The organism is Lentzea pudingi (assembly GCF_014646255.1).
Lineage (GTDB): Bacteria > Actinomycetota > Actinomycetes > Mycobacteriales > Pseudonocardiaceae > Lentzea > Lentzea pudingi.
In genome coordinates this window covers 57,672-113,869 of the sequence record NZ_BMNC01000012.1, presented here as the reverse complement: position 1 = coordinate 113,869, position 56,198 = coordinate 57,672, and the positions used below count along the sequence as shown (strand labels likewise).

Genomic DNA, 56,198 nt, shown 5'->3' with positions numbered 1-56,198 from the left:
GCACGCGCGCGAGGTCGGAGCGTTCAACAACGAGCTGAGGGCTTGGTACTACTACGGGATGATGCACTACGACCGCGGCGATCTGGCCGAGGCGGCGCGCGTCTACACCCTGGCGGGCGACAGGGCCAAGGAGACCGGCCTGACGTGGAGCATGTACGGGCTGGAGATCCGCATCCTGCAGGTGCTCGTGCACTACTACATCGGCGACTGGGACTACGCGGCGTGGGCGAGCGAACCGCCCGGCATGTCGGTGTCGTCGACGGTCCTGGCCCGGCTCGCGTCGGCGAGCACGCACCTCACGGTCTCGCGCGGTGACCTGGCCGAGTCCGAGCGGATGATCACGAAGCTGCGCAGCGACTGGCACCGCGACATCCAGATCGCCCTGATCAACGGCGGCACCGGCGCCGAGCTGGCGTTGTGGCGCGGCCGTCCGGAACTGGCCGTGGAGCGGGTCACGGACGCGCTGGCGTGGGCGCGCAAGCTCGGCGGCCCATGGATGCTCGCGGGCATCCGGATCGGCGCGATCGGCATCGCGGCGCACGCGGAGATCGCCGCGAAGGCCCGCCGCAAGCGGGACGCCGAGGCCGAGGCCAGCGCCGTCAAGGCCGGTCATGAGCTGGCCGAACACGTCCGGCTGACCGCGCGGAACGGCAAGCCGCGCGCCGGTGTCCTCGGTCCGGAGGGGCGCGCGTGGCTCGCCCGCGGGCTCGCCGAGGAGTCCAGGCTGACCGGCGCGGGAGACCGGGGGCTGTGGCAGGCCGCCGTCGACGAGTTCGCGTACGGCGTCGTGTTCGAGCAGGCCCTGTGCCGGTGGCGGCTCGCGGAGGCGTTGCTGGGCGCGGACCGCCGGGACGAGGCCGCCGAGCAGCTCAGGCAGGCCGACGAGGTGGCGACGAGGCTCAAGGCCGTGCCGCTGGCCGAGGCCGTCGCGTCGTGCGCCAAGCGGGCCCGCATCACCCTCAGAGCCGACGAACCGGTGCGCGAGCAGGTCGACCTCTTCACCCCGCGCGAACGGGACGTGCTCGGCCTGGTGGCCTCGGGACGGACGAACCGCGAGGTCGGCGAGGAGCTCTACATCAGCGAGAAGACCGTGTCCGTGCACCTCTCCCGGATCATGGCGAAGCTGGGGGCCTCCCGGCGTGCGGAGGCCGTGGCGATCGCGTACGACCGGGGTCTGCTGGAATAGCCGCGGTTGTCATACCTCAGGCTGACGCGCAACGCGTCGCGGAGTTGATGTCCGCGCACGAACCGCCGAAATAGCTTCTTCCTCATCAAGGAACGTCCCCCTGTGAGGAAGGCAAGCGACATGTCTGCACTGGTGTCCGAGGTCGGCACCCGGACCGCCGCGGCGGCCCACAACCTGGTGAAGGTCTACGGCAAGGGTGACACCGCGGTGCGGGCGCTCGACGGCGTGAGCGTCGCCTTCCAGGCCGGCCGTTTCACCGCGATCATGGGCCCGTCCGGCTCCGGCAAGTCCACGCTGATGCACTGCCTCGCGGGACTGGACACGGTGGACGGTGGCGCGATCCACGTCGGACAGACCGAGATCACCAAGCTGAACGACAAGGACCTGACCAAGCTCCGGCGCGACCGCGTCGGCTTCGTGTTCCAGGCCTTCAACCTGCTGCCGACGCTGACCGCCGAGCAGAACATCCTGCTGGGCCTCGAGCTCGCCGGCCGCAAGCCCGACAAGGAGTGGTTCGACACGATCGTCGACGTGCTCGGCCTGCGCGACCGGCTCACGCACCGCCCGACCGAGCTGTCCGGTGGCCAGCAGCAGCGCGTGGCGTGTGCCCGTGCGCTCGTCGCCCGTCCCGAGGTCATCTTCGCCGACGAGCCGACCGGCAACCTGGACTCGCGCAGCGGCGCCGAGGTCCTCGACTTCCTGCGCATGTCGGTCCGCAAGATGGGCCAGACCGTGATCATGGTGACGCACGACCCGGTGGCCGCGAGCTACGCGGACCGCGTGGTGCTGCTCGCCGACGGCCGGCTCGCGGGCGAGATCCACCAGCCCACCACCGAGTCCGTCGTCAACGCCCTCACGCACCTGGGGGCGTGAGCCAGATGCTGAAGACGATCCTCGCGGGCCTGCGAGCCCGCACGGCGAGACTGGTGCTGTCCAGCATCGCCATCGCGCTCGGCGTCGCGTTCGTGACGGGCACGCTCGTGCTCGGCGACGCCGTCGGCGAGCAGACCAGGGACAACTTCGCCCGCAGCGCCCGCAACGTCGACGCGGCCGTGCACACGGCGGAGAACAGCCCCAACCGGGAGGACGGCATCCCGGCCGACTTCCTGCAGAAGATCCGCAACACCCCCGGCGTCGAGGGCGCGGACTCGCGGGAGTTCGGCAGCGCCGCGTTGCTCAGCGGCGAGGGCAAGGCGCGCAACGCGTTGGTGCAGCCGCTGCCGACGACGGAGAAGCTGCGCGACTTCAACCTCAAGGACGGCAAGTTCCCGGTCAAGGCCGACGAGGCCGCGATCGACGTCAAGACCGCGCAGATCGCGAAGCTCAAGGTCGGCGACAAGCTGAAGCTGCTCGACAAGGACAACGCCGAGCACGCGTTCACGATCGTCGGCACCTACCAGCAGGGCGCCAGCAGCATCTCGATGTCCGGCAGCGACCACGTCGTCGTCTCGCCGGAGGGCCTGCGCACGGTCATCCCGGACCAGCGCGTCTACGAGATCGTCGCGGTCGCCAAGGCCGGTGTGACGCAGCAGCAGCTCGTCGCCGACATCACCAAGGCCATCGGCCCCGGCTACCAGGTGCAGACCGGTGAGGAACTGACCCAGGCGACGCTCGCCCAGGTCGGTGACGCTGCCGGCGAGATCAAGACCTTCCTGCTCGCGTTCGCCGCGATCTCGCTCGTCGTCGCGGGCATGGTCATCTACAACACCTTCACGATCCTCGTCGCCCAGCGCACGAAGGAGCTCGCGCTGCTGCGCTGCGTCGGCGCGAACCGGTCGCAGGTGTTCCGCAGCGTGCTCGCCGAAGCGCTCTTCATGGGCCTCGCGGCATCGGTGCTCGGACTTCTCGGCGGGATCGGCGTCTCAGCCGGCCTGCAGACGTTCATCAGCACGTTCGGAGGCCCCAGCGGCGGTGACGACAACCCGATCCGCCTGCCGATCTCGTGGGTGACCATCGCCGCCGGCTTCGGTGTCGGTGTGGTCGTGACGGTGCTGTCGGCCGTGCTGCCGGCCCGTCGTGCCACCCGCGTCGCCCCCGTGGCCGCCCTGCGCTCGCAGCCGGACAGCTCCGACGACGTCGCCCGCACCGGCAAGGTCCGGATCGCCGTCGCGACGCTGATCGCGCTCGTCGGCGGCGCCGCGGTCTACTTCGGACTCCAGCAGGAGAAGGAAGAGCCGGCGATGTTCATCACCGGCGGCGCCACGATGGTGCTGCTGCTCGCGGTGCTGCTCCTCGGCCCGCTCTACGTGCCGCTGGTGAACCGGTTGTTCGGCAAGGCGCTGCGGGGCGTCCCGGCGAAGCTGGCCTCGGCCAACGCGGGCCGCAACCCGAAGCGCACGGCCGCGACCACGGCCGCGCTGATGATCGGCGTGACCATCGTCGCGATGGTGGCGGTCGTGGCCGGCAGTGGCCGCGCGACCATGAACGAGCAGGTCGACAAGCGCTTCCCGGCCGACTACGCGGTCAAGTCGAACGTCTACAGCCAGCCGCTGTCGCCGAAGTTCACCGAAGACCTCGCGAAGGTCCGCAACGTCGCGCAGATCGCGCCCGAGCTCCGGGCGTTCGGCGAGTCCCCGAAGCTCGAGTACGCCGACGTCACCGGCTACCCGACCGAGGCACTGGGTTCCCTGGTGCGGCCGGACCTGGCCGCGGGCACGCTGACCGGGCTCAAGGACGGCGAGATCGCCATGCGGGAGAAGGAGGCGAAGACGGCGGGCGTCGCCATCGGCTCCACCGTCCCGATCAGCGGCAAGGACCTGAAGGTCGTCGCGCTGATCAAGGACAACAGCTACGGCACCGGCATCGTGACCCTCAAGACCGCCGAGTCCATCCTCAAAGAGCCCGTGAAGGGCTACCAGAACGTGCTGGTCAAGCTCGCGCCCGGCACGGACATCACGCAGGCCCGCGCTGATCTGGAACGGTTCATCGCGACCTCCCCGGTGGCGGTGCTGGACTCCGCGGCCGAGACCAAGGCGGAGCTGAACTCGCAGATCGACCAGATCCTGCTGTTCATCTGGGCCCTCGTCGGCCTGGCGCTGATCATCGCCCTGTTCGGCATCGCGAACACGCTGACGCTCTCGGTGCTGGAACGGACCCGCGAGTCCGCCCTGCTGCGGGCACTGGGCCTGACCAGGGGCCAGCTGCGGCAGATGCTGGTGGTCGAATCGATCCTGATGGCGCTGATCGGCGCGGTCGTGGGCGTGCTGCTCGGCGCCGGGTTCGGGTGGCTGCTGGTCGAGGCGATCTCCAACTCGGAGTTCACGATCAGCTTCTCCATCCCGTTCGGACAGATCGGCATCATGCTCGGCCTGGCCGTCGTCGCGGCGGTCATCGCGGCCGCCCTGCCCGCTCGCCGGGCCGCGCGGAACTCCGTGGTCGCGGGCATGGCGGAGGCGTAACGAACCTCGCGGAACACCCCGCCCGGCCTCGCTGTCGGGGGCCACGGCCGGGCGGGTTCGGGAGTGCGGAAACAGGGGCCGCACGACCGGGGGATCGGTGGAGGTCCGGTGCCGTCGGGGCACCGGGCCTCCGCTGCGTTTCACGTCGATGGACGAACGCGTCGCGATCGGCTGTCCGCCACCCAATCGTGACCTCGCGAAAAAATCTTCGAGTGCGCGCGTCACTTTTGGCCCGCAACCCCCTCTACCTGGGGTGAGGGACGACCGGAGCGAGGGCCCGGTCGTCCCTCTTCGTCGTCCCGGGGCCGATTCGGCCACGCCGGTCGAGACACGCGGATTTCCGGGACAGGTTTTTGTTGCCTGCCTCCACAAAGTTACGGAACGATGTCGACCGCTTGACACCCGCGCGTCTCCGGTTGAGTGTGAGAGCGCTCTCATCACAGTTAAGCGCCGCTCACGGCGTCGTCGAGGAGGACGGATGAGCACAAGACTGGTCGGCAGCGTCGCTGCGACCCTCGCGATGGTTCTGGTCGCTGGATGCGGCGGGAGTTCCGGGGCCGACGGCAAGATCGAGCTGTCGCTGGGTCTGTTCTCCGACTTCGGGTACGACAAGCTCATCGAGGAGTACATGGCCTCGCACTCGAACATCAAGATCGAGCAGCGCAAGGTCAAGATGGAGCAGCACAACACGCAGCTCGCGACGCAGCTCGCGGGTGGCCGTGGTGCCGCGGACATCGTCGCCCTCGAGGAAGGCGTGGTCTCGCAGTTCCGCGCCTCCAAGGACAAGTTCGTCAACCTGGCGGAGTACGGCGCGAAGGACCTGAAGGACCAGTGGGCCGGGTGGAAGTGGAACCAGGGCACCGCCGACGGCGGTGAGTTCGTGCTGGGGCTGGGCACGGACATGGGCAGCCTGGGTCTCTGCTACCGCGCCGACCTGTTCGCGGCGGCGGGCCTGCCGACGGACCGTGCCGAGGTCGCCAAGCTGTGGCCGACCTGGGCCGACTACGCGAAGGTCGCCGACCAGTTCGCGGCCAAGACGCCGAACGTGAAGTTCGTCGACACCGGCCGCAACGTCTACAAGGCGATTCTCGACCAGACCGAGGAGGGCTACTTCGCGAAGGACGACTCGTACATCGCGGAGAAGAACGACAAGGTCAAGACGGCGTTCGACCAGGCAGCGGCCCTGGGCACCAAGGGTCAGACCGGTGCCCTCGAGCCGTTCAGCCAGGACTGGAACGTCGCGCTGAAGCAGGGTTCGTTCGCCACGACCACGTGCCCGGCCTGGGCGCTCGCGCTGATCAAGGCGGGTGCCGGCGACGCGGCGGCCGGGAAGTGGGACGTGACGACGGCGCCCGGCGGTGGCGGCAACTGGGGTGGCTCGTTCCTCGCGATCCCGAAGCAGGGCAAGCACCCGAAGGAGGCCTACGAGCTCGCCAAGTGGCTCACGGCCCCCGAGCAGCAGAAGCGGATCTTCAAGGAGACCGGCAACCTGCCGTCGCAGCCGAAGGTCTACCAGGACGCCGAGGTGCAGGCGACCGTCAACGAGTACTTCAACTCCGCTCCGGTGGGTCAGATCTTCGCGACCTCGGCGGAGTCGCTGAAGCCGACCTACCGCGGCACGAAGGACTCGAAGGTCGGACCGGTGTTCGGCACCGCGCTGACCCGCGTGGAGCAGGGCAAGCAGTCCGCGGCTGACGCGTGGACGCAGGCCCTGAAGGAAGCGACGGACGCCGCCAAGTGACGGTGACGCGTCCAGAGACCGAGGTGGCTCCGGCCGCCTCGGTTTCGCCTTCCAAGGAACCGCCGAAGCGCTTCAGGCTGAGCAACTGGGACGCCAGGTACACGCCGTACCTGATCATCGCGCCGTTCTTCCTCGTGTTCGGTATCTTCGGGCTCTACCCGTTGATCTACACGGCGTGGGTGTCGCTGCACGACTGGCAGCTGATCGACGGCGACCAGGGGTTCATCGGGCTCGACAACTACGTCACGTTGTTCGGCGACGCCAACTTCTGGAACGCGCTGTTCAACACGCTGAGCCTCTTCGTGCTCTCGACCGTGCCGCAGCTGCTGGCCGCACTCGGTCTCGCCGCGTTGCTGGACCGCGGCCTGCGCGGCAGTGCGTTCTGGCGCGCAGGCGTGCTGCTGCCCAACGTCATCTCGGTCGCCGCGGTGGCGCTGGTGTTCGCGCAGTTCTTCGGCCGCGACTTCGGCATCGTGAACTTCCTGCTCGGGTTCGTCGGCATCGACCCGATCGACTGGCGTGCCGAGACCTGGGCGTCGCACCTCGCGGTGTCCACGATGGTCATGTGGCGCTGGACGGGCTACAACGCGCTGCTGTACCTGGCGGCCATGCAGTCCGTGCCCAAGGACATGTACGAGTCGGCCACTTTGGACGGTGCGGGGCGCTGGCGCATGTTCTGGTCGATCACCGTGCCGTCGATCCGCCCCACGATCCTGTTCACCGTCGTCACCTCGACGATCGGCGGTCTGCAGCTGTTCGCGGAACCGGCGCTGTTCGACCCGGGATTCGCCGCCAACAACTCGACCGGTGGCTCCGACCGGCAGTTCCAGACGCTGGTGCTCTACATGTACGAGAAGGGCTTCCGGTTGTTCGACGCGGGCTACGCGGCCACCGTCGCGTGGATGCTGTTCGTGGTCGTCCTGATCGTCGCGGTCGTCAACTTCACGCTGACGCGGCGCATCGCGGGCAAGGGGTGATCGCGTGAAGAACGCCAAGGCAGGGCCGCTGCTCTACGGGTTCCTGGTCGCCGTGCTCGCCGCGTCGATCTTCCCGCTGTACTACTCGTTCATCGTCGCGTCGAAGGACAACTCCGTCCTCGGCGAGAAGGTCCCGCCGCTCGTGCCCGGCGGGAACCTGGTCGAGAACATCACCCGCGTCTTCGACACCGTCGACTTCTGGCTCGCCATGCAGAACTCGTTCATCGTGGCGTCGACCGTGGCGATCTCCAACGTCGTGCTGGGGACGCTCGCCGGGTTCGCGTTCGCGCGGCTGCGGTTCAAGGGCCGCGACTCGCTGTTCCTCGTCGTGCTCGGCACGGCGATGGTCCCGACGCAGCTCGGCGTGATCCCGCTGTACATGCTGATGTCGGACCTCGACTGGTACGGCACGCTGCAGGCGGTCATCGTGCCGGTGCTGATCGGGTCGTTCGCGGTGTTCTGGATGCGCCAGGCGTGCGAGGAGACCGTGCCGTTCGAGCTGATCGAGGCCGCGCGCGTCGACGGCTGCTCGGTGCTGCGGACGTTCTGGCACGTCGGGTTCCCCGCCGTGCGCCCGCAGGCCGCCGTGCTCGGCATGTTCACGTTCATGACGGCCTGGAACGACTTCTTCTGGCCGTTGATCGTGCTGGACCCCAACGACAGCCCCACTGTGCAGGTCGCCCTGTCGACGCTGGCCAGTGGCTACTACACCGACTACTCGTTGATGCTCGCCGGCGCCTCCATCGCGGTGCTGCCGGTGATCGCGATCTTCGTCCTGCTGTCCCGCCAGATCGTCGGCGGCATCATGCAGGGCGCGGTGAAGGGATGAGAATGACGACCGACTCGGACGTCGAGGTCGGGCAGGAGGTGCTCACCTTCCCGCCGGACTTCCTCTGGGGAGCCGCCACCGCGGCGTTCCAGATCGAAGGCGCGACCACTGTGGACGGTCGTGGCCCCTCGATCTGGGACACGTTCGCCGGGACGCCCGGCAAGGTGCTGGCCGGGGACACGGGCGACCCGGCCTGCGACCACTACCACCGGTACCAGTCCGACGTGGACCTGATGAAGTCCCTCGGGCTCGCGTCCTACCGGTTCTCCGTCGCGTGGCCCCGGATCCAGCCGAGCGGCAGCGGCCAGGTCGAGGAGCGCGGGCTCGCGTTCTACGACCGGCTGGTGGACTCGTTGCTGGAGAAGGACATCCAGCCGCTCGCCACGCTCTACCACTGGGACCTTCCGCAGGTCCTGGAGGACTTCGGCGGCTGGCGCAACCGCGACACCGCGTACCGCTTCGCCGAGTACGCCGCCATCGTGCACGAACGGCTCGGCGACCGGGTGCAGGCCTGGACGACGCTGAACGAGCCGTGGGTCTCGGCGTTCCTGGGCTACGGCAACGGGATCCACGCGCCGGGCGTCACCGACGCGGTGGCGTCCCTGGAGGCGGCGCACCACCTGCTGCTGGCCCACGGGCTCGCCACGCAGGCGTTGCGCGCGCAGGCACCCGACACGCACCGCCTCTCGATCGTGCTGAACTTCAGCACCATCTGGGGCGACAGCGACTCGGAGGCGTCGAAGGAGGCCGTGCGCAAGGTCGACGGCCTGCAGAACCGCATCCTGCTCGATCCGATCCTCGGCAAGGGCTACCCGCTCGACGTCCTGCAGGACACGTCGTGGCTGGGCGACTGGACGAACGTGGTCCGCGACGGGGACATGGAGACCATCGCGACCCCGATCGACTGGATCGGCGTGAACTACTACAACCCGACCCGCGTCGCGCCCGCCGACCCCGGGTTCGTACCGGCCGGTCCGCACGCGGGCCTGCGCGGGGTCGCGTTGCAGCCGCCGCAGGGCGAGCTCACCGGGTTCGGGTGGGAGCAGAACGCCGACGCGTTCACCGAACTGCTGGTGCGCCTGTCCCGTGACGTGGACGGGATTCCGCTGGTGGTCACGGAGAACGGGTCCGCGTTCCCGGACGTCGTCGACGCCTCGGGGCACGTGCACGACGTTGCGCGGACGAAGTACCTGGTGGACCACGTTCGCGCGGTGCACAGGGCGATCTCCGAGGGCGCCGACATCCGCGGTTACCTGGCGTGGTCTCTGCTCGACAACTTCGAGTGGGCGGCCGGGTACTCGCAGCGGTTCGGGATCGTGCACGTCGACTTCGAGACGCAGCGGCGCACGGTCAAGGAGAGCGCGGCCACGTTGTCCCGGATCATCGGGCAGAACGGGCTTCCCGCGCACGGTTACACCGTTTAGCCCAGAGACGGTCCGAGGGGGCCTCGAGCGCTCTCACCTGCGGATACGCGTGTCCACAGGTGAGAGCGCTCTCTTCGGTTCAGCGCCTGCGCAGGACCCTCGGGTCGGCGTGCAGGTTGTCCGCGAGCCTGATGGTGATGAACTCGTTGTCGTCCGGCTTGCCCGGCGTGCGGCCCGACGACGACGGGAAGTTGTTGTCGTTGAGCACCGCGATCGTGCGGTCGTCGAGGATCGTGACGTCCTCGATCGTGACGAACGGGAACCTGAACGGGTCCGCCTGCCCGCCGACGTGCTTCGGGTTGGCGAGGTTCAGCAGGTCGGCGACGAGGGTCTTGTCGAGCTTGCCGTCCTTGTTCTTGTCCCGCTTGTCTGCCAGGTAGACGCGCTTGACGATCGCGTCGGCACCCTGGGCGCTGTCACGTTCGATGATCAGCAACCGGTTGTTGTCGACGGCGATGGCGTCACCGATGGCGAAGTTCGGGTCTTCCAGCTGGTAGCGCCACGTCGTGCCGGTGAACGCGTTGGACGCGATGTCGAACTCGTTGAGGCGCAGCGTTCCCGGCGTGTCACCGGCGACGGTGCCTTCCAGCAAGGCGTTGATCTTCTTGCCGTCCGGGGAGAGCGTGATGCCCTCGAAACCCTTGCTGCCGCCCAGGTTCGGGTTGCCGGCGGGGTTCTCGGGAGCGCGCACGCCGGGGAGCGGTGCGGGCGGGGCCAGCAGGCGGCCGGCGCGGTCGAAGTGCAGCAGGTAGGGACCGAACTCGTCGCCCATCCAGTAGCTGCCGTCGGCGCCCCTGGTCACGGACTCGATGTCGATGTCCGCACCGGTGATGACGCGGTCGGGGCGGGTCAGCGGGAACGAGATGTGGCCGTTCGGGTCGGTGAGCGTGATGCCGCCGAGCACGTCGACGGTGTTCTTCGCGAAGTCGGGCGCGATGCGGTGGATGCGCAGCAGGAAGTCCGCGCTGTTGGCCTTCGTGCCGTAGCCGTTGTCGGAGATGGCGTCGAACGTGCCGTCGCTGTTGCGGACGAGGCCGCTGAGGCCCTGGATCGGCTGGTCCGCGAACGGCGGCGTGACCCCGTTGATCGGGGCGGTCCCCAGTGCCGCACCGCTCGGTTCGCTGCCGGGGAGGTAGGTCTGCGCCGGGAGGAAGGCGAAGTTCGTCAGCGTGGCCCGCTTCGGGGCCTTCTGGCCGTCCGCCCGGGACGCCGTGGGCGACGCGAGGGCGGTGACGGTGAGCAAAGTGAGGCCTACGGCCAGTGTTCTCCTCATCGGGCGACCCTATGACGAGCGTTTTACCCGTGGTTCGTCTCGCGGCAACAACTTCCATGAACTCTTGACGACATGACGACGACCTGGCGCTTGCGCTTCGAACTCAGCGACAGCCCCGGCGCGCTCGCCCGCGTCACCGTCCGGCTGGCCGCCGCCGACTGCAACGTCCTCGCGCTGCACGTGATGCCCGTGCCCGGCGGGGTGCTGGACGAGATCGTCGTGCGGGCGGGTGAGGGCGTGCTGCCCGCGGACCTCGTCGACGCCGTGCGCTGCGAGGGCGGTAAACGCGTCAGGATCACCCTCGCCGACATGAGGGACCTCGTCGACGCGCCGACGGCCGTGCTGCGCGCCGCCCGCATGGCGCTCGCCGATCCGGAGCAGACCGCCGACGCGCTCCGCCAGGTGCTGGCCGCGGACTCGGTGACGCCCGGCGAGGCCGCGGACGGCCAGGTCCAGGTGGGAGAGTGGGTCGTCCGGCGCGGCTGGGCCCCCTTCACCCAGGTCGAACTCACGCGCGCGCAGGCGTTGCTCGACCTGGTCGAGGCCCCGGCACCGTCGATGCGGGCGATGCTCAGCGACGACGGCGTGGCCCTGGTGCTGCGCCCCGGTTCCGCGGTGGACGAGGACGCCGTCGCGGGCCTGCACTCCCGCTGTTCGATGAGGACGATGTTCAACCGCTACCACTCCGGCATGCGCACCGTGCCCCGCCGCTGGTTGCACCGCCTGCTCGAGCCGCCGCGCGGCACCACGGTCCTCGGCCAGTGCGGCGACCAGGTCGTGGCCCTCGGCCAGCTCATCCACACCGGCACACCGGACTGCGCCGAGGTCTCCCTGTTGGTCGAGGACGCGTGGCAGCGCCGAGGCGTCGGCGCGGCCCTGCTCGGCGCCCTCGCGGCGGACGCCCGCGCCGCCGGGTTCACGGAACTCGTCGCGTGGTGCCTGCCCTCGGAGACCGCCCTGGTGCGCACGGCCGCCCGCGCCGGCCTCGCCACCACGACACGCCGGGAGGACGGTCTGCTCCGTGTTTCGATCAAGCCGCGCGGGCGTGCGGCGACGACCCCGGCCATGGACGACGTTGTCGAAAAAACACGATGAACAGCGCGGAAACCCACCTCGGAGATCCTTTGGGGCTAAGCTGCTTAGCGGATCAAAGGTTTTCATCGAGGAGTGGTGGTGCTCGTGTCCAACCACGCGCGTCCGACGTTGGAAGACGTTGCCGCGAGGGCAGGGGTTTCCCGCGCCACAGCGTCACGGGTGCTGAACGCGTCACCCCGCGTCAGCCCCGAAGCGCTGGAAGCGGTCAACGCCGCGGTCTCGGCCCTGGGCTACCAGCCCAACCGCGCCGCGCGGGCGTTGGTCACCCGCCGCACAGGCGCCGTGGCCGTGCTGTTCTCCGAGCCGGAGCCCAAGATCTTCGACGACCCGCACTTCGCGCGCCTGATCCGTGCCGGGGCCCGCGCCCTCGCTGACGTGGACGTGCAGATGGTGCTGATGCTGGTGCACTCGCCGGACGACCAGGCCCGTGCGCACCGGTTCCTGGCCGGCGGTCACGTCGACGGTGCTCTGGTGTTCGCGCCGCACCGCAACGACGAGCTGGTCTCCGTGGTGAAGAAGCTGCCGCTGCCGGTGGTGTACGCCGGCAAGCCGTGGGGGTCGTTGCGGGGGATGCACCTCGTGGACAACGACAACGAGGGTGGTGCGGTCTTGGCCACCGAGCACCTGAAGTCGCTTGGGCGCCGGAAGATCGTCCATGTTTCCGGGCCGTTGGACGAGCTGTCCGCTATTGATCGGTTGAACGGGTTCCGGTCTGCCTTGTCGTTGGACGACAAGGGGGCTGCTCGGTTGACCGAGGACGGTGGGTTCACCCGGGAGGGTGGGCGGAAGGCGATGTCCGCGTTGTTGGCTCGGGTTCCTGCGCTTGATGCTGTGTTTGTTGCTTCGGATTTGATGGCTGCTGGGGCGTTGGAGACGTTGCAGGAGGCTGGGCGGCGGGTTCCCGAGGATGTCGCGGTGGTCGGGTTTGATGATCATGTGGCTATTGCTGAGCACACTTCGCCGCCGTTGACTTCGGTTCGGCAGGATTCTGATGAGCAGGTCAAGGTGATGGTGGAGCATCTTGTGAAGCTGCTTCGGGATGAGACTGTGAAGAGGAAGCAGCAGATGTTGCCTACTGTGTTGGTTCGGCGCGAGTCTGCTTGAGGTCGCTGAGGTGGCGGGTTGCTGCGGGGGCGGCCTGGTGGGTGGTTGCCTTGCGGTGCGCGGTCTTGCGGGTGGTCACTTTGGGGGCGGCGAGCTTGCGTTGCGTGCTTCCCCTGGGGGCGCTGCCCCCAGACCCCCGGCAATCTGATCAGGGGGTCCACGCCGTCCGTGGGTAGATGGCACGCCTGTTGCGTTGGGCGGCTGCCGGTTGCTTGGTGTGGTGGCGTCGGCGGTGGGGTCCCATCACGAGCCGCACCAAGAGCGGGCCACATGCAGGTAGGGGTGTCAACTCGACGAAAAGCGTGTCGAGTTGACACCCCTACCTGCATGCAGCAAGTGCTATGGCGCGACTCGTGATGGGACCCCACCGCCCAGTGCGCTTGCTAAAGACGGCTCGCCTGCGGCGTCGCAATACCGAAGGACGGCTCGCCTGCGGCGTCGCAATGCCGAAGGACGGCTCGCCTGCGGCATCGCGTGTGGTCGGTCGGACGGTTCCTGCGGTCATGCCCGCTGTCTTCCACGAGCGCTGTCAGACCTCGTCGCTAGGTTGGGTCGCGGGGGAGCCAAAAGCGCGGGGGACCCCTGCGCGAGCCTGCCTGCGGCGCTAGTTGCCCATGCTCTTGCAGGTTGGCGGGGGTAGTGGGTTCAGCGGGCTGCATGGCCAGCCTGACGAGGACGGCGGTGGTGTCGTCGTTTCTGTCGGCGGGGGTGGGGGTTGCGCCGGGTTTGGTGCCGCTGGGGGTGGGGTGGTGGTCTTTTGTGGCTGTTGCGTGTTCGGGGGCGAGCTGGTGGGGCTCGATGGTGCGCTGCTGCTGTTCGTGGTCGAGCTCTCCGTTGAGCTCGGCGGGGTGCTTTGGGTGGAGGTGGTCCACGAGGATGCGGGTGTTCTGCTCGACGGGTCTTCGCCCGCCGCTCCGTGGATCGCCATGCCCACCAGCACGCCGAGCAACGCTGACCCGAGCACGGCGGAACCGCCTGCGGCCCACAGTGCGCGCACGGCTGTCCTCCTCTGATGCTCACGGTGTGAAGTCGGGCGATCACGCTCTTCGGCAGCGTATCGGCTGGGCCGGTCGCAGGAGAACGCTCACCTGGATGCCTTATCGGCTCCTTGATGGCCCCGGTTGAGTGATCGCAGTCACTGAACTGTGATGCGGGCGAGTACCAAACTGGCCCCAGAAAGGCCTGCCACCAGCACTGTTCCCGTCAGATGCCACGTCGGAGCGTCACCCGAGCAGGTGAACACCTCGGTGAAGCGTTCCGTGGAACACGTGACGAACGGGACTGAGGAGAGGGCGATCGAGGCTGCCGCCACGCCGCCCAGGAGTGCTGAGCCGAACGTGCGCATGGCGGGGAACGCCGCGTTGGCCGTGCCTACTGCTGCGATGGCGAACAGGAGTGGCACCGGTCTGGGGAACAGGCCCGTCAGCGCGCAGCCGACCATCAGGACGCCGAGCACGGCCTGGCCGATCCTCGCCTGTGTCGCCACGGCTGAGCACCCTAACAACTCCGTAAGCTCTTTTCGGGCCGGTTTGGGCCAGTATTTTCGGTATGCGCCTTCGTCGATTCCTGATTCCCGTCTCAGTTTTCCTGGTCGTCGCGCTCGGGGTCGGGTTGTACCTGTTCCAGCCGTGGAGGCTGCTCACGGTTCGCGAAACGAACGAGGCGTTGCTGGTACCCACGGTGTCGGTGACTGCGCCTGCATCGACCTCCGTCGAGGCGCCCGTCGAAACGGCTCGGGAGGTCGCGATGGGGCAGTGGCGCTCTCTTGAGCACGCGACTACTGGTAAGGCAAGCCTTATCCGGCTGCCAGGTGGGGCGCATTCGGTCCAGTTCGCCGGGCTGGACACCAGTGATGGCCCTGACCTGTACGTTTACCTGTCTCCGCATGCGTCTGGCTCGTCCGAGAAAACGTTTGGTGAGGGATTCACCAGTCTTGGCAAGCTGAAGGGAAACCGTGGCGATCAGGTGTACGAAATTCCCGCCGGCGTTGATGTGTCCGCCATTCGGAGTGTCGTGATCTGGTGCCAGAGGTTCAGTGCGGGCTTCGCCGTAGCGCCGTTGGAACAAGCCTGAAACTTCTGGGGCCGGCAGTTCTCTTTCGCCATTGACTTTCCTGGTCTAGACCACATAGCGTCAACGTCAACGAACGCGACATCGTCCCTTGCCGGCGGGCGTGCGGAAGCCCCGTTGGCGAGGAGTACGGCTCACTGGGTGGGCCCACTGCGGCGGTGACGCGGCTCCAACTCTCCCCGGAGCCGCGTCACCGCCGGTGGCGTTTACTGTGGGTCGTGCACACCAGGACCGTGGCGATCCATTACGTGCGTGCGGCGTTGCGCGCGTGCCCGGAGCCGTCTGCCGTCCTGCTCGGTGCTGGCATTCCCCCGAGTCTTCTCGCGGACGACCGTGCGCGCGTCACGCCCGCTCAGTACACGAAGTTCATCCAGACGCTCTGGGAAGTCCTCGACGACGAGTTCATGGGCTTCGGGCCGCGGCCGTCCAAGCGCGGCACGTTCGCGATGATGTGCCTTCTCGCCGTGCACTGCCCGGATCTCGAAGCGGCGCTCAAGAGAGGGCTCGCCTTCTACGCGCTCTTCGACGAACCGCTGGAGCTCTCTCTCGACGGCGGACGCTTCACGCTGTACATCCCCGGCGACCCCGACCACTTCCTCACCGAGTCGCTGCTCGTGCTGTGGCACCGCTTCTCGTCGTGGCTCATCGGCCGCCGCATCCCCTTGCAGAGCGCCGAGTTCGGTTATCCGGAGCCCGCGCACGCCGCCGAGTACCACCTGATCTTCGGCTGCCCGCTGCGGTTCGGCGTGCCCGTCACGGCGATCACGTTCGACCCGAGGTTCCTGCGCATGCCGGTCGTGCAGGACGAGGCGGCGCTGCGGCGGTTCCTGCGGCACTCGCCTGCTGACCTGTTGTCGCGGCGGGACCACGGCGCGGACACGGCAGGGCACGTGCGGCGGCTGCTCGGGCGCGGGGTCACCGGGCTGGAGGCCGTGGCGGCGCGGCTCGGGGTGTCGGCGCCGACGTTGCGCAGGAGGCTCGCGGGGGAGGGGACGTCGTTCCGCGAGGTGCGGGAGCAGTTGCTGCGCGACCAGGCGGTGGCCTCGCTCGTGCGGGGCGGCGAGTCGGTGGAGGAGTTGGCGCTGCGCCTCGGGTTCTCCGAGGCGAGCGCCTTCCACCGGGCCTTCAAGCGGTGGACCGGGTCCTCACCCGGCTCCTACCGCGCCTAGAACTTGTCGCGCTCCCGCAGCGAGGCCGGGGGACGGAACCGTTCGCCGTACGTGTCGGCGAGGTAGTCCGCGCGCTCCACGAACGCCTGCACGCCGTAGGAGTTGACGAACTGCAGCGTGCCGCCGCTCCACGGCGCGAAGCCGAACCCGAAGATCGAGCCGATGTTCGCGTCCGCCACGGACGTCAGCACGCCCTCGTCCAGGCACCGCACGGTTTCCAGTGACTGCACGAACAGCAACCGGTCCCGCACGTCCTGCTCGGACACGCCCGCGTCGGCCTTCGCGTACCGGGTCGTGAGCTCGGGCCACAGGAACTTCTTCGAGCCGTCGGAGGGGTACTCGTAGAAGCCCGCGCCGGTCGACTTCCCGGTGCGCCCCAACGACACCAGCTCGCGGATGAGGTCGTAGGCCGGGCTCTCCGAGACGAGCGACGGGTCGTCGGCGAGCGTCTGGTCGTGGATCTTCAGCTGCAGCGACAGCGTCACCTCGTCCGACACCGCCAGCGGGCCGACGGCCATGCCGGACTTCTTGGCGACGTTCTCGATCAACGCCGGCGCGACGCCCTCGGCCAGCATCGTGATCGCCTCGATCACGTACGTGCCGAACGTCCGCGAGGTGTAGAAGCCGCGCGAGTCGTTGACCACGATCGGCGTCTTCCCGATCTGCCGCACGTAGTCCAGCGCGCGCTGGAGCGTCTCCTCGGACGTCTTCTCGCCGCGGATGATCTCCACGAGCCGCATCTTCGGCACGGGCGAGAAGAAGTGCAGGCCGATGAACCGCTCCGGCGCCGTCACCGCCGACGCGAGGCCGGTGATCGGCAGCGTCGAGGTGTTGGACGCGATGACCGCGTCCGGTAGAGCTTTCGACTCAGCTGCGGGCAGGACCTTGTTCTTCAGCTCGCGGTTCTCGAAGACGGCCTCGATGATCAGGTCGCAGCCCGCGAGGTCGTCGTCGGAGTCGGTCGGCGTGATGCCTTCCAGGCCCTGAGCGCCCTTCTGGGCGCCTTCGAGGCTGACGTCCTTCAGCACCACCTCGATGCCCGCCTTCGCGGACACCTCGGCGATCCCGGCGCCCATCATGCCCGCGCCCAGCACGCCGAGCTTGGCCACGCGCTTGCCGGTGGCGGACGCGCGGCCGTTGACCTCGTTGAGGTTGAACCAGAACGCGGTGATCATGTTCTTGGAGACCTGACCGGAGGCCAGTTCCACGAAGTAGCGGCCCTCGATCTTCAGCGCGGTGTCGAAGTCGACGTAGGCGCCCTCGACGGCCGTCGCCATGATCTTCTCCGGCGCCGGGTAGACGCCGTGCGACTTTTTGCTCAGCACGGCAGGAGCAGCAGCCAGGAGCCCATAACTGTTGGGGTCACCGAACTTCAGGTCCGGCACACCGGCGCCCTGCACGTCCCACGGCTGCGCCGGCGCCGGGTTCGCCTTGATCCACGCTCGGGCCTCGGAGATCAGCTCCTCGCGCGTCTCCACGACCTGGTGCACGATTCCGGCCTGCAGCGCGCGTTCCGGTCGCAGCTGCTTGCCCTCCATGAGCAACGGCAACGCCTTCTGCACGCCGAGCAGCCGCACCATGCGCGTGACGCCACCGCCACCGGGCAGCAGTCCCAGCGTCGCCTCGGGCAGACCGACGCGGATCTTGTTGTCGTTCAACACGATCCGGCGGTGTGAGGCGAGCGCGATCTCGAACCCGCCACCCAGAGCGGTCCCGTTGATCGCGGCCACGACGGGCTTGCCGAGCTTCTCCAGCCGGCGCAGCTGCGACTTGAGCTCCTCGACGCCCTCCAGTGCCTGCGAGGCGTTCTCCGGCGTGATCGCGATCAGCACGTTCAGGTCGCCACCGGCGAAGAACGTCTTCTTGGCGGACGTGATGATCACGCCGGTGATCTCGTCGGCTTCGAGCTTGGAGACCGCGTCGCCCATCAGCTCGCGGTACTCGTCGTTCATCACGTTCGCGGAGCCGGACATGTCCATCGTCAGGGTGACGATGCCGTCGGAGTCCTTGTCGTAGTGGAACGGCATGCCTCAGACCCTCTCGATGATCGTCGCGATACCCATGCCGCCGCCCACGCACAACGTGGCGAGGCCCCGGCGCAGGTCCCGGCGCTCCAGCTCGTCCAGCAGCGTGCCCAGGATCATGCAGCCGGTCGCGCCGAGCGGGTGGCCGAGCGCGATCGCGCCGCCGTTGACGTTGACCTTGTCCTCGGGGATGTCCATGTCGCGCAGGAACTTCAGCACGACCGACGAGAACGCCTCGTTGACCTCGAACAGGTCGATGTCCTCGACCGAGAGGCCTGCCTTGTCGAGCGCCTTGCGCGCGGACGGCGCCGGTCCGGTGAGCATGATCGTCGGCTCGGTGCCCACGACCGCGACGGAGACGATCCGGGCGCGCGGCGTCAGGCCGAGCGACTTGCCGGCGGCCGCGGAGCCGATCAGCATCGCTGCGGCGCCGTCGACGATCTGCGACGAGTTGCCCGGCGTGTGGACGTGCGTGATGCGCTCGACGGTGGGGTAGCGGTCGATCGCGACGGTGTCGTAGCCGAGGTCGCCGTGGAACTGGAAGCTGGGCTTGAGCTTCCCGAGCGACTCCACAGTGGACTCGGGACGGATCGTCTCGTCCTCCTTGAGCACCACCGTGCCGTTCTGGTCGACGACCGGTACGACCGACCGCTCGAACCAGCCGTTCTTCTGCGCCTCGAACGCGCGGGCGTGCGACCGGGCGGCCCACGCGTCGACGTCGGTGCGGGAGTGGCCCTCCAGCGTCGCGATCAGGTCGGCCGAGACGCCCTGCGGCACGAACGACAGGTCGAAGTTCGTGGCGGGGTCGATCGCCCACGCGCCGCCGTCGGAGCCCATCGGCACGCGCGACATCGACTCGACGCCACCGGCCACCACCAGGTCCTCGAACCCGGACGCGACCTTGGCCGCGGCGAGGTTCACCGACTCGAGGCCGGACGCGCAGAACCGGTTGAGCTGCACCCCGGCGGGACGCTGGTCCCAGCCGGCGGCCAGCACCGCGGTCCTGGCGATGTCCCCGCCCTGCTCACCGAGCGGGGACACCACGCCGAGCACGACGTCGTCCACCGCGGAGGTGTCGAGGGAGTTGCGTTCGGACAGCGCGCGCAGCACACCGGCGGCCAGCTCGACGGGCTTGACGCTGTGCAGCGACCCGCGCTTCCCCTTGCCGCGCGGCGTGCGCACCGCGTCGAAGATCAAGGCTTCGCTCATGGCACCACGCTAAGCCCGCGTGCGGGAGCTGGCCATGACCGTGGAGGGTGACCGATTAGCTCATCACGAACTCCATGTGTTCCGGCTCGTCGGCGTCAACGAACCCGAGGCGCTCGTAGAGCCGCCGAGCAGGTTCGTTGTCGTCGTACACGCGGAGCCGCACGACCTTCCAGCCCTCCTCGGCCGCCCAGGCCAGTACCGCCTTGACCAGCGCTTCTCCGACGCCGCGTCCACGATGCGACGACCGCACCCACATCGAGTACAGGTGGAGGCCGTCCGGCTTCGAGGCCGCGCCGACGAGACCCACGGGCTCAGGGGCGAGCGCGACCAGCTTCAGGTCCCGTTCGACGCTCTCCCGCCAGTCGTCCTCGGTGTACGCCTGCTCGCGGGCCAGCGTCGACCCGAACCCGTCGGGGTCCGCGGCCAGCGCCTCCAAGCGGACGTCGCGCCAGAGTTCCCAGTCGTCCGGCTGGACCTGGTGGATCTGCATACCGGTCAGTCTGAACGAACGGGGTGGGAATTTCGCTCAGTTTTCTCCGGCTGCGCAGGCGCGGCGGTCATGGCGTGGACCACCGCCCGGTGGTTTCGTGGACCGCATGGCAGAGCGTCGATCGCGGTGGATGGACAGCGACCTGGACCAGTTGCGCCAGCTCGCGCGCACGTTCTTCGAGAAGGAGGTCACGCCGAACGCCGAACGCTTCGCCGAGCGGAAGCAGGTCGACCGGGAGCTGTGGACCAAGGCCGGTGAGCTCGGGCTGCTGTGCCTGAGCATCCCCGAGGAGTACGGCGGCGGTGGCGGCACGTTCGCGCATGAGGCCGTGTTGCTGGAAGAACAGGCACGAGCGGGCGACAGCGCGTGGGGCAACAGCGTCCACAGCGGCATCGTCGCCCACTACCTCAACTCCTACGGCACCGAGGAGCAGAAGCGGCGCTGGCTGCCGAAGCTCGCGTCCGGCGAGTACGTCGGCGCGATCGCCATGACCGAACCCGGGGCGGGCTCCGACCTGCAGGGCATCCGGACGAAGGCGATCCGTGAGGGTGACGAGTACGTCATCAACGGCTCGAAGACGTTCATCACCAACGGCGTCCACGCGAACCTCGTCATCGTCGTGGCCAAGACCGACCCGGCGCAGGGCGCCACCGGCATCTCGCTGCTGGTCGTGGAGAACGACATCCGGCGCGGCCGCGTGCTCGACAAGGTCGGCATGAAGGGCCAGGACACCGCCGAGCTGTTCTTCGACGACGTCCGTGTGCCCGCGGCGAACCTCCTGGGCGGTCAGGAGGGCCTCGGGTTCGTCCAGCTCATGCAGCAGCTGCCGCAGGAGCGTCTGATCATCGGCGTCTGCTGCATCGCGGGCATCGAGGCTGCCACCGAGCTGACGCTGAAGTACGTGAAGGAGCGCACGGCGTTCGGCAAGGAGCTGATCAAGTTCCAGAACACCCGCTTCAAGCTCGCCGAGTGCGCCACCGAGGCGGCCGTGACCAGGGCGTTCATCGACGAGTGCATCGAGAAGCACCTGCGTGGCGAACTGGACGTGCCGACCGCCGCCATGGCGAAGTGGTGGGCCAGCGACCGGCTGAGCAAGGTCGTCGACGAGTGCGTGCAGCTCTTCGGCGGCTACGGCTACATGACCGAGTACCCGATCGCGCGTGCCTGGTCCGACGCCCGCGTCCAGCGGATCTACGGCGGGACGAACGAGATCATGAAGGAAATCATCGCGAGGTCCCTGTGAGCGGCCCTCTCGCAGGACTCCGCGTCATCGAGCTGGCCGGCCTCGCGCCCGCGCCGTTCGGCTGCATGGTGCTCGCCGACCTGGGCGCCGACGTGGTCCAGGTGCACAAGCCGGGGAGCCGCTCGACCATCCCCGGCGACTTCCTGGGGCGCAACCGGCGCTCGATCGCGATCGACACCCGCAAGCCCGAGGGCGCCGAACTGGTGCTGGAGCTGGTCGAACGCTCCGACGTGCTCGTCGAGGGCTTCCGGCCGGGCGTCACCGAACGGCTCGGCATCGGCCCGGCGCAGTGCCTGGCCCGCAACCCGCGCCTCATATACGGACGCATGACCGGCTGGGGCCAGGACGGGCCCCTGTCCGACCGCGCGGGCCACGACATCAACTACATCGCCGTCGCGGGGGCGCTGGAACCTCTCGGACGGGCCGGCGGGCCGCCGTCGTTCCCGATCAACCTGCTCGGCGACTTCGGCGGGGGAGGGCTGCTGCTGGCCCTCGGCGTGCTCGCCGCGCTGTATGAAAGGGAACGCTCCGGGCGTGGCCAGGTCGTCGACGCGGCCATGGTCGACGGGGCGGCGTTGCTGACGACGTTCCTGCACGGGATGCGGTCCGCGGGCATGTGGCAGGGCGGACGCGGCGAGAACATGCTCGACGGTGGAGTGCCGTTCTACGACGTCTACGAGGCCGCCGACGGCAAGTACGTGGCCATCGGCGCACTGGAGGAGAAGTTCTACGCCGACCTGGTCCGCGTCCTGGGGCTCGAGGACGCTCCGTCGCGCAACGACCCAGCGAACTGGCCTGAGCTGCGCGAACACATCGCGGCGGCGGTGAAGACCCGGCCGCGCGACGAGTGGGCGGACCTCGCGTGCGACACCGACGCGTGCCTGGCTCCGGTGCTGACCCCCGCCGAGGCGGCGCACCACCCGTACAACGCGGCCCGCGACACTTTCGTGGACGTGTCCGGCTCGCCGCACCCGGCGCCGGCACCCCGCTTCGACCGCACCCCGGCGGACGTTCCCACGGCTCCGGTTCCGGCCGGGACGAACACCGGGGAAGTGCTTGCCGGCATGGGTGTGGCGGAGGCTCGAATTGTGGAACTGCGGCGGTCTGGAGTAATTGGATGAATGTTCGGGTGCGCATTAATAGCGCCACGAAGGCGTGACGGTGCGTGATGGGGGACGATCGGCATCCGGGTGAGGCCCGGTGCAACAGTCTCTCTTCCAAGCTGTGGGATGCGAGGGAGTCCGTGTTCACCTCGTGCCCAGGACATCGGCGCTGTTGACGCCCCTCTTTAGCCGCCATTCGGGTGACGTTGGCCGCTGTGCAGGCGTGCGCCGCTGGCAGAACCTGGGAGGAGTTTGGCGTGGTCGTTGTTCATCGGCCGGGTGAATGGGGGACCATGGCGGGTGACACGGGCGGTCAGCCGCCCGACGGTGAACCACACGGACGGAGAGGTACCTGTGAACCTCAAGAAGGTGCTAGTGCTGGCGGGCGTCGCGCTGGTGCTGTTCCTCCTGATCACCCGGCCCGAAGAGTCCGCCTCGGCGGTCCAGACGGCTCTCGGCTGGCTGCGGGAGGGCGCGGAGTCGATCATCACCTTCATCAGGAGCCTCTTCGGGACGACCACCCCTCTCAGCTAGTGACGGACGGTGATCCTCGGCCGTCTGCGTTGAGCCGGACGGGTGGAATGAGGCCAATCACGCACTGGTAACGGGTGTTCTGGCGATTCAGGGTCTGGCGATTGTCAGACCTACCGAATACCTTCCGCTGCAATGGCCGATCCCCGACCGACGAGGAGGCACATATGGTCGAGGACTCCGGGGTCCACGAGCTGTTGCAGCAGTGGGCGGCTGAACGGTCTGATGACGCAGAGATGCAGGAGGTGAACCGGATCAAGAACGCGTGGCTCGCGGAGGCTCCCCCCTCGGCGCCAGGCATCCCCGTGCAGCGGGGAGGCAGGAGCGGGTCGCGTGGCTTGGTCAAGGTCGACTCGGCGGATCCGGCCTACGTGGCCGCGATGCGCAAGCGGGCGCCGGAGGCACCCGAGGCACTGCTCGCCGCCGCGGCGAGCTACTGGCAGCTGGTGGGCGACGTCGCCGAGGCCGAGCAGTGGTGGGACGCGGGCATCAGCCCGTTGGACCAGCGCGCGCTCGACTACCGCGCGGCCGGCCTGTCTCCTGCCGATCTCGGGAGGCGCCTGGGACCGATGACGGTTCTCCAGCACCTTCGTCGTGGCTCCGCCGCGGCCTGGTGCGTCGCTCGTCTGCAGAGGCAGCGCCGGGACGGCGTCGCATAGGCTCCACAAGCGGGAGCCGTGTGCTCGCGGAACGCGCTCGCCGCAGCTTGTTCCGCGTGTCCTGTGGGGGCCGAGCCCTCACACCCCAGCCGGAGGGAAGCCCCCGGACCCCCCCAACGGGTCGGCCTCCGCCCAGGAGGCCCCACCCAAGCGTGGACTTGTAGTGTGGAGGTCGTGCGCGGCCTCCTTACTCCCCAACGTGTGCTGATCGCGTTCGCCTGTCTGGCGGCGCTGGTCGCCTGTTGCGGGCTCGCGTGGTGGCAGTGGCAGCGCTTCGAGTCCGCCAGCGGCACGTTCCAGAACCTCGGGTACGTGCTCCAGTGGCCGCTCTTCGGTCTCTTCCCCCTCTTCATGGTGTGGCGGTTCCGCCGGTTGGCACGTCAGCGGCGTGACGAGGATCCGGTTGCACCTGCTCCCAGGCCGGAAAGTACGGTTGTCGCCGTCAAACCCGCGCCTGTCGAGCACTTCGACGATGACGAAGACGCGGAGCTCGCGGCCTACAACCGCATGCTCGCGGACCTCAACGCGCGGGACGGTCGTTGAGCGAAGGCGGGCAGATGAAGGGTGCGTTGACCCGGTTCAGGGTCATGGCTTACGTGGTCGGAGTCTTCCTGCTGCTGCTGGTCGTGGCGATGGTGCTCAAGTACGCCGCGGACATGGGTGGCGCGATGAAGGTCGTCGGCCCGATCCACGGCTTCCTCTACGCCATCTACCTGGTGATTTCCGTCGACCTGGCGCTCAAGCTGCGCTGGTCGATCAAGGGCACCCTGCTGGTCCTGGTCGCCGGCACGATCCCGTTCCTGTCCTTCTGGGCGGAGCGCAAGGTGGTCGAGAAGACCGCGCAGGGCGTGCCGCTGTGACGTTCGGCCTGCTAGCGTCTGGGGCTACCAACTGAACACGGCCGTCGATGTCGCGCGGGAGAGCTCCCTTGAGTGGGAGCACCGTAGGAGCAACTCCTCCCCGGAATCTCTCAGGTACAGGTACCGCGCGACGAAGGCAACTCTGAAAAGCAGGCTGCGAGGCAGCCTCGCCCACGGTGCAAACCACTGCGGTGGTGAAGCTCTCAGGCTCATGACAGAGGGGGAGGCTCGCTCTAGTGAGGAGTCTCCGATGGACCGTGTCATTCTTCTGATGCCTCAGCCGGCCGCGTCCGGCTCTTCGGCGCACCCTGGAGGAGCGTTCTGATGTCCCGCCTCACGCCTCTGAACGCCGAGCACGAGCAGCTCGGCGCGATGTTCACCGACTTCGCGGGCTGGCGGATGCCGCTGCGCTACTCGTCCGAGCTCGCGGAGCACCACGCGGTGCGCACCACCGCGGGCCTGTTCGACCTCACGCACATGGGTGAGATCGTCCTGACCGGTCCGCAGGCGGGGGAGGCCCTCGACTTCGCGCTCGTCGGCCACATCTCGGCGCTGGCCGTCGGCAAGGCGCGCTACACGATGATCACGCAGGCTGACGGCGGCGTGATCGACGACCTGATCGTGTACCGCCTGGGCGACCAGGAGTTCATGGTCGTCGCGAACGCCTCCAACGCTTCAGTGGTGGCTGAAGCACTGGTCGAGCGCGCTGCCGGTTTCGACACCGTCGTGACCGACAAGTCCACGGACTACGCGTTGATCGCCATCCAGGGGCCGAAGGCGGTCGAGATCCTTTCCGGGCTGACCGACACGGACCTGTCGACGGTCAAGTACTACGCCTCGTACCCGTCCGCCGTCGCCGGTGTCGACGCGCTGCTGGCCCGCACCGGGTACACCGGCGAGGAGGGCTTCGAGCTGTTCGTCGCGCCCGCCGACGCGCCGGCCGTCTGGGCGGCTCTGCTGGAAGCCGGTCAGGCGCACGAGCTCAAGCCGTGCGGGCTCGGCTGCCGCGACACGCTGCGCCTCGAGGCCGGGATGCCGTTGTACGGCAACGAGCTCACCACGTCGCTGACGCCGTACAACGCGAACCTGGGCCGCGTCGTGAAGCTCGACAAGCCGGGCGACTTCGTGGGCCGCGACGCCCTGACCAAGGTCGCCGAGTCCGGTGTGGACTCGGTCCTGGTCGGACTGAAGACCCCCGAGCGCCGCGCTCCGCGCCACGGTTACGCGGTGCTCAACGGCGACGAGGTCGTGGGCGAGGTGACGTCGGGCGCGCTGTCCCCGACCCTCGGCTACTCCGTCGCCATGGCCTACGTGACCAAGGCGAGTGCCGAGCCGGGCACCCAGTTGCTGGTCGACGTCCGCGGCAAGAAGCAGCCGGTCGAGGTCGTCGCACTTCCGTTCTACAAGCGCGCCAAGTAGGGAGATCTTCCAGATGTCCGACCAGTTCAACGCTTCCCTCGCGGAGTACGACCCCGAGGTGGCCGAGGCCGTTGCGGCCGAGCTGGCACGCCAGCAGGGCACGCTCGAGATGATCGCCTCGGAGAACTTCACGCCCGTCTCGGTGCTGCAGGCCCAGGGCTCGGTGCTGACGAACAAGTACGCCGAGGGCTACCCCGGCCGCCGCTACTACGGCGGCTGCGAGCACGTGGACGTCGTCGAGCGCCTCGCCATCGAGCGGATCAAGTCGCTCTTCGGCGCCGGCTTCGCGAACGTCCAGCCGCACTCGGGCGCGCAGGCCAACGCGGCCGCGATGTTCGCGCTGCTCCAGCCCGGCGACACGATCCTCGGCCTGGACCTCGCGCACGGCGGCCACCTGACGCACGGCATGCGGATCAACTTCTCCGGCAAGCTCTACAACGTCGTGCCGTACCACGTCGCGGACTCCGACGGCCGCGTCGACATGGCCGAGGTCGAGCGCCTGGCGCAGGAGCACCGCCCGAAGCTGATCGTCGCGGGCTGGTCCGCCTACCCGCGTCAGCTGGACTTCGCCGAGTTCCGCCGCATCGCGGACTCGGTCGAGGCCTACCTGATGGTGGACATGGCGCACTTCGCCGGCCTCGTGGCCGCCGGCCTGCACCCGTCGCCCGTGCCGCACGCGCACGTCACGACGACCACGACCCACAAGACCCTCGGCGGTCCCCGTGGCGGCGTGATCCTGTCGAACGAGGCCGACATCGCCAAGAAGATCAACTCGGCGGTGTTCCCGGGCCAGCAGGGCGGCCCGCTCGAGCACGTGATCGCGGCGAAGGCCGTGGCGTTCAAGCACGCCGCCTCGCCGGAGTTCGCGGACCGCCAGCGCCGCACGCTCGAGGGCGCGCGGATCCTGGCCGAGCGCCTGTCGCAGGCGGACGTCGCCGAGGCCGGCGTGAAGGTGCTGACCGGCGGCACGGACGTGCACCTGGTCCTCGTCGACCTGGTGAACTCCGAGCTCGACGGCAAGCAGGCCGAGGACGTGCTGCACCAGATCGGCATCACGGTCAACCGCAACGCCGTTCCGAACGACCCGCGTCCGCCGATGGTGACGTCCGGTCTGCGGATCGGCACGCCGGCGCTCGCGACCCGCGGGTTCGGCGAGGCCGACTTCACCGAGGTCGCCGACGTGATCGCGGAGGCCCTCAAGCCGAACGCGGCGATCGACGAGCTGCGTGCGCGCGTCGAGGTGCTGGCGGCGAAGCACCCGCTGTACTCGACTCTCTGAAGCTGAACGACGAAGGGGCGCCACCGGGAGATCCGGTGGCGCCCCTTCGTGTCGTGCGACCCCTGGAGCGAAACGACGGGAACCCCGGCCCCTTCCCCAGGGCCGGGGTCTCACCGTGTCAGGGTGTTGTGTGTCTCAGATGGACCGTCCTAACGGGATGCTGTGGGGTTACGCAGCGGGAGCCGTCACACCGGGCGGGAGGCACTCGACGTTGCGCTTGCCGTCAGGCTGGATGACGAACCAGGTGCCACCGACGCCCTGGCCCTTCCACGCGCCCGGCTTCGGGTCCTGCGAGTAGGCGTAGAGAGCCCAGCCGTCGATCGCGACCTGCTTCTTGCCGTCGGCGCGGGTGATCAGCGAGACCAGCTTCGGGTCGATGCCCTCGACCTGCGGAACCGCGTCCGCGAGGAGCGGCGGCCACGTCGTCGCGCACGTGCCGTTGCAGTTCGACTTGCCTTCGGGCTTCGGAACGTCCTTGTCGAAGCGGTACATCGTGCGGCCATCGCCGTCCTGGACGACCAGGCCCATCTTGTCCACAGGCTTGCCGACCAGCTTCAACGTGCTGACCGGAGCGGCTGCCGGAGGCTGCGCGGCCGGTTGCGCCGCAGGGGTTTCCGGGGCCTGCTGCTGCACGGGAGCCTCGGGGACGGCGGCGGGTTCCTGGAGCACGGGGGGCTGACCCACGTCGCCGTAGTCACCGAGGACGCCCAGGTCGGTTTCGGTTTGTGCCACCGGCTTGGAGTTCGTGCCACCGCCCGTGGCGCTCCAGACACCCAGACCCAGCACAACTGCGAGTCCCGCGGCGAGCCCGATGGCAATGCGGTTACGTCGGATCACACTCATGTCCTCCTTGCTTGTCCATCTGTTCGCTCTATCGAGGCCATACGGGCGGGGTTGCGTCTCGGTTCAGAAACGAACCGAACCTTCTGCTGTCCCGAACGTCTGGCGGAGCCGGGTCACGCAGGAGGTGCAGGGTGGTCGTCGCAGGTCAGCTGGCGGGAATGGCCGAACGGGTGCTGGGTGCGCCGTTGCCGATCGGATTTCGCGCGTGGGACGGAAGTGTCGCCGGGCCGCAGGACGGCACGGTGCTCGTGATCCGCTCCCGCGACGCGTTGCGGCGGCTCGTGTGGAGCCCGAACGAACTGGGGCTCGCGCGCGCGTACGTGAGCGGGGAGCTCGACGTCGAGGGTGATCTCGCGACCGGTCTCTCGGAGATATGGGGGCTCGTGCGGCGTGGTGTCACGCGGCGGCCGCGTCTGACGGAGGTCGCGAAACTTGCATTGCGACTGAAAGTGCTGGGACCCAACCCCGACGCGCCGAAGGAGGAAGCGCGGCTGCGGGGTGCGTTGCACACCAAGAGCCGCGACAGGGACGCCATTTCGCACCACTACGACCTGAGCAACGACTTCTACCGGCTCGTGCTCGACCCGAGCATGGCCTACTCGTGCGCGTACTTCACGTCCGAGGACGAACCGCTCGCGCAGGCGCAGCACAACAAGCTCGACCTCGTCTGCCGCAAGCTCGGCCTCCAGCCGGGCATGCGCATGCTCGACGTCGGCTGCGGGTGGGGTTCGATGATCATCCACGCCGCGAAGCACTACGGCGTGCACGCCACCGGCGTGACGATCTCGGCCCAGCAGCGCGCGCACATCCTCGGCCGCATCGAGGCCGAGGGCCTGACCGGTCGCGTCGAGGTGCGGCTGCAGGACTACCGCGAGGTGCGCGACGAGCCGTTCGACGCGATCTCGACGATCGAGATGGGCGAGCACGTCGGCGAGAGCAACTACCCGGAGTACGCCGCGACGCTGCACCGGTTGCTCAAGCCCGAGGGACGCCTGCTGCTGCAGCAGATGTCGCGCGGCCACAACGCACCGGGAGGCGGCGCGTTCATCGAGTCGTACGTCGCCCCGGACATGCACATGCGTCCCGTCAGCGCCACCACCGGCTTCCTCGAAGGCGCCGGCCTGGAGATCCGCGACGTGCACGCGTTGCGCGAGCACTACGTGTGGACGGTGCGCGCCTGGGCCGAGACCCTGGAGGAGCGCTGGGACGACGTCGTCGCGTTGGTCGGCGAAGGTCAGGCGCGGGTCTGGCGCCTGTACCTCGCGGGCGGCGCGCTGACGTTCGAGGAAGGCCGGATGGGCGTGGACCAGATCCTCGCGGTGCGGCGCAGCGAGAACGGCCGCAGCGGCATGCCACGCGTGCGCCGTGAGCTGGTGGCCCGGTGAGCTTCCTGATCAGCTTTGTGGTCGTGCTGGCGCTGCTGAGCCTGCTGTTCCTGTACGCGGACTCCCGCAAGCGCTACGACCTGATCGACTCCGTGTGGGGCCCGGGCTTCGCGGTGATCGCCGTCGTCACGCTCTTGTTCGCGGACGGCGAACCAACTCGCCAATGGCTGGTCGCCGCGCTGACCGTGGTGTGGGGCCTACGCCTGGGCGTGCACATCCACTCGCGCAACCGTGGCAAGGACGAGGACCCGCGGTACCAGGACATCTTGAGGCGTGCCAAGGGAAACCCGCGCCTCCACATGTACCGCGTCTACCTCCTGCAGGCCGTCCTGATGTGGATCGTCTCGCTGCCCGTCCAGGCCGCGCAGCACCTTTCGGCCCCGTTCGGAGTGCTAGATTGGCTGGGCACTGGCGTGTGGTTGGTCGGCTTCGCCTTCGAGGCCGTGGGTGACTGGCAGCTCTCCCGGTTCCGTGCGCACCCGGCGAACAAGGGCGCCGTGATGGACCGCGGATTGTGGCGCTACACAAGGCATCCGAACTACTTCGGCGACTCCGTCGTGTGGTGGGGCCTGTACCTGTTCGCGCTGCACTCGTGGCTGGGCGCGCTCACGATCGTCAGTCCGGTGGTCATGACGTGGCTGCTCGCGAAGGGCAGCGGGAAACCGTTGCTGGAGAAGGACATCGTGTCGCGCCGCCCTGGGTACGCCGAGTACGTGCGGCGGACCAGCGGGTTCTTCCCGCTGCCTCCGAAGAGCCGGGTGGGGTAGCGGCGGAGAAGTCGGGCGGGCGGGAAGTCGAGCGGGCGGCGTGAATGCTTGTGCGCGAACGCTTGCGCCCACCCGCGCCACCTGGCTGCTCGTGCTGTCTGGATCGTGGTGGGAGCGGCATGCGTGGTGTGCGGTAGCTCGTGCTGTCCCGATCGTGCCGGGAGCGGCATGCGTGGTGTGCGAACGCTAGTGGCTGCGCCTGGTGGCCGGATCGTGCCGGGGACAACACGCGTGGTGTGCGAACGCTAGTGGCTGCGCCTGGTGGCCGGATCGTGCCGGGGACAACACGCGTGGTGTGCGAACGCTTGCGGTAGCTCGTGCTGTCCCGATCGTGCCGGGAACAACACGTGTGGTGTGCGAGCGCTTGCGGCCGCGTGCGCCGTCCGATCGTGCCGGGAACAGCACGCGTGGTGCGCGAACGCTTGCGCCCACCCGCGCCACCCGATCACGGTGCAAAGCACGCGCGCATCCCGCACGCCGCTAGCGCGTCCAGCCCCCTCGACCTGCATCGTGCGAGGCAGCGCACCTCACAGCACCCATATGGCGCACCCGCGCGGGTTAGTGTTGGGCTCGTGGGCAACGACATCTCCTTCCCGCGCCAACAGGCGCGCACCCAGCGGTTCACCCTCGGCGCACCGAGGACCTTCTCGGTGTCGGCAGACGGCGCACGCGTCTTCTTCCTCCGCCCGGCCACGGCCACAAGCCGTGCGAACGGGCTCTGGGAGCTGAACACCGCCACCGGCGTCGAACGGCTGCTCGCCGACCCGGCGACGTTGCTGTCCGATCCGGAGGACCTGCCTGCCGAGGAGAAGGCGCGTCGCGAGCGCACGCGTGAGTCCGGCGCGGGCATCGTCGGCTACGCCCTGTCCCGGGACGCCTCGGTGGCCTCGTTCGCGCTGTCCGGCCGGCTGTTCGTGGCCGACCTGACGTCGGGTGAGGCGCGTGAGCTGCCGACCAGGGGTGGTGTCGTCGACCCGCGGGTCGACCCGACCGGGCGGCGTGTGGCCTACGTCACGCGCGGGGCGTTGCGGGTGGTCGAGCTGTCCTCGGGTGAGGACTACGAGGTCGCGGCGCCGGACGGCGAGGACGTGACGTTCGGGCTGGCCGAGTTCATCGCGGCCGAGGAGATGTCGCGCTACCGCGGTTACTGGTGGGAGCCGGACGGCACCCGCCTCATCGCCGCGCGCGTGAACAACGCGCCGGTGCAGCGCTGGTACATCGCCGACCCGGCGAACCCCGGCACGGCCGCCACCGAGATCGCGTACCCGGCGGCCGGCACGGCCAACGCCACGGTGTCGCTGCACGTGGTGTCGCTGGACAGCACCTTCGTCCCGGTGCTGCTCGAGTTCGACTACCTCAACGACGTGCACTGGTCGTCCGGTGGCGCCCCGCTGATCACCACGCAGACCCGTGACCAGCGCACCCGCCGGATCTACACGCTGTCGCCCGACACCGGTGCCGTCACCGAGCTCGCGGCCGAGACCGACCCGGCGTGGCTCGAGGTCACCGACGGCGCTCCGGCGTGGACTCCCGACGGCCGGCTCGTGCGGATCGTCGGCCAGGGCGACGAGTACGCGCTCCAGGTGGGCGACGAGGTCCTCACCCACGGGCTGCAGGTGCGCCGGGTCCTCGACATCGCCGACGACTCGATCCTGGTGGCCGCCTCCGCAGACGACCCGACGCAGGTGCACGTCTACTCCGTCGGCGAGAGCGTCGAACAAGTGTCCTCTGAGGACGGTGTGCATTCCGCGGTTCGGGGCGGTGACACGGTTGTCCTCGTTTCGGCCACATTGGACTGGTTCGGCGCGCGGGCGCGGGTCGGCGACCACGTCATCGAGTCGTGGGCGGACACGCCGGTCATCAAGGCGTCCCCGCGCATGCTGACCCTCGGCGAACGCGCCATCCGCGCGGCCCTCCTGCTGCCCGCTGGGCACGTTCCCGGCACCAAGCTCCCGGTGCTGATGGACCCGTACGGTGGCCCGCACGCCCAGCGCGTCCTGTCGGCGCAGAACGTCTTCCTGGCCTCGCAGTGGCTGGCGGACCAGGGCTTCGCGGTCCTCGTCGCCGACGGCCGCGGCACCCCGGGCCGGGGCCTCGCCTGGGAACGCGCCATCGCGTACGACTTCGCCGGCGCCACCCTCGAGGACCAGGTCGACGCCCTGCACGCGGCGGCCGCGGCCGAGCCCGACCTCGACCTCACCCGAGTCGCGATCCGCGGCTGGTCCTACGGCGGCTACCTGAGCGCCTTGGCCGTCCTGCGCCGCCCGGACGTCTTCCACGCGGGCATCGCGGGCGCCCCGGTGACCGACTGGCGCCTCTACGACACCCACTACACCGAGCGCTACCTCGGCCACCCGGACGACAAGCCCGAGGTCTACGAGGCGAACTCGCTCATCGCCGACGCGGACAAGCTCTCCCGCCCGTTGATGATCATCCACGGCCTGGCCGACGACAACGTGGTGGCCGCGCACACGCTGCGCCTGTCCAACGCCCTGCTCGCGGCCGGCCGTCCGCACACCGTGCTGCCGCTCTCGGGCGTCACGCACATGACCCCGCAGGAACAGGTGGCGGAGAACCTGCTGCTGCTCCAGGTCGACTTCCTCAAGCAGTCGCTCGCCTGAGAGCTCACGGGGGTCAGCCCCAGCACCCGTTGTGGGGCTGACCCCCGTGCTCGGCGTGTGGTTTCCCGGCACGCTGAGTGCTGTGGGGGAGAAGACGAAGCGGTTCGCGGTCGGTTTGTACGTGCTCTGGGGCCTGCTGCACGCGGGCCTCGGCATCTCGATGGTCGCAGGAGACCTGTCGAACGGTGTTCCGGCAGGGGAGACGGCGGCGGAAAGCCTGCTGTACTTCATCGCGGTGACGGTCTTGGGGCTCCAGGCGATCTACGTCGCCCTGACGCTCGTCCGGGCGAACGACCCGGTCGGCTTCTGGCTCAACGCCGTCGTGCTGGGCGTGATCGACGCGGCATTCGTGCTCTACCTGGTGCTGCCGGGCCACGTGGACCTGTTCGGCGGCATCGCCGGCCCGGTCATCTGGCTGGCTGCGACGGTCTGCGCCGCCCTGGCACAGCGAGAGGGGCGCCTCCCGCGAACGGGAAGCGCCCCTCTCCCAGACCTGGGTCAGGCCAGCGACTGCCGGACCCGGTAGGGCGGAATGCTGTTGCCCACCAGTGCCAGGTCGTCGATCGACTCCGGCTCGTACCCGGCCGTCCTCAACCGCTCGACCATCAGGGCGGTCGGGTCCTCGACGACGTCCGCGCGTCCGAACAGGTACGCCCACTCGTGCTCGTCCGAGCCGTAGTAGGCGACGGTGTCGAACACCTCGTTGAACCGCTGCCAGGAGCGGATCAGCGTGGTGTTGCGCCACATCGTCTGGCAACCGGACTGGTTGACGACGACGCCACCGGGACGCAGCAGTGCCTTGCACATGCGCAGGAAGTCCGCGCCGTACAGGCGGTTGTGCTGCGCCTCCTCCTCGCGCTCGTCGGGCAGGTCCACCAGCACGATGTCGTACTTCTCCGACGTCGTGCGGATGTACTCGAACCCGTCGATGTACTGCACGCGGATCGGGCCGTCGCCCTTCTCCGCGGCAGCCAGCTCGTCGAGCGTGTAGCCGTAGGGCAGGTGCTCGGCGCACAGCTTCACGGCCTGCTCGTCGATGTCGATGTGGTCGACGACGGTCGCACCGTGCTCGACGGCCATCTGGCACACGACACCCTCGGAGGAGCCGATGACCAGCACGCGCTCGACGGTGTCGGCCAGCAGCAGCGCCGGCACCATCAGGGCCTCGTGGTAGGTCAGCTGGCTGAACTCCGTCGACTGGCGGTCGTTGTCGCAGAACAGCGACACGCCCTGGGCGGTGCGGGCGATCACCAGGTGCTGGAAGTCGGTCTTGGTGTCGACCAGCACCTCGTCCACCTGCCAGTGGCGGGTCATGCCCTCGGCGAGCGGCTCGTTGATCGTGTTCACGCGACATGCTCCTTGACGCCACGAGTGACGAGATCCGTGCTCACGTGAGCAGCGCCCAGAGCGTCAGCGAGTAGCTGGACGGCCAGCGCGGGCTTCGCACGCGTACCGCAGGTGAAGACGTCGACGAACACCGATCCCACTTCGGGATACGTGTGGATCGACGCGTGGGATTCCGACAGCAGGGCCAGCACGGTGACTCCTTGGGGATCGAACTTCTTGGAGATCACCTCCAGCACGGTCGCGTCGGCCTGCGTGAGAACCTCACCAAGGGCGTGCTTCAGGAACTGCTCGTCATCGAGCAGATCGGCACTCACGCCCGAGAGCTCTGCAAGTACGTGCTGTCCCGCGAACAAACCGACGGTCTCCTCGGTCTGACAGGGCGCTTCGGACATCAATCACTCCAAACTATGTGATGTGCAAACGGTCTTAGATGCAGTACGTGGCCAACGGCGGGAAGCCGTTGAAGCACACGGACGAATAGGAGGAGGTGTAGGCGCCGGCGTGGAGGATGTCCACGTGGTCGCCCGCCCGCAGGTCGAGCGGCAGGTCGTAGCGGGTGTGCTGGTAGATCACGTCGTCCGCGTCGCAGGTCGGGCCCGCCAGCACGATCGGGCCCACCGGCCCGCCGTCGCGCGAGGTCCTGAGCGCGTACGCGATCGCCTCGCCCTCGGTCTCGGCGAGGCCCTGGTACCGGCCGATGTCGACGTACACCCAGCGGCGTTCGTCCGAATAGGACTTCCGCGACACCAGCACGACGGAGGAACGGATCATCCCGGCCTCGGCGGAGATCGCCCGGCCCGGCTCGATCATGACCTTCGGGCGCGCCGCGCCGAAGTGCCGTGCGATCGAAGCCTCGATGGCGGAGCCGAAGGCCTCCAGCGACGGCGTGGACTCCTGGTACACGACAGGAAGCCCGCCGCCCAGGTTCACCGTCGTCGTCTCGATGCCCTCAGCACGCAGCTTCGCGGCGATCACGGCCGCGTCGGCGATGCCGGAGTCCCAGCCCTCGACGGAGAGTTGTTGCGAGCCCGCGTGGAAGGCGACACCGAGAGGAACGAGCCCCAGTTCGTGCGCCAGCCGCAAGAGATCCGTCGCCATCTCGGCATCGCAACCGAACTTGTTGCCGAACGGGTACGTGGAACCCTTGCTGTGGACAAGAATCCGCAGCAGCACGGACGAGCCGGGCGCGTGGGAAGCGACGAACCGGACGTCCTGCTCGCTGTCGGACACGAACATCCGCACGCCGCGCGAGTACGCGTAGGCGATGTCGGCGGCCTTCTTGATGGGGTTGCTGTAGGAGATCGACGACGGCTCGGCGCCGCGTGCCAGGCACAGGTCGATCTCCGCGGGTGACGCCACGTCGAAGTGCGAACCCTCCGCGACCAGCGTGGCGACCACGTCGGACTCCGGGTTCGACTTCACCGCGTAGAAGATGTCAATGGACGGCAGCGCCGCGCGAATCGCCTGGTAGCGCGCGCGAATCGTCTCGAGGTCGATCACCAGACATGGTGTCGACGGGTTCTCCTGGTCCAGGAAACGCCGAATACGAGCCTCTGCCTCGTTGCGCCGATCAACGGCGAAGCTCTCGGTCATTTCCCCAGGGGTCCCCCTTCATCCGCCTCGCGTTCCGTACGCGGGCACGGCCGTCCACTCTACGGCCTGGACACCGGAAGTGCGCAAGCCAGTCCAGGCGAGTGTGATTTAGCCAGCAGAACGCAGCTCGATCATCGTGATGTCCGGGGGCGCGCCGACGCGCACCGGCGGACCCCAGAAACCCGCGCCACGACTGGTGTAGAGCCAGGTGTTGTCCACCTTCGACAACCCCGCCGTGCTGGGTTGCTGCAGCGGTACGAGGAAGTTGAACGGCACCATCTGTCCACCGTGTGTATGACCGGACAACTGGAGGTCGACGCCGTGTGAAGACGCGTCACCGACCTGCACGGGCTGGTGTGACAACAGGACTACGGGATTGTTGCGGTCACGTCCGGTCAGCGCGCGGCCGAAGTCCGGTCCGTCGTTGTACGACTTGCCTGTGACGTCGTTCACGCCCACGACCTCGATGCCGCCGGCGACCGTCAAACCCTCGTTGCGCAACGGGTTCACGCCGAGCCTGTCGAGCTCCGCGATCCACTGCTCGTGGCCGGAGAAGTACTCGTGGTTGCCCGTCACGAAGAAGCTGCCCTGCTTGGACACCAGGTCCCGCAACGGCGCCGCGGCCTCACCCAGCTCGGCGACGGTGCCGTCGACGAGGTCGCCGACGATCGCGACGAGGTCGGCGTCCTGCTCGTTGATCATCCGCACGATCCGCTCGGTGTGCGAACGCCCGAGCAGCGGTCCGAGGTGGATGTCGCTCACGACCGCGATCCGGAAGCCCGACAGCGACGGCCGCAGCTTGTCGAGCGTCACCGGCACGCGCAGCAGCTGCGGGTCGCCCAGCGCCTGCGTCATGCCGTAGCCGACGATTCCACCCGCAGCGATGCCGGAACCGATCGCCACCGACCGCGAGATGAACAGCCGCCGCGACGGGTCCGGCACGACCTCGACGGGTTCGGCGGGCGCGGGACCGGCGGCGACGGGCACCGGCGCGAGCGTGGCGCGCCTGAGCAGGATCCGGCGCGGCACCTCGGCGACGCCGAGCACGATCGCCAGGTAGAAGAGCACGGCGAGCCAGAGGAACCCCGGCCAGGCGAAGAACTTCCCGTACTCCGGCGGCACCCTGCGCGTGACGACCAGCGCGGTCATCATCATCACGAACAGGCCCATGATCGCCACCGTGCCGATGCGGCGCCCGAGCGTCCGCGGCAGCGTCGTGTCCACTACCAGCCGCCGCCACAGGTACAAATGGCCCAACGCGGTGGGGACGCCGAGGAGCAAAAGGAAAATCACGACATCAGTATGCGTTTCGAGAACTCGATGCAACCCGCCAGGCCCCAGGTGGCGTGACTAACCCGGCACCGCAGATTAGGGGGAAACCTGATGAGTGATCGGGACGCCGCGTTCCAGGAGTACTTCGCGGCCCGTTCCGACGTCATGCGCGGCACGGCATACCTGTTGTGCGGCGACTGGCATCGCGCGGAGGACCTCGTGCAGCTGGCCTTCACCAAGCTCTACCTGGCTTGGCGGCGGATCGAGCGGCACGAGGCGCTGGACGCCTACACCAGGCAGATCCTGGTGCGGACGTTCCTGTCCGAGCGACGGCGCGGGTGGTTCCGGTTCGAGTCGGCGACGGACGACGTGGCGGACTCGGCCGCTCCGCCCGGCGTCCACCCCGAGGAACGGATGGTGCTGCTGGAGGCTCTGGCGAAGGTGCCTCCGAAGCAACGTGCGTGCCTCGTCCTGCGGTACTGGGAGGACATGTCCGTCGAGCAGACGGCCGTCGTCCTCAAGTGTTCGGAAGGAACCGTGAAGAGCCAGGCCGCGCGGGGGCTGCAGACGCTGCGCGGTCTGCTCTCGGAGCAGGAGAGGGTTCGATGAACGAAGAGGACCTCAAGCGGGCTTTCCAGGACGTGGTGGTGGCGAGCAGCCCGCCGCCCGCGATGGACCCCGGCATCGCGCTCGACAAGGCGCACAAGGCCAGGTCACGGAGGCGTGCGTCGATCACGGGGGCTTTCGTCGCCGTGCTCGTCGTCGGAGTCGGCCTCGGGTCGGCGTTCGCGCTGAACCCGCAGGGCACGAAGGACTACGTTCTGGGCACGGGGCCGAGCAGCAGCAGCTCGAACGCTGGTGTGCCCGACAGCAAGTGGGGCGAGGACTGGCCGGTCGGGCAGTCCGACCGGACGGCCACCAACGGCCCGCAGGCCGACCGCGGCACGCAGTTGCTGGAGCTGGCCAAGGCTTCCGTGCCGGCCGGGTACGACACCCCCGACCTGAAGTACACCGATCCCAGCATGCACGGCGGCATGCTCCGCGCCCAGGCGCAGATCTCGAGCAACAAGGGTGACTCGCCCGAGATCTGGGAGTACACGGCGTACGTGCCGGTGCGGAAGGGCGACAAGGTCGGCAAGCTGACGGTGGTCGTGACGACACCGAGGCCGAACACCGCGACCGAACCGTGTGCGCTGGCCAAGCAGTTCCAGGGCATGCGGGACGCCAGCTGCAAGACCTTCGACGTCGCCGGGCAGCAGATCGGGGTCGCCTCTCCCGCGAGCCCCGATCTCGGTACCGGCACCTGGGCGTCGTACCGGGCGGCCAACGGCTGGACGGTCACGGTCATGCAGGAGGGGGAGTACCCGTACAGCGGTCACCCGTCGCTGGGCGAGCAACCGTTCCTGTCGCCCCAGCTGGCGGCGCTCGCGGCTGACCCGAAGTTCCTGCTCGGCAGCTGAGTTCGCGTGTGGGAGTCCGGAGGGCGGTCACGATTCGTGACCGCCCTCTCTCGTTGCTCTTTTCGGGTGTTTTGCCAGGTAGAGTGCGCTCTGCAATGCGGACTCTGCTCATCGACAACTACGACTCGTTCACGTTCAACCTCTTCCAGCACCTGGCTGAGGTGAACGGCTCCGAGCCCGTGGTCGTCCACAACGACGACCCGCGGTTCCGGCTGTCCTCGCTGCGGTCGTTCGACCACGTGGTGATCTCGCCCGGTCCCGGCCGGCCCGGCAACCCCGCCGACTTCGGCATCTGCCGCGCGGTGATCGACCACGCCGAGATCCCGTTGCTGGGTGTGTGTCTGGGACATCAGGGGTTATGTCAGTCGTACGGCGCCGTCGTGGGTCCCGCACCCGTGCCGCGCCACGGGATCGTTTCGCCGGTCACTCACACGGGCGTCGACGTGTTCGCGGGGTTGCCCTCGCCTTTTGACGTCGTGCGCTACCACTCGTTGGCCGTGACGGAGCTGCCTTCTTCTATGGAGGCGATCGCGTGGAGCGATGACGCCGTGCTGATGGGTGTGCGCGCTCTGGACAGACCCGCGTGGGGTGTGCAGTTCCACCCCGAATCGATCTGCACCGAGTTCGGCCGCGAGATGCTCGCGAACTTCGCCGCGCTGACCCCGACTAGGACGGCCGCGGTACCCGAACCGGTGCTGGTTCGCTCACCGGCTCAGAAGCGCCCTGTGCACGTCCGGAAGCTCGCCGTGGCCGTGCACGCGGAAGAAGCCTTCGCGGCGCTCCACGGGGCCTCTGGGACCGCGTTCTGGCTGGACAGCGGGGCCGGAGAGCGGTTCTCGTTCATGGGGGACGCCTCGGGGCCCCTCTCGCGCGTCGCGCAGTACTCCGTGCAGGACCAGGTGCTCACCCTCGACGGTGCACCGCGGCACTGCCCTTCTTTCTTCTCCTGGATGGACGACGACCTCGCGTCGTGGGCCGTCGAGCAGCCCGACGTGCCGTTCGAATTCACCCTCGGGTGGGTCGGATACCTCGGTTACGAGCTGAAGGCGGAGGGCGGCGGAGACTTCGCACACCGCGCGGAACAGCCGGACGCGTCGTTCGTCTTCGCGGACCGTGCCGTCGTCATCGATCACGCGGACGAGTGCGTCTATTTGCTGTCGTTGTCCGATGACAGCTGGTTCGGCGAGGTTTCGGACGTTCTGACCCGGCTGACGCCATTGGCCGAACCTTCCCGGCCGGTCGTGTCCGACGTGACGTTGCGGCATCCGCGCGCGCACTACCTGAAGCTCATCAGCGCGTGCCAGGAAGCGATCACCGCGGGGGAGACGTACGAGGCGTGCCTGACGAACATGATGTCGTGGCGTGCCTCGCTCGACCCGTGGGACACATATCGGCTGCTTCGCGCCGCAAATCCCGTTCCGTTCGGGGCGTTGCTGCGATTCGGTGACCTGTCCGTGCTCAGCACGTCACCCGAACGATTTATCAAGGTGGACCGAGATGGCGTCGTCGAGTCATCGCCGATCAAGGGCACGCGGCCACGGGGCGTTGATGCGGCGGACGACGAGATGTTGCGCACAACGTTGGCGCGATCGGTCAAGGACCGCGCGGAGAACCTGATGATCGTGGACCTCGTCCGCAACGATCTCGGCACGTGCGCGGAAGTGGGTTCGGTCGAGGTGACGCGGTTGTTCGACGTCGAGACCTACGCGACCGTACACCAATTGGTGAGCACCGTGCGGGCACGACTTCGACCGGACAGTTCTGCTGTCCGATGTGTTCGAGCCGCGTTTCCCGGAGGATCGATGACCGGTGCTCCGAAGATCCGGACCATGCAGATCCTTGATGGGCTGGAAGCCGGTCCACGCGGGGTGTACTCGGGAGCGCTCGGATACTTCTCGCTCAACGGAGCAGCCGACTTCAGCATCGTCATCCGAACGCTGGTCCGCAACGGCGACCAGGTGAGTTTCGGTGTGGGCGGAGCGGTGATCTCGCTGTCCGACCCGGACGAGGAATTCGAGGAGACAGCGGTCAAGGCCACTGCCGTGTCACGCCTGTTCGGAGCGCACTTTCCCGGCCGTTGATCCGGCGTTCCGGGGATAGTGTGAACGAACCGGGATGAGGCAGATCCATACGGTTAACACGTCGGCCGGCGAACCGGCCGACGTGTAGAAACCTCGCGTGTTCGCGCAGGTCAGGAGGCGTGCGCTTCCTGGAACTGCACGACCAGGTTCTGCGGAATGCGGCCGCGGTCCGAGATCTGGTGCCCCTGCGCGCGAGCCCAGTCACGAATGCGCTGCGCCTCAGCCTTGTCGGTGGCCTTGACCGTGGACTTGCCGGTGCCCTTGCGCTGCTTGCGGCCACCCGCACGACGAGCCTTGCCGACGAAGTCCGCCAGCGACTCGCGAAGCCGCTCCGCATTTCCCTTCGACAGGTCGATGGCGTACTCGACACCGTCAAGTGCGAAGGTCACGGTCTCGTCGGCTTCTCCGCCGTCGAGGTCGTCGATGAGTTGGACGACGGTCTGCTGTGCCACTGTTCCTCCGTTGGGTACTCACATAGCACGCGGATCCTCGACGTAACCACGTGCTTCGACAACACCGTAGTACACACGAGGAAAAACGGCGAACCTTTCGCCGCTAAAATGTGACCCAACCGCCCGGTCGGGGCATTTACCCGGTAAACCACACGGGTGTTATGGGTCCAAAATGTGCAGCTAGTCGTCTCACTTCGACCGGTTGCTGGGCTTGCCGGACGCTTCCCCATTCCCGCTGACGGAGCAGCGTCGCACATAACGCACCCCCATCCGGTGCGGGTATCCTCGACATACCCACCAGGGGTAGGGAAGGTCAGGAGCCGATGCACGGGTACACCGCGGACAAGGACGCATACCTCAAGCGACTGCGCCGCATCGAGGGACAGATCCGCGGTCTCCAGCGCATGGTCGAGAACGACGAATACTGCATCGACGTCCTCACCCAGATCTCCGCCGCCACGAAGGCGCTGCAGGCCGTGTCGCTGGGGTTGCTCGACGAGCACCTCAAGCATTGTGTCGCCCAGGCGGTGGCCGAAGGCGGCCCGGTGGCCGAGGAGAAGCTGGCAGAGGCGTCAGCGGCCATCGGCAGGCTGGTCAAGTCGTAGGGGCCCGACAAGAAACTCGCTGGGGTGATCCGCTACAGTTCACCCTGCTACGCCCCCGTAGCCCAATCGGCAGAGGCAGCGGACTCAAAATCCGTCCAGTGTGCGTTCGAGTCGCACCGGGGGCACGACCTTCGGGCGAGGTATGTCTGCGGAAAGCGCAGACCGTACCTCGCCCGTGGTGTTTTCTGGGGGCCGAGCCCCCAGACCCCCAGCCGGTGGCTGCGCCCCCGGACCCCCGCTTCGGGTCGTCGCTTCGCTCGACCCATTCCGATGTGGAATGTTGTTGCGGTGGGGAATGCGGTGTTGGTTTGGTGATCAAGGCCGAACGGTGGATGTGAGCGGGGCTTGAGGCCGTTACGGTCGTGCGGGTTGCATGAACGTGTGCGGGAGTCTTTGGTGTTGCGGAAGTCCTTGTCTTTTCTCATGGTTCTTTTGGCGTGCGCGTGCACGGTCGAGAGTCCCTCGCGTCCTGTTTCCGCTCCTGCGCAGGTGCGTCAGCCGACGTTGGTCAACGACTCGCGTGGAGATGTGCCGGCCGTCGTTCGATCGGTGATCGACGGGCGCACTGTCGAGCTCGAGACCGGCGAGCGTGTTCAGGTCTCGTTGCTGGCTCCGCCCGCGGACTGCTGGGCCGGGGGTGCGCGTGCTTTCGCCGAGAAGTGGTTGCTGGCCAGGACTGTCCGGGTCAGCGCGCTCGTGCCCGGCGAGGTGAACCTGCGGCTGGAGGACGGCACCGACTACGCGTTGCTCGCCGTGCGCGAGGGGATGCTGAGGGCGCAGGCCGCGGCGGGGGCGCTCGCCGATGCCGAACTCGGTGCCGCGAAGGAGGACCGCGGGTTGTGGGGAGCGCCGTGCAACGGCATGGACGCTTCGCCGGTGACTACCACGACCGTTGCCGCGCCTCCCGTTCAGCGCGCCGAGCCGTCGACCTCCGTGCCCACGACCACAACTCCTCCTGCGGTGACGACGACTCCGCCACCGCCGCCACCCTGCTCGGTCGGTTACCGGCTCGACGGTCAGTGGCAGGGCGGGTTCCAGGCGACGATCACGATCAGGAACACCGGCGCGGTCCCGGTCAACGGGTGGGCGTTGCGCTGGTCGTTCGCCGACGGGCAGTCCGTGCGGCAGGTGTGGAACGCGTCCGTCTCGCAGCGCGGCTCGGCCGTCACCGTGACCAGCGCCGAGCACACCCGGTCGATCGCGCCGCGCGGTGAGGTGCAGATCGGGTTCCTCGGGTCGGTCCGCGACCGGAACACCGCGCCCGCGTCGTTCACCCTCAACGGGACGGCCTGTTCGACGAGCTGACTGGTGGTCCTGGCGGCCGTCAACTGCTGATTGATCATGCCAGGGATGTGCCGTGCAGGTCACGAGGGTTGTGCCGCTGCACGCCGAGGTCGACCAGAGCCCTGGCGGTCGCTGGACCTCGCTGCGCACGGCCGTGGCCGGTGTGGACCGTCCTGATTTGACGCTGACTCGTGTGCTGGAGTCGGACGGGGTGCGGTCGTCGCCAGCTACGAGTTGGTCGCCGAGCCCGGCTACCGATTCGTGTGGGTCACGACCGTGGCCTACGACATCGAGCCCGGCACGGGAGTCCTTCACCGCTTCGGTTTCACATGTACCGTCCTCAAAGGACTGCCGATTTCCAAACGGACGGCTCGCTGATGTACCTCGCCGACAGCGCGCGAGGTGTGGTGCACCGGTTCGACGTCGACCGCGACGGTGAACTGGGCAGTCGCCGCGTCTCTGTGCACACTCCGCACCACACGCCGGACGGCATGACCACCGACGGCGCGGGCAACCTCTGGGGCGCGTTCTGGGGAGCGTCGGTCGTGCGCCGTTACCGCCCGGACGGCCGCCTCGACCGCGAGGTGCCGTTGCCCGTCCACCAGCGTCTGCCTCGGCGGCCCGGACCTGAGCCGGCTGTTCGTCACCACCGCGAAGTACGGCCTGTGCCAGCCCTCGCCGCACGATGGCGCGTTGTTCGCGATCGACGTCGACGTACCAGGCTTTCCGGCCGACGAATTCGCCCCGCAGTCGCATTCCTGATCGGGGTTGAACGCTGAGGAAGGAACCGGAAGAGTTACAAGATGACCCCTGCGTTTGGGGCCGTCCTTGGTACTGTGGCCTGGTTGGAAGCCTCAGTCCGGGAGCTGCCGTGGGCGAAGCGAACCCTGAAGCACAGAGCGTGTGGTCTTCCACTCACAACACCGTGCACGACATCTCCGGCAATTCGGTGCAGATCGGTTCCCTGACGGGCGACGTGGTGGTGCAAGGTCGTTTCGACAGCGCATCGGACCGCCCGCGTCAGGTCCCGCCGGTGCCGACCGGGTTCGTCGATCGTGAAACCATTTTGTCCGCAATGGACGATCTGCTGGTGGGGACGGCTTCGGAGCCCTGCCAGATCATGGTGATCAGCGGTCTCGCCGGTGTGGGCAAGTCGGCGCTCGTGCGCCGGTGGGTGCAGGAGTGGGGCGAACGCTTTCCCGGCGGCCAGCTGTACGTGGACTACGCGGCGGTCCGGACGGATTCCGGTACTCCCGTGAACGACGCGCTGGCCGAATGCCTGGTCGCCCTCGGGGTGCGGCACGAGCACATCCCGGGCACGCTTTCGGCTCGTGCCAACCTGTTCCGCACGATCACGGCCTCGGCAGCGGTGCTCGTCGTCCTCGACGACGTCACCGAACCCGCCCAAGTGCTGCCGTTCGTGCCGAACGCGAACGGCAGCGTCGTTCTGGTCACCAGCGGCGACAGGCTCGCCGAACTGGCCATGGACGGCGCGCGCCTGCTGACCCTGGAACCGCTGGACTGCAGGAGCGGCCAGTCGTTGCTGCGCGAGGCCTGCGGTCCGGCGCGCGTGCTGGCCGAAGCGAAGATGGCGGCGAGACTCGTCGCGCTGTGCGGCGGACTTCCGGTCGCGCTGCGTGTCGTCGCCGCGCGGCTGATGTCGCGTCCGCGGTTGTCGATCGCTCGTCTCGTCGGTGAGCTCGCCGACGAGAACACCAGGCTCGCGGCCTTCTCACTGCGAGGTGAACCGCTCGTGTCAGCTGTCTTCGACAGTGCCTACCGCGCCCTTCCCCCCAGCGCCGCGAGTCTGTACCGAATCCTTGGAGTGGCGCCGATTCGCAGCGTGAACGTCGAGATCGCCGCAGTCGTGCTCGGCTGCCCGCCGCCCGGAGCCGAGCGGTTGTTGGACGTCCTCGTCTACGCGTCGTTGCTCGACGAGGCGACGGGCACCGGGTTCACCTTCCACGACCTCGTCCGGTTACACGCCAGACAGCGTTCGGTGGAAGAGGATTCCGCCGAACTGAGGACATCGGCGCTCGAGCGCCTCCGCGATCACTACCTGCGCAAGGCCGCGTTCGCCGACCGCGCGGTGATGGGCGAACGCATGCGCATCGGCGTCGTCGAGGAGTTGCTGGAGGGACAGCCCGATCCGTTCCCCGGTGAGAACGCCGAGGGCGCGGCACTTGACTGGCTGAGTGAGCACCGGGCGAACCTGCTCGGCGTTCTGCGTGCAGTGGCGGAGCACGGCTGGCACGACGCGGCATGGCAGTTGTGCGAGGCGCTGCACGCGCTGTACCTCAACCGCCGCTTCCTCGACGACTGGATCGAGGCGAGCGAGATCGGGGTGGCCGCGGCCGGGGAAGCGGGCAACCCCGCCGCGCAGGCAAGACTGCTGAGCGTGGTTTCCCGCGCGTACACCGAACTGGGCGAGCTGGACCGCGCGCGGGAGAGCTTGGATCGGGCACTGGTACTGGCCGAACGCTCGCGGCACACCGTCCTGATCGCCTCGGTCTGGGAATTCACCGGCCGATATCGGGACCAGGTCGATCCCGGCGCTTCCGCCGACGCTTATCAACGCGCCATCGAGCGCAACGCCGAGGCGGGCGAACAAAGAGGCGTGGCGTTGGCGACGTACTTCCTCGGCCGCGCCACGAGTTCCCGCGGGGACCAGGTGGCGGCGTTGGAAATCCTCCAACGAGCTCACCGCCTGTTGCTCGACGTCAATGACGAACGGATGGCGGGCCGCGGCTCGATCAGCCTGGGCGTGGCTCATTTCCGCAGTGGTGACACGGTGGCCGCCAGGCGCGAACTGGAGCGTGCGGTCGGAGTGTTCACCAGGTCCAAGGCCGCCCACTACGAGGCCGAGGCGAGAGAGGTGCTCGCCGAGGTGGCGGAACAGGAGGGCGATCTGCACGCGGCTCGCGAGAACCTGACGAGGGTTCTGCACATCCGCCGGGCGAGCGGCGCCCCGAACCTGGACGGCCTGGTCGCTCACCTGCGCCGGCTGACGGTCTAGAGGAGGACGACGGCCATCTTGGCCTCGCCGGTGCTCGTGCGCACGACGACCTCCCCGCTCAGTTCCCTCTGTGCCAACAGAAGCTGGTAACAGGCACACGCGAGCACTCGTGCCGGTATCCCGTCGCCGGTGGTCACGCGCAGCCTTCGGCCGTCTCGGACGAGGAGTTCGTAGCTGCCGTCATCACAGCTCACCATGGCGACCCGGCACCCGGTGTACTTGTCGATGAGCTTGGCCAGGTGGCACTCGGCCGCAGGAGCTGCCACCGGCTTCGGGTCGACGATGATGGCGGCGTCGTAGTACCGCCTGAGGTTGGGCTCGCCGAGTTCGACCAGCTGGCGCTCGCCGGGGTGGTGGGCCGCGGCGCGGAAGGCGGCGGGGTAGGTGTCCACGACGACAGCGGAATCCTTGTCGACGTGCGAATTGAAGCGGAACGAGCGCACCGGCTTCGTCTCCGGCGTGGGCAGGGGTGCCGCCAGCACGGGCAACTCGTCATCAGGCATGGGCAACCTGCCCTTGTCGTAGGAGAGCGCGCGGAACAGCTCGTCGGACTGACCTGGCCGCGCGATCGTTCGTTCGGTCAACCGGCCGGCTCTGGTGGGGTCGTGGTTCACGAGTTCGTCCTCGATCTGCCACCGCAGGTCCGAATTGGGATCGACGGCACGCGCCTCGCGCCCGAGCTGGGCCATCACCGTGCCGGGCACCACGTCTTCGCTGAACGTGGCGAGCAGCAGCGGGATGTCCAGCAACGCACCGTAGAGGGTGGTCGATCCGTTGTCGCCGATCAGCAGATCGCTGGCCAGCAACGTCGCGTGCCAGCCTTTCGCCGGGTCGATCAACATCAAGCCGCCGAAGTCGATGTGCCGGCGCAGCCACCGCGGGATGTTCTCCGCGTCGAACGACCAGGCCGCCGGGTGGACGAAAAGCGCGACGCGGTACTGCTCGTGGGGGAGCTCGGCGAGGAGTTGGGTGATGAGCTCGAACCGTTGGCTGAACAGCGATCCCTGCCCCCAGGTGGAACCGACCGTGATCAGCCGCTGGTGGTCCTCGACGCCCAGCGCCGCCCGGTAGGTCTGTCGTTCGCCCCGGCTGTTGACGAGCAGGTCGTAGCTGCTGTCACCGCCGAGCGCGGTCCGTCCGACGATCTCCTCGGTCGCCCGTGCCAGCTGGACTTCCTGGTCGGGGTGGGTCACGACCTGGGTGACGTGCCCGCGGCGCAGGCCGTCGGGACGGGCGAGGCCCGAGAGGCGGCGGAGGTTCGTGTCCGGGTCTGTCACGTACTTGTGGAAGCCCAGACCGTGCGGCACGAGGATGACGGGTGTGTCGCCGAAGGCGGAGAGGTCGATCCACTCACTCGTCGTGACGACGAGGTCGCACCTGCCCTGCTTGGCCGTCTCCAGGGAGATCCAGCTGACACCGCTGTGGCTGAACCAGTCCAGCACGCCGTACTCGAAGCGGGATCCCGGGCAGACCACCCACACGAGTTCCACCCTGGGATCCCCGTCGAAGACCCACAGGATCTCGGCGAGCCGGATGGCGGAGACCAGGGTTCGCACGAGACAGAAGATCGTCAGCTCGGTGCCACCGGTTCCCCAGCGACGAGCGTCGACGGCGGCGGGCCCGAGGTCGGGCCGCTCATGGGCCACAGCTGTCACCGGTCACGCGAGATGTCCGGCCGCACAGCGTCGCCGAACGCCGGTAGGTTGTGCCTCGCGGCGCCGGTGGGAGCGCTCGTGCGACTCTGTCGACGAGCGCCCACGACCTCGGTCTTGACGTGTTGGTCGACAGCATCGTGCAGCCCGCCCTCGTGGTCGCGTTGCCCCGGTCCCTCGAAAAGCGTACTTCAATTTGAAGGGTGTTGGGGTTCGACTTGAGGGTTACTTGATGCTCGGATCAGCCCGGCTGGAAGTCGGTCAGGAGTGCCAGACCGAGAGCGCCCTTGGGGCCGGCCAGCATGCCCAGCTCCGACTGCTTGATCTCCGTGGGCTCGGGATGGGTGAACATCCCCTCGAGCGCGTTCTGCTGGAACGTCAGCGCCGCGGGACCTGTGACCAGTTCGCCGGCCCTGCCGAGTTCGCCGCCGATGACGATCAGTTCGGGGTTCACGATGTTGCACACCCTGGCGAGCGCCAGACCGATGTTGCGCGCGGCGTCTTCCAGCACGCGACGGCACACCCTGTCGTCCCCCTTGGCGCGCTCGATGAGGTTCTCCAGGTTGCTGGGAAGGTCGACCTGGTACCCCGCGTAGGCGAGTCGAACCTGTTCGACCAGGCGTGCGCCGCCGACCAGCGTCTCCAGACAGCCGCGGCCTCCGCAGCGGCACACGACGCCGAGCGGATCCATCGTGAGGTGCCCGATCTCGCCTCCGAGGCCGTGCCGGCCGCGGAGGATGCCCCTGGCGATGACCAGCCCGGCCCCGATGCCCGAGGACGACTTCACGAAGAGCATCGTCTCCCGATCGCGCCCCAGCCCGTACAGGTGTTCCCCGAAGGCTGCGAGGTTGCACTCGTTGTCCGGGATGACCGGGACCTTGGGAAACGCGTCTTCGAACCACGTGTTCGGGTAACCCTGGAGGTCCCAGTCCTGCGAGGACGCGACCTGGGAGATCTTCGCGGTGCGGGGGTCGATGGCGGCGGGGATGCCGAGGCCGATGGACACGACGTGCTCGTCTCCGAGTCCGGTCCTGGCCACGAGTTGCCGGATCATCCGGATGCACTCGCGGCGCCACGTGTCCAGCCCTTGGGCCACACCGAAGTTCACGACCTCGTGGACCGTGTCATCGGAGTCGACGCGCCGGACCACGACCGTGAGGCGGTCGTGACCGACCTCAACGCCCACCGCCGCGCCTCGCACTGAGCCGATGCTGACCCGTTTGCCTCGTTCACCGTCGCCGCCGTCGACCTTGAAGACTCCTGCGGCCTCGAACTCCTGCACCACCCCGGACACGGTGCCCTGCGACAGCTGGGTTCGGCGGGCGATCTGCACCTGGGTGGTGCCGGGCTGTGCCATGACCGCCCGCAGGACGCGGCGCTTGTTGCCCTCGCGGATGGAATCGGGTCGCGTTCGCAACAGCTCACGTGCGTCGTGCACCTTGCCGCCCTGTGAAGTCATCAGCACCCAATCCAGAATATACTCATGCTTCAAGTTGAAGCAAGCCAATCGTCAAGATCATGCCAGAAGTTGCCAGCTTGATTCCATGGAGGGCCAAGTCGAACGAAAGGAGGAATCGTCTGCCATACTGCTCAGCTCCGCAAATGGACACGCGGCATTGGCCTTGTCTCAGCTTCCCCCACTCGGGCCTTCAAGGGGAGTCCTTGGGCCCGTAGGCTGTTGCTGAAAGTCATGTAACGCGAACTCTCCGAATTTGCCGCAGGGGGCGAACGGTCATGACCAGCGACGGTGGCTTCCCCGAGGCCGAGGAATCACAGAATCCTCAGTACGAACCGCCAGCCGTGATTGACGCGGGGAAAGTGGCGGCGGTGACGCACGGCATGGCCAACGGCAATGGTGACCCCAGCGGACTCCAGAGCGGCTGATCGTGTGGAGCACGCCGATGGGCGGCTCAGCCGGTCGGCGAGAACTCACGCTCGGCCGTGGCGTCACGATCGTCCTCATCGGACAGTGCCTGGCCAGTGACGCCGAGGTGCGCACTGCCGGTGAAGATTTTCGACGCCTGATGTCCTTGCCCGGTGCGTTTTCCGCGATCGTGGCGGGCGAGCAGAGCACGACGCTGGTGTCCGACGCTTCCGGCCAGTTTCCCCTTTACCTGTCCAGTGCTGGAGATCGTGCTGTGTTCGGGGTGCGCGCTGCCGAAGTGGCGGAGCAGGTCGGCAAACGGCTGGACCTGGTACACCTCGCGGCGCAGATCGCCGCGCCGCAGGTGCCTGAGCTGCTGGTGGGCAGGACCGCGTTCCGCGATGTCCGCCAGCTCGAACCGGGGACGGCATTCCGCATCGGCACCGGATACACAGCGCCGGCGACACCGTTGACGGCGCAGGAGAACAAGTCCCTCGACGACTGTGCGGAGGAGCTGCGGGAATGCCTTCGCGCGGCTGTTTCCGCACGTGCCTCGGGCAGCACCGCATTGTCGTCGGACTTCAGCGGTGGCCTTGATTCCACGTCGCTGGCCTTTCTCGCCGCGCCCGAGCTCGACACGCTTTCCGTTGTGACGTATGTGCAAGAGGGGGCGTCGGTCGAGGACGACCTGCGGCGCGCCGAACTCTGCGGACGTCTGGACCCGAGGTTCCGGCACAGCGTCGTCCAGGCGACCGGGGAACACCTTCCCTACCAGAACTGGTCTGCCGGGGCCGACCTGCCGCATCCGAGCGGTCTCGCGATGGGGCCCACCAGGGCCCGGATGTCCGTCCTCGCCACGGGGGGAGGCGCGACGCACCTGGTCGGCGAGGGCGGTGACCTGGTACTGGGTGCCCCACTCGGGTACTTCGTGGATCTGGCTCAGCGTGGAGACCTCGTGACGTTGTGGCGGCACTGTTCGGCGTGGGCGAGGTTGCGGCACCGGTCTCCGCTCTCGTTGTTCCGCAGGTCCGTACGGCTGGCGGCGGTCAATCGGCGTCAGGGTCTGACAACGTTCGCCCGGCAACTGGAACGGCACCACGGCTCGACGGATGTCGTCTCGTGGGAAGAACGCAATATCACGTCGTGGGGGTCGCCGTCGTGCGATTGGCTTGCGCCACAGGCCCGTCAGGCGCTTGCCGGCCACTTGCTGGCGCTGACGGAGGACAACCGGATGAGTGCGTGCGATCGGGCGATGCTGGTGCAGCTGGACTACGTGGGTGCCACCCAACGGACCGTGCGTGAAACCGGTGCGCTGTACGGGATCGATGTGCATGCTCCCTATCTCGACTCCGAAGTGGTGCGGGTGTGCCTGAGCCTGCCGGCCTGGCGGCGTTGTGACCCGTCGAGGTCAAAGCCCCTGCTGCAGAAGGCGTTGGCCGGACTGGTGCCGCAGGTGGTGCTGAGCCGCCGCACGAAGGGCGACTACACGAGCACCGCGCACATGGGGATCCGGCGGAACCTGCGGACGTTGCGGAAGTTGATGGCGAATCCGGTGAGCGCGGAGATCGGCTTGATCGAGCCGCAGCGCGTCCTGCAGAGGCTGGACCGGGCGGCGCAGGGGCTGGAGACCTCCTGGGCTCCGTTGAACCAGGTGCTGGCCATCGAGCTGTGGTTGCGCGAGTTCACCGGAGGTGTTTCCGATGCCTGATTTCGTCGTCCCTTCCACCGTGCACGTACGGCCCGGTGGACGCGGAGACATGGTCGTGCTCAACACGTACACCGGGCAGTGGCACCTGCTCAACGCCACGGGGCGGGTGGTGTTCGACGAGCTCCGGCGTTCAGGGGACCTCGGTAGTGCGGTGACAGCGCTGAAATCGCGCTTTCCCAGGGTAGAGGTCGATGTTCTACGCGCCGATGTGGACCGGCTGGTCACCGAACTCGTCGAACGGGACCTCCTGCGGCTGGCGCGGCGGGCCGGTGGGGTGCCGATCGCGTTGCCCGAGTGGCGAAGTGTGGCGATGCCGTTGGGCAGAAGGGTGCTGACGACCGCCTGCCTGCTTGTTTCCGTTGTGCTGCTGCGATTGCCGTTGAGTTGGGCGATCGCCTTCGTGCTGCGGCTCAAGCGGAGACTGGCCCGCTGTCCGGCAACGGAGCCCGAAGGTTCTGCCGTGTTGCGGGACGTGCACGCGGTGAGCCACTGGTTCCCCGGGCGGGTGGCGTGCATGGAGCTGTCGCTGACCACGGTGCTGCTCGGGGCCTTGCGAGGGCTCGGACTGGACTGGTGCTTCGGGCACTCGCGCGATCCGTTGACGTTCCACTCGTGGGTCGAGGCACAAGGCGTTGTGGTGCGGCACGATGACGACGAGCCGGTGTCTCCCACCTATGAGCGCGTGCTGGCCGTGTGAAGGCTGCTGTGAGCTGATCTGCCGACAGCAGAGAAAGCGGCGGACCCGGTCCGCTGAACGGCATCGTCGGTGCCATGACGAACAGCGAGAAGCTCTTCAGCCCAGGGCTGCGAGAACGGTTCTTCGGTCAGCGGGTGCTGATTCTCGACGGCGCGCTCGACGACGACAACGGCACGGTGCTGGCGACCCAGATGCTGTCGCTGGCGAGTGAGGACCCGCGGCAGGACATCGCCCTGTGGATCAACTCGCCGGGTGGGTCGGTGCCCTCGATGCTGGCCATCCGCGACGTGATGCGGCTCGTGCCGTGCGACGTGGCGACGCTTGCGCTCGGACTCGCCTGCAGCGCCGGGCAGTTCCTGCTGTCGGCGGGTACGCCGGGCAAGCGGTTCGCGTTGCCGCACGCGCGGATCCTGATGCACCAGGGGAGTGCGGGCATCGGTGGCAGTGCCGTCGAGGTGGAGGTGCAGGCGGACGACCTGCGCCACACCAGGGACACCGTGCTCGGCCTGATCGCGCAGGACACCGGGCAGCCGTTCGACCGGATCTTCACGGACTCGTTGCACGACAGGTGGTTCACCACCGAGCAGGCCCGCGAGTACGGGTTCATCGACCACGTCGTCACCGACCTCGGGCAGGTCGTCCCCGTCCGCATGCACAAGCTGGGACTGCACTCGGGAGCCGTCGCATGAGCACCTACACCATTCCCAACGTCATCACGAGGGACGCCCGTGGCGAGCGGGTCATGGACGTCTACTCGCACCTGCTGTCCGAGCGGATCGTCTACCTGGGCACCGGGATCGACTCCGGCGTCGCCAACGCGCTGATCGCGCAACTGTTCCACCTCGAGGCCGACAACCCGGACCTGGAGATCAACCTCTACATCAACTGCGAGGGCGGCGACCCGTCCGCGATGCTCGCGCTCTACGACACCATGCGCTACATCAAGGCCCCGGTCGCCACGACGTGCGTGGGGCAGGCGGTGGCGGCGGGTGCCGTGCTGCTGGCCGCGGGCGCGGAGGGACGCCGGTCCGTGCTGCCGCACTCCCGCGTCGTGCTGCACCAGCCCGCGGCGCAGGGACGCGGCACGATCCCGGACCTCATCCTCGCGGCGGACGAGGTGGTGCGGGTGCGCACGCAGCTGGAGGCGATCCTGGCCCGGCACACCGGCCGGACCGTGGCCGAACTGCGCCACGACACCGACCGGGACCGCGTGTTCGACGCACCGGGCGCCGTCGAGTACGGACTCGTGGACCAGGTGCTGGACCAGCGCGCCTAAGCGGCGAAGGCCATGGCCACGGGACCGGACGGACGACCCGTCGGGCGCGAGGTGTGGAAGTGGCTGACCTGCTGGACGCGGAGGTGGCGGACCTGGCCGGCGACCCCGACCAGCAGGTCGGCCAGGTCGATGCCCAGCGCACCGGCGACCGCCGCGATCATCTCGCTCGACGGCTCCTTGCGGCCGCGTTCGATCTCGGACAGGTACTGCACCGAGATGCCCGCCCGGTCGGCCACGTCGACCAGCCGATCGCCGCGCTCCTCCCGCGTCTCGCGCAGCTTGCGACCCAGGGCTTCCCGCCACAGGGGTTCCGGAGTGCGCTTGAAGTCCAGGATCTCCGCCATGTCGTCATGGTGACAGCAGCCCGGCTACCGCAAAGGGCCGTTCTGCTAGGAGCAGAAAGAGCCGGATCCTAGTTCTTGAGTCAGATTGCGACAGGTTGGCAGCGACTGCCAGCGTGGCGTACGGTGTCGGCATGGGAGTCGACTTCGGGAAGCAGATGGTGCTGGTCACCGGCGCCAGTTCGGGCATCGGCGCGGAGTTCGCGCGGCGGTTGGCGGCGCGCGGATCGGGCCTGGTGCTGGTCGCGCGCCGCAAGGACCGGCTGGAGGAGCTGGCCGGGGAACTGCGGGTCGCGCACGGCGTGACCGTGCACGTCGTGGCCGCGGACTTGGCCCAGCCGGGCGTCGGAGAGAGGCTGGCGGCGGAGGTCGCCGAGTTCGGCGTCACCAGTGTCGTGAACAACGCCGGGTTCGCGAACTTCGGCGCGTTCCACGAGGAGGAGCCCGAGCGGCTGCGGCAAGAGGTAGCGGTCGACGTCAACGCCGTGGTCGAGATCAGCAGGGCGTTCATCGAACCGTTGCGCGCCAAGGGACACGGCTTCCTCGTGAACGTGGCGAGCATGGCGGCCTACCAGGCGACGCCCTGGTCGTCGGTCTACGGCGCGACGAAGGCCTTCGTGGTGAGCTTCACCGAGGGGCTGTGGGTCGAGTCGCGCGGCACGGGCCTGCGCGTCATGGTGCTGTCACCCGGCGCGACGCGCACCGAGTTCTTCGAGGTCGCCGGCAGCGAGGAGATGGCCGGGGGAACGCGGATGCAGACCGCCGGCGAGGTCGTCGCGACCGCGTTGCGCGCGCTGGACAAGAGGGTCACGCCCGTCGGCGTCATCTCGGGCCGGATGAACCGGGTGCTGGCGTTCGCCGGACGCCATTTCGCCTCGCGTGCGATGGGCGCCAGGATGGTCGGCCGGATGGTGCGACAGAGCTAGTGCCGCGACACACCCGTCTGACCACGAACACACCGGCAACGTTCTGAGCCACGCCTCTAGAGTGGGGTCCATGGAGAAGGCGACGCTGTGGGACCGGTCGCGTCAGGCCGTGGTCGCCGAGATCGTCGAGACGGCGCTGGCGTTGTTCGCCGAGCAGGGCTACGAGGCGACCACGATGGCCCAGGTCGCCGCACGGGCCGGTGTGTCGCAGCGCTCGTTGTTCCGCTACTTCGGCACGAAGGAAGACCTGGTCTGCGGTGACCAGGAGGCGCTGGGCGACCTGCTCGTCGCCACCGTCGAGGCGCATGATTCCGCAGCGTCCACTTGGGACGCTCTGCGGGCCGGGTTCACCACGATCCTCACGGCCTCGGACCACACGCCGCAGCGGGTGCTGGAGATCTCCACGCTGATCTTCGCGAACCCGCCTCTGCGCTCCCGGTACTTCGAGAAGCGGCTGAGGTGGCAGCGGGCGCTCGTGCCCGCGATCGAGAAGCGGATGGGCATCGAGTCCGGTGAGATCCCGGACGCCCGCGCGATGGGCGTCATCGCCACGGTGTTCGCGTGCGTCGACACCGCGACGGAACTGTGGGTCCGTCACGGCGGCAAGGCCGATGCGTTCGAGCTGTACGAACAGGCGCTTGCCGCCGTGCGCGGTTAGACCGTCACTTCGGACTTCCTGCGGCGCAACCGAAGCGCCACCGCCACCACCAGCAACACGGCCAGAACGCTGTAGGCGACCGCCGCGAACGGGCTCGTCACCAACGCGCTGAGGTCGCCCTCGCTGATCTGCAGCGTGCGCCGGACCTGCTCCTCCGTCATCGGCCCGAGGATCAGGCCGACGACCAGCGGCGCGACCGGATAACCGTGGCGCCGCATGAAGAAACCGATCACACCGATGATCAGCAGCACGATCAGGTCGTCCACGACGAAGTTCACCGCGTAGGTGCCCAGCGCCGCGAACAGCAGGATGCCCGCGTAGAGGTACGGCCGCGGGATCTGCAGCACCTTCACCCAGATCTTCACCAGCGGCAGGTTCAGCACCAGCAGCATCACGTTGCCGATGTAGAGCGACGCGATCAGCGCCCACACCATCGGGCCGTTGTTGGTGAACAGCAACGGACCCGGCTGGATGCCGTAGCTCTGGAACGCCGCCACGATCACCGCCGCGGTGGCCGTGGTGGGGAGCCCGAGAGTCAGCAACGGCACGAGAACGCCTGCCGCGGCGGCGTTGTTGGCCGCCTCCGGACCCGCCACGCCCTCGATCGCGCCCTTGCCGAACTCCTCGGGCCGCTTCGAGAGCTTCTTCTCCGCCGCGTACGACAGGAACGTCGACACGTCCGCGCCACCGGCCGGCACGGTGCCGATCGGGAAGCCGATGAACGTGCCGCGCAGCCACGGCTTCCACGAGCGCTTCCAGAACTCGCCCGTCATCCACCTGCCGCCCACGGGGATGACCTCGATCGGCCCGTGCCGCAGCCGCGACGCCACGTACAGCGCCTCGCCGACCGCGAACACGCCGACCGCGACCACGACGACGTCGATGCCGTCGGCCATCGTCGTGATGCCGAGCGTGAACCGTTGCTGGCCGGTCAGCGTGTCGGTGCCGACGAGCCCGATGAACAGGCCGAGCCCCAGCGACGCCAGGCCGCGCACGGGGGAGGACCCGAGCAACGCGGCGACCGTCGTGAACGCCACCACCATCAGCGCCACGTAGTCGGCGGGGCCGAGCTTGACCGCGACGTCCGCGATGGCCGGCGCCAGGAGCGTGAGCAGCACCGTGGCGATCGTGCCCGCCACGAACGAGCCGATGGCCGCCGTCGCGAGCGCGGCGGCACCGCGCCCCGCCTTGGCCATCTTGTTGCCCTCTAAGGCGGTGACGATGGACGCGGACTCGCCCGGTGTGTTCAGCAGGATCGACGTCGTCG

The 56,198-nt window shown here is 68.3% G+C and carries 53 protein-coding genes, 1 tRNA gene and 2 riboswitches (2 of these 56 cut by a window edge); of the genes, 39 read left to right on the top strand and 15 right to left on the bottom strand.

Going from position 1 to position 56,198, the window contains the following annotated elements:
- From IEY88_RS32015 to IEY88_RS31985, 7 genes are all read left to right on the top strand, one after another.
- Positions 1-1,186 carry the final stretch of a helix-turn-helix transcriptional regulator gene (locus IEY88_RS32015; protein ID WP_189158626.1) on the top strand. The gene continues 1,787 nt to the left of window position 1, outside the view, so 1,186 of the gene's 2,973 nt are visible here — the last part of the coding sequence; its start codon lies off the left edge, out of view; the stop codon is at positions 1,184-1,186.
- A gap of 120 nt (positions 1,187-1,306) precedes the next feature.
- Positions 1,307-2,059, top strand: coding sequence for an ABC transporter ATP-binding protein (locus tag IEY88_RS32010; protein ID WP_189158625.1), 753 nt, complete (start codon positions 1,307-1,309; stop codon positions 2,057-2,059).
- A gap of 5 nt (positions 2,060-2,064) precedes the next feature.
- Entirely contained in the window at positions 2,065-4,584 is a 2,520-nt protein-coding gene (locus IEY88_RS32005; protein ID WP_189158723.1) for an ABC transporter permease, read from the top strand.
- Positions 4,585-5,062: 478 nt separating this feature from the next.
- Positions 5,063-6,325, top strand: a complete 1,263-nt coding sequence (locus tag IEY88_RS32000) for an ABC transporter substrate-binding protein (protein ID WP_189158624.1) — start codon at positions 5,063-5,065, stop codon at positions 6,323-6,325.
- A gap of 77 nt (positions 6,326-6,402) precedes the next feature.
- A complete protein-coding gene (locus IEY88_RS31995) occupies positions 6,403-7,302 on the top strand; it encodes a carbohydrate ABC transporter permease (RefSeq protein ID WP_373294231.1) in 900 nt (299 codons plus the stop codon).
- Between the two features lie 4 nt (positions 7,303-7,306).
- The gene (locus IEY88_RS31990; RefSeq protein ID WP_229693966.1) at positions 7,307-8,131 is read left to right on the top strand and encodes a carbohydrate ABC transporter permease; all 825 of its coding nucleotides are present in this window, start codon (positions 7,307-7,309) and stop codon (positions 8,129-8,131) included.
- A gap of 2 nt (positions 8,132-8,133) precedes the next feature.
- Positions 8,134-9,555: a GH1 family beta-glucosidase gene (locus IEY88_RS31985; RefSeq protein WP_189158623.1), complete on the top strand. Its 1,422-nt coding sequence runs from the start codon at positions 8,134-8,136 to the stop codon at positions 9,553-9,555.
- Between the two features lie 79 nt (positions 9,556-9,634).
- Here the strand turns inward: IEY88_RS31985 and IEY88_RS31980 are convergent, their stop codons facing one another.
- Entirely contained in the window at positions 9,635-10,828 is a 1,194-nt protein-coding gene (locus IEY88_RS31980) for an esterase-like activity of phytase family protein (RefSeq protein WP_189158622.1), read from the bottom strand.
- A 72-nt stretch (positions 10,829-10,900) separates the two neighbouring features.
- Between IEY88_RS31980 and IEY88_RS31975 the strand changes: the two genes are divergently transcribed.
- The 3 genes from IEY88_RS31975 (at position 10,901) to IEY88_RS31965 (ending at position 14,040) form a co-directional block, all read left to right on the top strand.
- Positions 10,901-11,923, top strand: coding sequence for a GNAT family N-acetyltransferase (locus IEY88_RS31975; protein WP_189158621.1), 1,023 nt, complete (start codon positions 10,901-10,903; stop codon positions 11,921-11,923).
- Positions 11,924-11,998: 75 nt separating this feature from the next.
- Positions 11,999-13,027: a LacI family DNA-binding transcriptional regulator gene (locus IEY88_RS31970; RefSeq protein ID WP_373294230.1), complete on the top strand. Its 1,029-nt coding sequence runs from the start codon at positions 11,999-12,001 to the stop codon at positions 13,025-13,027.
- A gap of 770 nt (positions 13,028-13,797) precedes the next feature.
- The gene (locus IEY88_RS31965) at positions 13,798-14,040 is read left to right on the top strand and encodes a hypothetical protein (protein ID WP_189158620.1); all 243 of its coding nucleotides are present in this window, start codon (positions 13,798-13,800) and stop codon (positions 14,038-14,040) included.
- Positions 14,041-14,162: 122 nt separating this feature from the next.
- Here IEY88_RS31965 and IEY88_RS31960 read toward each other — a convergent pair whose 3' ends face one another.
- Entirely contained in the window at positions 14,163-14,513 is a 351-nt protein-coding gene (locus IEY88_RS31960) for a hypothetical protein (protein WP_189158619.1), read from the bottom strand.
- Positions 14,514-14,575: 62 nt separating this feature from the next.
- Here IEY88_RS31960 and IEY88_RS31955 point away from each other — a divergent pair, with 62 nt between their 5' ends.
- A complete protein-coding gene (locus tag IEY88_RS31955; RefSeq protein ID WP_189158618.1) occupies positions 14,576-15,100 on the top strand; it encodes a DM13 domain-containing protein in 525 nt (174 codons plus the stop codon).
- Positions 15,101-15,315: 215 nt separating this feature from the next.
- Positions 15,316-16,266, top strand: a complete 951-nt coding sequence (locus tag IEY88_RS31950) for an AraC family transcriptional regulator (protein WP_189158617.1) — start codon at positions 15,316-15,318, stop codon at positions 16,264-16,266.
- Here IEY88_RS31950 and IEY88_RS31945 read toward each other — a convergent pair.
- From IEY88_RS31945 to IEY88_RS31935, 3 genes are read right to left on the bottom strand one after another with little or no spacing between them, the layout of a single operon-like run.
- Positions 16,263-18,293, bottom strand: a complete 2,031-nt coding sequence (locus IEY88_RS31945; RefSeq protein ID WP_189158616.1) for a 3-hydroxyacyl-CoA dehydrogenase NAD-binding domain-containing protein — start codon at positions 18,291-18,293, stop codon at positions 16,263-16,265. The two genes, IEY88_RS31950 and IEY88_RS31945, sit on opposite strands and share 4 nt — an antisense overlap.
- 3 nt (positions 18,294-18,296) lie before the next feature.
- Positions 18,297-19,499 (bottom strand): acetyl-CoA C-acetyltransferase, encoded by a 1,203-nt coding sequence (locus IEY88_RS31940; protein ID WP_189158615.1) that lies wholly within the window; start codon positions 19,497-19,499, stop codon positions 18,297-18,299.
- A gap of 55 nt (positions 19,500-19,554) precedes the next feature.
- On the bottom strand, positions 19,555-19,989 hold the full coding sequence (locus tag IEY88_RS31935) for a GNAT family N-acetyltransferase (RefSeq protein ID WP_189158614.1): 435 nt from the start codon (positions 19,987-19,989) through the stop codon (positions 19,555-19,557).
- A gap of 106 nt (positions 19,990-20,095) precedes the next feature.
- Here IEY88_RS31935 and IEY88_RS31930 point away from each other — a divergent pair, with 106 nt between their 5' ends.
- The 8 genes from IEY88_RS31930 to glyA all read left to right on the top strand — a co-directional run bounded on the left by IEY88_RS31930 (position 20,096) and on the right by glyA (position 27,083).
- Entirely contained in the window at positions 20,096-21,232 is a 1,137-nt protein-coding gene (locus IEY88_RS31930) for an acyl-CoA dehydrogenase family protein (protein WP_189158613.1), read from the top strand.
- Complete coding sequence (locus IEY88_RS31925; RefSeq protein WP_189158612.1) at positions 21,229-22,353, top strand: CaiB/BaiF CoA transferase family protein; 1,125 nt, start codon at positions 21,229-21,231, stop codon at positions 22,351-22,353. Before IEY88_RS31930 ends, IEY88_RS31925 begins: the two co-directional genes overlap by 4 nt.
- A 336-nt stretch (positions 22,354-22,689) precedes the next feature.
- Positions 22,690-22,869 carry a hypothetical protein gene (locus tag IEY88_RS31920; protein WP_189158611.1) on the top strand — a complete coding sequence of 60 codons (180 nt, stop codon included), beginning with the start codon at positions 22,690-22,692 and terminating at the stop codon, positions 22,867-22,869.
- Between the two features lie 164 nt (positions 22,870-23,033).
- Entirely contained in the window at positions 23,034-23,525 is a 492-nt protein-coding gene (locus tag IEY88_RS31915) for a transcriptional regulator (RefSeq protein ID WP_090012227.1), read from the top strand.
- 174 nt (positions 23,526-23,699) lie between these two features.
- Positions 23,700-24,068, top strand: a complete 369-nt coding sequence (locus IEY88_RS31910; protein WP_189158610.1) for a hypothetical protein — start codon at positions 23,700-23,702, stop codon at positions 24,066-24,068.
- 14 nt (positions 24,069-24,082) lie between these two features.
- Positions 24,083-24,385 carry a DUF3817 domain-containing protein gene (locus IEY88_RS31905; protein ID WP_189158609.1) on the top strand — a complete coding sequence of 101 codons (303 nt, stop codon included), beginning with the start codon at positions 24,083-24,085 and terminating at the stop codon, positions 24,383-24,385.
- 45 nt (positions 24,386-24,430) lie between these two features.
- Positions 24,431-24,521: riboswitch (glycine riboswitch) on the top strand.
- Position 24,522: 1 nt separating this feature from the next.
- Positions 24,523-24,610, top strand: a riboswitch (glycine riboswitch).
- Between the two features lie 99 nt (positions 24,611-24,709).
- Positions 24,710-25,804, top strand: a complete 1,095-nt coding sequence (gene gcvT, locus IEY88_RS31900; protein WP_189158608.1) for a glycine cleavage system aminomethyltransferase GcvT — start codon at positions 24,710-24,712, stop codon at positions 25,802-25,804.
- A gap of 13 nt (positions 25,805-25,817) precedes the next feature.
- The gene (glyA, locus tag IEY88_RS31895) at positions 25,818-27,083 is read left to right on the top strand and encodes a serine hydroxymethyltransferase (RefSeq protein ID WP_189158607.1); all 1,266 of its coding nucleotides are present in this window, start codon (positions 25,818-25,820) and stop codon (positions 27,081-27,083) included.
- A gap of 168 nt (positions 27,084-27,251) precedes the next feature.
- Here glyA and IEY88_RS31890 read toward each other — a convergent pair whose 3' ends face one another.
- The gene (locus IEY88_RS31890) at positions 27,252-27,926 is read right to left on the bottom strand and encodes a COG4315 family predicted lipoprotein (protein WP_229693965.1); all 675 of its coding nucleotides are present in this window, start codon (positions 27,924-27,926) and stop codon (positions 27,252-27,254) included.
- A gap of 158 nt (positions 27,927-28,084) precedes the next feature.
- On the opposite strand from IEY88_RS31890, the gene IEY88_RS31885 reads away from it, so the two are divergent.
- From IEY88_RS31885 to IEY88_RS31870, 4 genes are all read left to right on the top strand, one after another.
- Positions 28,085-29,311, top strand: coding sequence for an SAM-dependent methyltransferase (locus tag IEY88_RS31885; RefSeq protein ID WP_189158718.1), 1,227 nt, complete (start codon positions 28,085-28,087; stop codon positions 29,309-29,311).
- Positions 29,308-30,078, top strand: coding sequence for a DUF1295 domain-containing protein (locus tag IEY88_RS31880; protein ID WP_373294225.1), 771 nt, complete (start codon positions 29,308-29,310; stop codon positions 30,076-30,078). Before IEY88_RS31885 ends, IEY88_RS31880 begins: the two co-directional genes overlap by 4 nt.
- A 572-nt stretch (positions 30,079-30,650) precedes the next feature.
- Positions 30,651-32,699 carry a S9 family peptidase gene (locus IEY88_RS31875; RefSeq protein ID WP_189158605.1) on the top strand — a complete coding sequence of 683 codons (2,049 nt, stop codon included), beginning with the start codon at positions 30,651-30,653 and terminating at the stop codon, positions 32,697-32,699.
- A 31-nt stretch (positions 32,700-32,730) separates the two neighbouring features.
- Complete coding sequence (locus IEY88_RS31870) at positions 32,731-33,225, top strand: hypothetical protein (protein WP_189158604.1); 495 nt, start codon at positions 32,731-32,733, stop codon at positions 33,223-33,225.
- Here the strand turns inward: IEY88_RS31870 and IEY88_RS31865 are convergent.
- The 4 genes from IEY88_RS31865 to IEY88_RS31850 form a co-directional block, all read right to left on the bottom strand.
- Entirely contained in the window at positions 33,198-34,013 is an 816-nt protein-coding gene (locus IEY88_RS31865) for a spermidine synthase (RefSeq protein WP_189158717.1), read from the bottom strand. The genes IEY88_RS31870 and IEY88_RS31865 overlap by 28 nt on opposite strands.
- 29 nt (positions 34,014-34,042) lie before the next feature.
- The gene (speD, locus tag IEY88_RS31860) at positions 34,043-34,438 is read right to left on the bottom strand and encodes an adenosylmethionine decarboxylase (RefSeq protein WP_030476957.1); all 396 of its coding nucleotides are present in this window, start codon (positions 34,436-34,438) and stop codon (positions 34,043-34,045) included.
- A 34-nt stretch (positions 34,439-34,472) separates the two neighbouring features.
- Positions 34,473-35,639, bottom strand: coding sequence for a type III PLP-dependent enzyme (locus IEY88_RS31855; RefSeq protein WP_189158603.1), 1,167 nt, complete (start codon positions 35,637-35,639; stop codon positions 34,473-34,475).
- A 108-nt stretch (positions 35,640-35,747) separates the two neighbouring features.
- Positions 35,748-36,932 (bottom strand): metallophosphoesterase, encoded by a 1,185-nt coding sequence (locus IEY88_RS31850; protein ID WP_308426026.1) that lies wholly within the window; start codon positions 36,930-36,932, stop codon positions 35,748-35,750.
- Between the two features lie 90 nt (positions 36,933-37,022).
- On the opposite strand from IEY88_RS31850, the gene IEY88_RS31845 reads away from it, so the two are divergent.
- The 3 genes from IEY88_RS31845 to pabB all read left to right on the top strand — a co-directional run bounded on the left by IEY88_RS31845 (position 37,023) and on the right by pabB (position 40,452).
- Complete coding sequence (locus IEY88_RS31845; RefSeq protein ID WP_189158602.1) at positions 37,023-37,520, top strand: SigE family RNA polymerase sigma factor; 498 nt, start codon at positions 37,023-37,025, stop codon at positions 37,518-37,520.
- Positions 37,517-38,371 carry a hypothetical protein gene (locus IEY88_RS31840; protein WP_189158601.1) on the top strand — a complete coding sequence of 285 codons (855 nt, stop codon included), beginning with the start codon at positions 37,517-37,519 and terminating at the stop codon, positions 38,369-38,371. The genes IEY88_RS31845 and IEY88_RS31840 overlap by 4 nt, the downstream gene beginning before the upstream one ends.
- A 95-nt stretch (positions 38,372-38,466) precedes the next feature.
- Positions 38,467-40,452, top strand: coding sequence for an aminodeoxychorismate synthase component I (gene pabB / locus IEY88_RS31835; RefSeq protein ID WP_189158600.1), 1,986 nt, complete (start codon positions 38,467-38,469; stop codon positions 40,450-40,452).
- Positions 40,453-40,562: 110 nt separating this feature from the next.
- Here pabB and IEY88_RS31830 read toward each other — a convergent pair whose 3' ends face one another.
- The gene (locus tag IEY88_RS31830) at positions 40,563-40,904 is read right to left on the bottom strand and encodes a histone-like nucleoid-structuring protein Lsr2 (RefSeq protein WP_030476951.1); all 342 of its coding nucleotides are present in this window, start codon (positions 40,902-40,904) and stop codon (positions 40,563-40,565) included.
- A 323-nt stretch (positions 40,905-41,227) separates the two neighbouring features.
- Between IEY88_RS31830 and IEY88_RS31825 the strand changes: the two genes are divergently transcribed.
- From IEY88_RS31825 to IEY88_RS31805, 5 genes are all read left to right on the top strand, one after another.
- The gene (locus IEY88_RS31825; protein ID WP_189158599.1) at positions 41,228-41,509 is read left to right on the top strand and encodes a metal-sensitive transcriptional regulator; all 282 of its coding nucleotides are present in this window, start codon (positions 41,228-41,230) and stop codon (positions 41,507-41,509) included.
- Positions 41,510-41,560: 51 nt separating this feature from the next.
- Positions 41,561-41,634 (top strand) — tRNA-Leu (locus IEY88_RS31820).
- Between the two features lie 424 nt (positions 41,635-42,058).
- Entirely contained in the window at positions 42,059-42,814 is a 756-nt protein-coding gene (locus IEY88_RS31815) for a cellulose-binding domain-containing protein (protein ID WP_189158598.1), read from the top strand.
- A 308-nt stretch (positions 42,815-43,122) separates the two neighbouring features.
- Positions 43,123-43,572 (top strand): SMP-30/gluconolactonase/LRE family protein, encoded by a 450-nt coding sequence (locus IEY88_RS45605; RefSeq protein ID WP_373294224.1) that lies wholly within the window; start codon positions 43,123-43,125, stop codon positions 43,570-43,572.
- Positions 43,573-43,868: 296 nt separating this feature from the next.
- Positions 43,869-45,809 (top strand): NB-ARC domain-containing protein, encoded by a 1,941-nt coding sequence (locus tag IEY88_RS31805; protein ID WP_189158596.1) that lies wholly within the window; start codon positions 43,869-43,871, stop codon positions 45,807-45,809.
- Here IEY88_RS31805 and IEY88_RS31800 read toward each other — a convergent pair.
- Entirely contained in the window at positions 45,806-47,455 is a 1,650-nt protein-coding gene (locus IEY88_RS31800; protein ID WP_189158595.1) for a hypothetical protein, read from the bottom strand. The genes IEY88_RS31805 and IEY88_RS31800 overlap by 4 nt on opposite strands.
- 247 nt (positions 47,456-47,702) lie before the next feature.
- Positions 47,703-48,920, bottom strand: coding sequence for an ROK family transcriptional regulator (locus IEY88_RS31795; RefSeq protein WP_189158715.1), 1,218 nt, complete (start codon positions 48,918-48,920; stop codon positions 47,703-47,705).
- A 275-nt stretch (positions 48,921-49,195) separates the two neighbouring features.
- Here IEY88_RS31795 and IEY88_RS31790 point away from each other — a divergent pair, with 275 nt between their 5' ends.
- The 5 genes from IEY88_RS31790 to IEY88_RS31770 all read left to right on the top strand — a co-directional run bounded on the left by IEY88_RS31790 (position 49,196) and on the right by IEY88_RS31770 (position 53,006).
- On the top strand, positions 49,196-49,345 hold the full coding sequence (locus tag IEY88_RS31790) for a lasso RiPP family leader peptide-containing protein (protein WP_189158594.1): 150 nt from the start codon (positions 49,196-49,198) through the stop codon (positions 49,343-49,345).
- A gap of 17 nt (positions 49,346-49,362) precedes the next feature.
- On the top strand, positions 49,363-51,033 hold the full coding sequence (locus IEY88_RS31785) for an albusnodin/ikarugamycin family macrolactam cyclase (RefSeq protein ID WP_189158593.1): 1,671 nt from the start codon (positions 49,363-49,365) through the stop codon (positions 51,031-51,033).
- Positions 51,026-51,730, top strand: coding sequence for a lasso peptide biosynthesis B2 protein (locus tag IEY88_RS31780; RefSeq protein WP_189158592.1), 705 nt, complete (start codon positions 51,026-51,028; stop codon positions 51,728-51,730). Before IEY88_RS31785 ends, IEY88_RS31780 begins: the two co-directional genes overlap by 8 nt.
- Before the next feature lie 74 nt (positions 51,731-51,804).
- On the top strand, positions 51,805-52,419 hold the full coding sequence (locus IEY88_RS31775) for a ClpP family protease (RefSeq protein ID WP_189158591.1): 615 nt from the start codon (positions 51,805-51,807) through the stop codon (positions 52,417-52,419).
- Positions 52,416-53,006 (top strand): ClpP family protease, encoded by a 591-nt coding sequence (locus tag IEY88_RS31770; protein WP_189158590.1) that lies wholly within the window; start codon positions 52,416-52,418, stop codon positions 53,004-53,006. Before IEY88_RS31775 ends, IEY88_RS31770 begins: the two co-directional genes overlap by 4 nt.
- Here the strand turns inward: IEY88_RS31770 and IEY88_RS31765 are convergent.
- Positions 53,003-53,350 (bottom strand): helix-turn-helix domain-containing protein, encoded by a 348-nt coding sequence (locus IEY88_RS31765; RefSeq protein ID WP_189158589.1) that lies wholly within the window; start codon positions 53,348-53,350, stop codon positions 53,003-53,005. The two genes, IEY88_RS31770 and IEY88_RS31765, sit on opposite strands and share 4 nt — an antisense overlap.
- A gap of 131 nt (positions 53,351-53,481) precedes the next feature.
- On the opposite strand from IEY88_RS31765, the gene IEY88_RS31760 reads away from it, so the two are divergent.
- Together IEY88_RS31760 and IEY88_RS31755 are read left to right on the top strand one after the other, a co-directional pair.
- Complete coding sequence (locus tag IEY88_RS31760) at positions 53,482-54,273, top strand: SDR family NAD(P)-dependent oxidoreductase (protein WP_189158588.1); 792 nt, start codon at positions 53,482-53,484, stop codon at positions 54,271-54,273.
- A 70-nt stretch (positions 54,274-54,343) separates the two neighbouring features.
- Positions 54,344-54,931, top strand: coding sequence for a TetR/AcrR family transcriptional regulator (locus tag IEY88_RS31755; RefSeq protein ID WP_189158587.1), 588 nt, complete (start codon positions 54,344-54,346; stop codon positions 54,929-54,931).
- Here IEY88_RS31755 and IEY88_RS31750 read toward each other — a convergent pair.
- Positions 54,928-56,198: the 3' portion of a tripartite tricarboxylate transporter permease gene (locus IEY88_RS31750; protein ID WP_189158586.1), read on the bottom strand. The gene runs 226 nt beyond the window's last position; only the last 1,271 of its 1,497 coding nucleotides appear in the window; its start codon lies beyond the right edge, outside the window; its stop codon occupies positions 54,928-54,930. The two genes, IEY88_RS31755 and IEY88_RS31750, sit on opposite strands and share 4 nt — an antisense overlap.

Excerpts from the sequence above, each read along its gene's own strand:
- IEY88_RS32010 (WP_189158625.1), top strand. The coding sequence starts at position 1,307 with ATGTCTGCACTGGTGTCCGAGGTCGGCACCCGGACCGCCGCGGCGGCC.
- IEY88_RS32005 (WP_189158723.1), top strand. The coding sequence starts at position 2,065 with ATGCTGAAGACGATCCTCGCGGGCCTGCGAGCCCGCACGGCGAGACTG.
- IEY88_RS32000 (WP_189158624.1), top strand. The coding sequence starts at position 5,063 with ATGAGCACAAGACTGGTCGGCAGCGTCGCTGCGACCCTCGCGATGGTT.
- IEY88_RS31985 (WP_189158623.1), top strand. The coding sequence starts at position 8,134 with ATGACGACCGACTCGGACGTCGAGGTCGGGCAGGAGGTGCTCACCTTC.
- IEY88_RS31980 (WP_189158622.1), bottom strand. The coding sequence starts at position 10,828 with ATGAGGAGAACACTGGCCGTAGGCCTCACTTTGCTCACCGTCACCGCC.
- IEY88_RS31975 (WP_189158621.1), top strand. The coding sequence starts at position 10,901 with ATGACGACGACCTGGCGCTTGCGCTTCGAACTCAGCGACAGCCCCGGC.
- IEY88_RS31955 (WP_189158618.1), top strand. The coding sequence starts at position 14,576 with ATGCGCCTTCGTCGATTCCTGATTCCCGTCTCAGTTTTCCTGGTCGTC.
- IEY88_RS31945 (WP_189158616.1), bottom strand. The coding sequence starts at position 18,293 with ATGCCGTTCCACTACGACAAGGACTCCGACGGCATCGTCACCCTGACG.
- IEY88_RS31940 (WP_189158615.1), bottom strand. The coding sequence starts at position 19,499 with ATGAGCGAAGCCTTGATCTTCGACGCGGTGCGCACGCCGCGCGGCAAG.
- IEY88_RS31935 (WP_189158614.1), bottom strand. The coding sequence starts at position 19,989 with ATGCAGATCCACCAGGTCCAGCCGGACGACTGGGAACTCTGGCGCGAC.
- IEY88_RS31930 (WP_189158613.1), top strand. The coding sequence starts at position 20,096 with ATGGCAGAGCGTCGATCGCGGTGGATGGACAGCGACCTGGACCAGTTG.
- IEY88_RS31915 (WP_090012227.1), top strand. The coding sequence starts at position 23,034 with ATGGTCGAGGACTCCGGGGTCCACGAGCTGTTGCAGCAGTGGGCGGCT.
- IEY88_RS31905 (WP_189158609.1), top strand. The coding sequence starts at position 24,083 with ATGAAGGGTGCGTTGACCCGGTTCAGGGTCATGGCTTACGTGGTCGGA.
- gcvT (WP_189158608.1), top strand. The coding sequence starts at position 24,710 with ATGTCCCGCCTCACGCCTCTGAACGCCGAGCACGAGCAGCTCGGCGCG.
- glyA (WP_189158607.1), top strand. The coding sequence starts at position 25,818 with ATGTCCGACCAGTTCAACGCTTCCCTCGCGGAGTACGACCCCGAGGTG.
- IEY88_RS31890 (WP_229693965.1), bottom strand. The coding sequence starts at position 27,926 with ATGAGTGTGATCCGACGTAACCGCATTGCCATCGGGCTCGCCGCGGGA.
- IEY88_RS31885 (WP_189158718.1), top strand. The coding sequence starts at position 28,085 with ATGGCCGAACGGGTGCTGGGTGCGCCGTTGCCGATCGGATTTCGCGCG.
- IEY88_RS31865 (WP_189158717.1), bottom strand. The coding sequence starts at position 34,013 with ATGACCCGCCACTGGCAGGTGGACGAGGTGCTGGTCGACACCAAGACC.
- speD (WP_030476957.1), bottom strand. The coding sequence starts at position 34,438 with ATGTCCGAAGCGCCCTGTCAGACCGAGGAGACCGTCGGTTTGTTCGCG.
- IEY88_RS31855 (WP_189158603.1), bottom strand. The coding sequence starts at position 35,639 with ATGACCGAGAGCTTCGCCGTTGATCGGCGCAACGAGGCAGAGGCTCGT.
- IEY88_RS31845 (WP_189158602.1), top strand. The coding sequence starts at position 37,023 with ATGAGTGATCGGGACGCCGCGTTCCAGGAGTACTTCGCGGCCCGTTCC.
- IEY88_RS31840 (WP_189158601.1), top strand. The coding sequence starts at position 37,517 with ATGAACGAAGAGGACCTCAAGCGGGCTTTCCAGGACGTGGTGGTGGCG.
- pabB (WP_189158600.1), top strand. The coding sequence starts at position 38,467 with ATGCGGACTCTGCTCATCGACAACTACGACTCGTTCACGTTCAACCTC.
- IEY88_RS31825 (WP_189158599.1), top strand. The coding sequence starts at position 41,228 with ATGCACGGGTACACCGCGGACAAGGACGCATACCTCAAGCGACTGCGC.
- IEY88_RS45605 (WP_373294224.1), top strand. The coding sequence starts at position 43,123 with ATGTACCGTCCTCAAAGGACTGCCGATTTCCAAACGGACGGCTCGCTG.
- IEY88_RS31805 (WP_189158596.1), top strand. The coding sequence starts at position 43,869 with ATGGACGATCTGCTGGTGGGGACGGCTTCGGAGCCCTGCCAGATCATG.
- IEY88_RS31795 (WP_189158715.1), bottom strand. The coding sequence starts at position 48,920 with ATGACTTCACAGGGCGGCAAGGTGCACGACGCACGTGAGCTGTTGCGA.
- IEY88_RS31790 (WP_189158594.1), top strand. The coding sequence starts at position 49,196 with ATGACCAGCGACGGTGGCTTCCCCGAGGCCGAGGAATCACAGAATCCT.
- IEY88_RS31785 (WP_189158593.1), top strand. The coding sequence starts at position 49,363 with ATGGGCGGCTCAGCCGGTCGGCGAGAACTCACGCTCGGCCGTGGCGTC.
- IEY88_RS31780 (WP_189158592.1), top strand. The coding sequence starts at position 51,026 with ATGCCTGATTTCGTCGTCCCTTCCACCGTGCACGTACGGCCCGGTGGA.
- IEY88_RS31775 (WP_189158591.1), top strand. The coding sequence starts at position 51,805 with ATGACGAACAGCGAGAAGCTCTTCAGCCCAGGGCTGCGAGAACGGTTC.
- IEY88_RS31770 (WP_189158590.1), top strand. The coding sequence starts at position 52,416 with ATGAGCACCTACACCATTCCCAACGTCATCACGAGGGACGCCCGTGGC.
- IEY88_RS31765 (WP_189158589.1), bottom strand. The coding sequence starts at position 53,350 with ATGGCGGAGATCCTGGACTTCAAGCGCACTCCGGAACCCCTGTGGCGG.
- IEY88_RS31760 (WP_189158588.1), top strand. The coding sequence starts at position 53,482 with ATGGGAGTCGACTTCGGGAAGCAGATGGTGCTGGTCACCGGCGCCAGT.
- IEY88_RS31755 (WP_189158587.1), top strand. The coding sequence starts at position 54,344 with ATGGAGAAGGCGACGCTGTGGGACCGGTCGCGTCAGGCCGTGGTCGCC.